Source organism: Clostridiales bacterium (assembly GCA_014799665.1).
In the GTDB taxonomy this organism is placed as follows: Bacteria; Bacillota; Clostridia; order Christensenellales; family Pumilibacteraceae; genus Anaerocaecibacter.
Map to the genome: position 1 here is coordinate 1 of JAAVHP010000007.1, position 57671 is coordinate 57671.

The 57671-nt window shown below is 47.3% G+C and carries 45 protein-coding genes and 2 pseudogenes (1 of these 47 running past the window's edge); 32 read left to right on the forward strand and 15 right to left on the reverse strand.

Annotated features, from left to right (window positions below; genetic code table 11):
- Window positions 1-25: 25 nt before the first annotated feature.
- The 10 genes from HDT28_02705 to HDT28_02750 all read left to right on the forward strand — a co-directional run bounded on the left by HDT28_02705 (window position 26) and on the right by HDT28_02750 (window position 13448).
- On the forward strand, window positions 26-1123 hold the full coding sequence (locus HDT28_02705; GenBank protein ID MBD5131492.1) for an alpha/beta hydrolase: 1098 nt from the start codon (window positions 26-28) through the stop codon (window positions 1121-1123).
- Window positions 1124-1933: 810 nt separating this feature from the next.
- Window positions 1934-2383, forward strand: coding sequence for a hypothetical protein (locus HDT28_02710; protein ID MBD5131493.1), 450 nt, complete (start codon window positions 1934-1936; stop codon window positions 2381-2383).
- Between the two features lie 112 nt (window positions 2384-2495).
- Complete coding sequence (locus HDT28_02715; GenBank protein MBD5131494.1) at window positions 2496-2708, forward strand: hypothetical protein; 213 nt, start codon at window positions 2496-2498, stop codon at window positions 2706-2708.
- Between the two features lie 300 nt (window positions 2709-3008).
- Window positions 3009-4685 (forward strand): recombinase family protein, encoded by a 1677-nt coding sequence (locus HDT28_02720; GenBank protein MBD5131495.1) that lies wholly within the window; start codon window positions 3009-3011, stop codon window positions 4683-4685.
- A gap of 354 nt (window positions 4686-5039) precedes the next feature.
- Window positions 5040-7091 carry an N-6 DNA methylase gene (locus HDT28_02725; protein MBD5131496.1) on the forward strand — a complete coding sequence of 684 codons (2052 nt, stop codon included), beginning with the start codon at window positions 5040-5042 and terminating at the stop codon, window positions 7089-7091.
- Window positions 7088-8239, forward strand: a complete 1152-nt coding sequence (locus tag HDT28_02730; protein ID MBD5131497.1) for a type I restriction endonuclease subunit R — start codon at window positions 7088-7090, stop codon at window positions 8237-8239. Before HDT28_02725 ends, HDT28_02730 begins: the two co-directional genes overlap by 4 nt.
- 46 nt (window positions 8240-8285) lie before the next feature.
- Window positions 8286-8981 carry a TIGR02391 family protein gene (locus HDT28_02735; protein ID MBD5131498.1) on the forward strand — a complete coding sequence of 232 codons (696 nt, stop codon included), beginning with the start codon at window positions 8286-8288 and terminating at the stop codon, window positions 8979-8981.
- 135 nt (window positions 8982-9116) lie between these two features.
- Window positions 9117-9821 (forward strand): hypothetical protein, encoded by a 705-nt coding sequence (locus tag HDT28_02740; GenBank protein ID MBD5131499.1) that lies wholly within the window; start codon window positions 9117-9119, stop codon window positions 9819-9821.
- A 45-nt stretch (window positions 9822-9866) separates the two neighbouring features.
- A complete protein-coding gene (locus tag HDT28_02745; protein MBD5131500.1) occupies window positions 9867-10634 on the forward strand; it encodes a hypothetical protein in 768 nt (255 codons plus the stop codon).
- Window positions 10635-11054: 420 nt separating this feature from the next.
- A complete protein-coding gene (locus HDT28_02750) occupies window positions 11055-13448 on the forward strand; it encodes a glycoside hydrolase family 95 protein (GenBank protein ID MBD5131501.1) in 2394 nt (797 codons plus the stop codon).
- A gap of 200 nt (window positions 13449-13648) precedes the next feature.
- On the opposite strand, the gene dapB is transcribed toward HDT28_02750, so the two are convergent.
- From dapB to HDT28_02765, 3 genes are all read right to left on the reverse strand, one after another.
- Complete coding sequence (dapB, locus tag HDT28_02755) at window positions 13649-14383, reverse strand: 4-hydroxy-tetrahydrodipicolinate reductase (GenBank protein MBD5131502.1); 735 nt, start codon at window positions 14381-14383, stop codon at window positions 13649-13651.
- A 154-nt stretch (window positions 14384-14537) separates the two neighbouring features.
- Window positions 14538-15419: a 4-hydroxy-tetrahydrodipicolinate synthase gene (locus tag HDT28_02760; protein ID MBD5131503.1), complete on the reverse strand. Its 882-nt coding sequence runs from the start codon at window positions 15417-15419 to the stop codon at window positions 14538-14540.
- Window positions 15420-15432: 13 nt separating this feature from the next.
- Window positions 15433-16428, reverse strand: coding sequence for an aspartate-semialdehyde dehydrogenase (locus HDT28_02765; GenBank protein ID MBD5131504.1), 996 nt, complete (start codon window positions 16426-16428; stop codon window positions 15433-15435).
- A gap of 176 nt (window positions 16429-16604) precedes the next feature.
- Between HDT28_02765 and HDT28_02770 the strand changes: the two genes are divergently transcribed.
- The 5 genes and pseudogenes from HDT28_02770 to HDT28_02790 all read left to right on the forward strand — a co-directional run bounded on the left by HDT28_02770 (window position 16605) and on the right by HDT28_02790 (window position 22670).
- A complete protein-coding gene (locus HDT28_02770; protein ID MBD5131505.1) occupies window positions 16605-17702 on the forward strand; it encodes an amidohydrolase in 1098 nt (365 codons plus the stop codon).
- A gap of 19 nt (window positions 17703-17721) precedes the next feature.
- Window positions 17722-18951 (forward strand): hypothetical protein, encoded by a 1230-nt coding sequence (locus HDT28_02775; GenBank protein ID MBD5131506.1) that lies wholly within the window; start codon window positions 17722-17724, stop codon window positions 18949-18951.
- Between the two features lie 2 nt (window positions 18952-18953).
- Window positions 18954-20969, forward strand: a complete 2016-nt coding sequence (locus tag HDT28_02780; GenBank protein ID MBD5131507.1) for a hypothetical protein — start codon at window positions 18954-18956, stop codon at window positions 20967-20969.
- 20 nt (window positions 20970-20989) lie between these two features.
- Complete coding sequence (locus HDT28_02785) at window positions 20990-21829, forward strand: hypothetical protein (protein ID MBD5131508.1); 840 nt, start codon at window positions 20990-20992, stop codon at window positions 21827-21829.
- Between the two features lie 190 nt (window positions 21830-22019).
- Window positions 22020-22670 (forward strand): annotated as a pseudogene (locus tag HDT28_02790) (phosphohydrolase).
- A gap of 260 nt (window positions 22671-22930) precedes the next feature.
- Here HDT28_02790 and HDT28_02795 read toward each other — a convergent pair.
- The 4 genes from HDT28_02795 to HDT28_02810 all read right to left on the reverse strand — a co-directional run bounded on the left by HDT28_02795 (window position 22931) and on the right by HDT28_02810 (window position 26677).
- Window positions 22931-23821, reverse strand: a complete 891-nt coding sequence (locus HDT28_02795; GenBank protein MBD5131509.1) for a hypothetical protein — start codon at window positions 23819-23821, stop codon at window positions 22931-22933.
- On the reverse strand, window positions 23808-25340 hold the full coding sequence (locus HDT28_02800) for a DUF3520 domain-containing protein (protein ID MBD5131510.1): 1533 nt from the start codon (window positions 25338-25340) through the stop codon (window positions 23808-23810). Before HDT28_02800 ends, HDT28_02795 begins: the two co-directional genes overlap by 14 nt.
- 63 nt (window positions 25341-25403) lie before the next feature.
- Window positions 25404-26111, reverse strand: a complete 708-nt coding sequence (locus HDT28_02805; GenBank protein ID MBD5131511.1) for a hypothetical protein — start codon at window positions 26109-26111, stop codon at window positions 25404-25406.
- 20 nt (window positions 26112-26131) lie between these two features.
- The gene (locus HDT28_02810; protein MBD5131512.1) at window positions 26132-26677 is read right to left on the reverse strand and encodes a sigma-70 family RNA polymerase sigma factor; all 546 of its coding nucleotides are present in this window, start codon (window positions 26675-26677) and stop codon (window positions 26132-26134) included.
- A gap of 80 nt (window positions 26678-26757) precedes the next feature.
- Between HDT28_02810 and HDT28_02815 the strand changes: the two genes are divergently transcribed.
- The 4 genes from HDT28_02815 (at window position 26758) to HDT28_02830 (ending at window position 30299) form a co-directional block, all read left to right on the forward strand.
- Window positions 26758-27822, forward strand: coding sequence for a hypothetical protein (locus HDT28_02815; protein ID MBD5131513.1), 1065 nt, complete (start codon window positions 26758-26760; stop codon window positions 27820-27822).
- A gap of 31 nt (window positions 27823-27853) precedes the next feature.
- A complete protein-coding gene (locus tag HDT28_02820; protein ID MBD5131514.1) occupies window positions 27854-28576 on the forward strand; it encodes a tRNA threonylcarbamoyladenosine dehydratase in 723 nt (240 codons plus the stop codon).
- Between the two features lie 17 nt (window positions 28577-28593).
- Window positions 28594-29523, forward strand: coding sequence for a cysteine synthase A (gene cysK, locus HDT28_02825; GenBank protein ID MBD5131515.1), 930 nt, complete (start codon window positions 28594-28596; stop codon window positions 29521-29523).
- A 92-nt stretch (window positions 29524-29615) separates the two neighbouring features.
- Window positions 29616-30299, forward strand: a complete 684-nt coding sequence (locus HDT28_02830) for a CPBP family intramembrane metalloprotease (protein MBD5131516.1) — start codon at window positions 29616-29618, stop codon at window positions 30297-30299.
- Between the two features lie 135 nt (window positions 30300-30434).
- On the opposite strand, the gene HDT28_02835 is transcribed toward HDT28_02830, so the two are convergent.
- Entirely contained in the window at window positions 30435-30641 is a 207-nt protein-coding gene (locus tag HDT28_02835) for a helix-turn-helix transcriptional regulator (protein ID MBD5131517.1), read from the reverse strand.
- Between the two features lie 122 nt (window positions 30642-30763).
- Between HDT28_02835 and HDT28_02840 the strand changes: the two genes are divergently transcribed.
- Entirely contained in the window at window positions 30764-31363 is a 600-nt protein-coding gene (locus tag HDT28_02840; GenBank protein MBD5131518.1) for a hypothetical protein, read from the forward strand.
- 75 nt (window positions 31364-31438) lie between these two features.
- On the opposite strand, the gene HDT28_02845 is transcribed toward HDT28_02840, so the two are convergent.
- From HDT28_02845 to HDT28_02860, 4 genes are all read right to left on the reverse strand, one after another.
- Entirely contained in the window at window positions 31439-32242 is an 804-nt protein-coding gene (locus HDT28_02845; protein ID MBD5131519.1) for an ABC transporter permease, read from the reverse strand.
- A gap of 61 nt (window positions 32243-32303) precedes the next feature.
- Window positions 32304-32495 (reverse strand): hypothetical protein, encoded by a 192-nt coding sequence (locus tag HDT28_02850; protein ID MBD5131520.1) that lies wholly within the window; start codon window positions 32493-32495, stop codon window positions 32304-32306.
- 26 nt (window positions 32496-32521) lie between these two features.
- Window positions 32522-33274, reverse strand: coding sequence for an ABC transporter ATP-binding protein (locus HDT28_02855; protein MBD5131521.1), 753 nt, complete (start codon window positions 33272-33274; stop codon window positions 32522-32524).
- Window positions 33275-33276: 2 nt separating this feature from the next.
- Window positions 33277-34284, reverse strand: a complete 1008-nt coding sequence (locus HDT28_02860) for an ABC transporter substrate-binding protein (GenBank protein ID MBD5131522.1) — start codon at window positions 34282-34284, stop codon at window positions 33277-33279.
- A gap of 240 nt (window positions 34285-34524) precedes the next feature.
- Between HDT28_02860 and HDT28_02865 the strand changes: the two genes are divergently transcribed.
- From HDT28_02865 to HDT28_02890, 6 genes and pseudogenes are all read left to right on the forward strand, one after another.
- On the forward strand, window positions 34525-35835 hold the full coding sequence (locus tag HDT28_02865; GenBank protein ID MBD5131523.1) for a hypothetical protein: 1311 nt from the start codon (window positions 34525-34527) through the stop codon (window positions 35833-35835).
- A 211-nt stretch (window positions 35836-36046) separates the two neighbouring features.
- Entirely contained in the window at window positions 36047-38605 is a 2559-nt protein-coding gene (locus tag HDT28_02870) for a valine--tRNA ligase (GenBank protein ID MBD5131524.1), read from the forward strand.
- Between the two features lie 185 nt (window positions 38606-38790).
- A complete protein-coding gene (locus HDT28_02875) occupies window positions 38791-39315 on the forward strand; it encodes a DUF4364 family protein (GenBank protein ID MBD5131525.1) in 525 nt (174 codons plus the stop codon).
- Window positions 39316-39467: 152 nt separating this feature from the next.
- Window positions 39468-39719: a TIGR03905 family TSCPD domain-containing protein gene (locus HDT28_02880; GenBank protein ID MBD5131526.1), complete on the forward strand. Its 252-nt coding sequence runs from the start codon at window positions 39468-39470 to the stop codon at window positions 39717-39719.
- Window positions 39720-39727: 8 nt separating this feature from the next.
- Window positions 39728-40285: a biotin transporter BioY gene (locus HDT28_02885; GenBank protein ID MBD5131527.1), complete on the forward strand. Its 558-nt coding sequence runs from the start codon at window positions 39728-39730 to the stop codon at window positions 40283-40285.
- Between the two features lie 184 nt (window positions 40286-40469).
- Window positions 40470-41585: pseudogene (locus HDT28_02890) on the forward strand (ABC transporter ATP-binding protein).
- A 1330-nt stretch (window positions 41586-42915) separates the two neighbouring features.
- Here HDT28_02890 and HDT28_02895 read toward each other — a convergent pair.
- The 3 genes from HDT28_02895 to HDT28_02905 all read right to left on the reverse strand — a co-directional run bounded on the left by HDT28_02895 (window position 42916) and on the right by HDT28_02905 (window position 45482).
- Window positions 42916-44313 carry a cysteine--tRNA ligase gene (locus HDT28_02895; GenBank protein ID MBD5131528.1) on the reverse strand — a complete coding sequence of 466 codons (1398 nt, stop codon included), beginning with the start codon at window positions 44311-44313 and terminating at the stop codon, window positions 42916-42918.
- Window positions 44314-44336: 23 nt separating this feature from the next.
- Window positions 44337-45011, reverse strand: coding sequence for a serine O-acetyltransferase (gene cysE / locus HDT28_02900; protein ID MBD5131529.1), 675 nt, complete (start codon window positions 45009-45011; stop codon window positions 44337-44339).
- Window positions 45012-45077: 66 nt separating this feature from the next.
- A complete protein-coding gene (locus HDT28_02905) occupies window positions 45078-45482 on the reverse strand; it encodes a hypothetical protein (protein MBD5131530.1) in 405 nt (134 codons plus the stop codon).
- A gap of 307 nt (window positions 45483-45789) precedes the next feature.
- Between HDT28_02905 and HDT28_02910 the strand changes: the two genes are divergently transcribed.
- The 6 genes from HDT28_02910 to HDT28_02935 form a co-directional block, all read left to right on the forward strand.
- Window positions 45790-54321: an InlB B-repeat-containing protein gene (locus tag HDT28_02910; protein ID MBD5131531.1), complete on the forward strand. Its 8532-nt coding sequence runs from the start codon at window positions 45790-45792 to the stop codon at window positions 54319-54321.
- A 24-nt stretch (window positions 54322-54345) separates the two neighbouring features.
- Window positions 54346-54888: an adenine phosphoribosyltransferase gene (locus HDT28_02915; GenBank protein MBD5131532.1), complete on the forward strand. Its 543-nt coding sequence runs from the start codon at window positions 54346-54348 to the stop codon at window positions 54886-54888.
- Between the two features lie 303 nt (window positions 54889-55191).
- Entirely contained in the window at window positions 55192-55536 is a 345-nt protein-coding gene (locus HDT28_02920; GenBank protein ID MBD5131533.1) for a nitrous oxide-stimulated promoter family protein, read from the forward strand.
- Between the two features lie 4 nt (window positions 55537-55540).
- Window positions 55541-55867 (forward strand): hypothetical protein, encoded by a 327-nt coding sequence (locus HDT28_02925; protein ID MBD5131534.1) that lies wholly within the window; start codon window positions 55541-55543, stop codon window positions 55865-55867.
- A gap of 72 nt (window positions 55868-55939) precedes the next feature.
- Window positions 55940-57658 (forward strand): ABC transporter ATP-binding protein/permease, encoded by a 1719-nt coding sequence (locus HDT28_02930; protein ID MBD5131535.1) that lies wholly within the window; start codon window positions 55940-55942, stop codon window positions 57656-57658.
- Window positions 57655-57671: the start of an ABC transporter ATP-binding protein gene (locus HDT28_02935; GenBank protein ID MBD5131536.1), read on the forward strand. Its footprint extends 1678 nt past the window's final position; the window shows 17 of its 1695 coding nt (coding positions 1-17); its start codon is at window positions 57655-57657; its stop codon lies beyond the right edge, outside the window. The genes HDT28_02930 and HDT28_02935 overlap by 4 nt, the downstream gene beginning before the upstream one ends.

A 57671-nucleotide genomic window follows, 5' to 3' on the forward strand; every position in this document is an offset into this window, starting at 1 on the left:
TTTAATAACGCAAAAGGATAAGATTATGAAAAAGATTATTGCTTTAATTCTTGCGCTTATTTGCGTTTTATCACTTGCCGCTTGTAATAGTGGAAATAACGGAGATAATTCAGGAAACGGAGGCGCGGAAATCGTATTGCCCGATTTGCCGGGTGGAAGTGATGAAACCGAAAAACCCGATGAATCAGGTAATGAGGAACTTCCCGAATTGCCAAACGATGGAAAACAGGAGGGCGACGATATATCTCACACTCGCTATACGGCAAACACAAGCATATCCGATGTAATAAACGATCCTGTTTTCGGAAATTGGGGTAGAATGATATTTCCCGTAAATAGAGGGTATTACAGTGGCAGTACGCTTGGTAATTTATCGCTTACTTGGTACAGCCATATCAACGTGGCGCATACGGTGGAAATTTGCAATTATTTCAAAGATCAAACGCTTGCGGGCAATCAGGTATTTTACGATATTTACACGGAAGCGGAAAAGGCGGCAGATCCACGCAAAGCGGATACGGGGTTGTTCTTTTTCAGGGGCGAGAAAAACGCTAAATTTGCCGTAACCTGCGCAGGCGGAGGTTGGGCGTATGTAGGTGCAATGCACGACAGTTTCCCACACGCATTTGAACTCTCGAAAAAAGGTTATAACGCATTTGCAATTATTTACCGTCCGGGCGCACAAACGGCTTATGAGGACTTGGCAAGGGCAATCACGTTTATTTTTCACTATGCAGAAGAACTTGGCGTTGACACAAGCGGTTATTCCGTTTGGGGCGGTAGTGCAGGCGGAAGAATGACGGCAACGATTTCTTCCTGCGGCGTACAGAGTTACGGTGGTGGTGCTGATATTCCCAAACCGAGTACAGCGGTTATTCAGTACACGGGACACACCGACTATAACAGAAACAGTGAGCCTGCGACTTTCGTTACTGTTGGCGAGAACGACGGTATTGCAAATTACCGCACTATGAAAACGCGCATAGATAATTTAGCAGCTATGGGCGTACCCACCGAATATCATTCGTATGCAGGACTTCCGCACGGTTTCGGTTTAGGTATCGGAACGATAGCCGAAGGTTGGTTCGACCAAGCCGTAGCCTTTTGGGAAAGGAATAGCTGAAATAAATTGTGCCGGTTGGAATAATTCGGGCGTTTTATTCGCTTGATATATGGAGGGCTAATTACAACTTAATAAACGAGGAGAGGAAGTCGGAACTAACTGACTTCCTTTTTCGTGCGCCGAATATTAAAATTTGGTGAAATTTTCGACTAAGCGGTTGATTTTTTGAGATAAGTGTGCTTGGTTAAGTAGAGGGATTTTTTGAGAAATTTTCGTCCACGCGTAAATATTTTTCAAAAAAGTGTCCTAGGTATAGTGGAGGGAAAAATTTTTTAGAGTAACTTTTTCCTCGCGCGTCTATATTTTTGCTTATAAGTGTGCTTGATTATATGTAGGGACTTTGAAACTTTTTAAGAAAATTTTACATTAGACCCCGAACTTTTTGAAAAAAGTGTCCTTGGATATATAGAGGGACTAAAAAAAATTTTGCCTTAGAACGTGTAATTTTCGGGATAAATGTGCTTGGTTATATGGATGGGTATAAAATTTTTCAAGAAATTTCTACTTAGACCGTCACGTTTTGGAAATAAGTGTGCTTGGTTAAGTAGAGAGATATTTTAAGGAGGTGGTGCTTATGCGCTATTAACAAGACTTGCAAGTGGTCTATAAATGCTTGCGCTAACTAAATAAACGGAGGTATAAATTGCAACTAAAATCAATGATGGAACCGGTAATTGCAAGAGAGGCAAACTGCACCATTATCCGTACGGATTGGAAGCAGGTAAAGCAAAGTACACCATTCTGTACTTTGGAACTTTTCGCAGAGCGAAAACGAACAAGTGGGAAACCCACTTTTCTGGGGAGGATTAAATGAATAGAAACGATATATTAAGCGGTAATACAAGACAGTACATTTCTATTACGGATTGCGATATGCTTGAAATAATCGAGAAATTGTTGCCGTACTACAAGAGCTTTAATCGGCTTGTAAACGATGCGCTACAATATGGATTGCCGATGTTGTTGGAGATTAAACAGGATAACACCGTGCGGTTGGAAGAAGAACAACGACCACAGGCAATAGAAGTAAAAACCGTACCCGATGAACGCATAGCCGAGATGGTGAAACTGCTGCAAGAGATAGTGATGAATACAACGATAAGCAAGTCAATAGTGTGTTCGCTGTTTAACGCCAAGAGCGCAGAATTAAAAGGTAGATCGTTGCCGGTAGAAAAGTTTGATAGCGGTGCGATGCGAGATACACCTACTTGCCTTACAAAGTATGAGGTGGATATGTTGAACGCAATGGATGACGATTAGTATAAGCCGCAGTCGTATTAACATTCTCAAAACGCTTGACTCTATAACTACAAAGTGGTAAGATATATACAATCGTATATATACGACGGATATATTTCACGGAGGTTTGGTTATGGAGAACAATAGGAAAGTAAAGGACAAGCGTTACGAGGACAAGCACAAAGCCGAGAGGAAGGCTAAGTGTATGGTATGGGGAACGAGTGTACCGAGAGAAAAAGCCGAAGAGATAAATGAGTTTTTGAAGAGATACGGCTTCACCAAGGTACAGCTAATAGAAGAAGGGTATAAAGCATTGCAAGAACAGTGTTTACAAAAGCGTGAATAGCTTTTGAAGTACGTGGCGTCTACTAAAGACGCGGTGACGGAGTAAAATATTGACGAGCAAACGTTCCCTGCGTTTTTGTAGTCAATGACGGGAGTAATTTACGGAGGAGACAGGGAGTAAGCAAAGAATAGAGCAATATGAAATCGATGGTACGGTATACACCGTAATAGCCGAAGAAAGTAATAATGCTCAATCAACGCCGTTAGATATTATGCGTATGCTCGTAGAGCGTAATGCGTATAAGAGTTACGGCGAAATTGGACGGACTTGCTGTTTGCAAACTAACGGAGGTAAAAAAGTATGTTAGGAATGCAAACGGTATCAACAATAAAAAATAAAGCAAACGGAGGTGACGCGGTTACCGCACTATATTGTAGGCTTAGCCGCGACGATGATTTAAGCGGCGATAGCAACAGTATCGTCAATCAAAAGCAAATACTTGGGGAATACGCCAAGCGGCAAGGTTTTCATAATTGTCGGTTCTACGTGGACGACGGTTATTCGGGAACAAACTTCGAGCGTCCGGATTTTCAAAGAATGATTGCGGATATCGAGAGCGGAGAGGTTAAAACCGTAATTGTAAAGGATATGTCGAGATTCGGCAGGAATTACATAATGGTTGGTTACTACACTGAAATCTTATTCCCAAATGCCAAGATACGTTTTATAGCAGTCAACGACAGTGTGGACAGCGAGTGCGAGGCGGATAATGAGTTTACACCGTTTCGGAATATCATCAATGAGTGGTATGCGCGAGATACAAGCAAGAAAGTAAAAGCTGTATTGCGTGCAAAAGGTACTTCGGGCAAGCATTTAAGCGCAGTACCGCCGTATGGTTATATGAAAGATCCGAACGATAAGACGAAATGGATAATCGACGAAGAAGCGGCAAAAGTAGTGAAAGAAATTTACAGACTGTTTTTAGAGGGAAAAGGCGTAAAAGAGATTGCGAAAATCTTAACGGCAAATCATATCGATACGCCGCAAACGCATAACGAGAAGTGCGGACTCCCTATTCGGAGCAGAAGCGAATATCCCACAATGTGGAATTCAACTACGGTGTATCAGATTTTGGATAAAGAAGATTATACGGGCTGTACGGTTAATTTCAAAACCAAGAAACTTTCGTATAAATCAAAAGAGCAAATCAATATGCCGCGCGACCAATGGGTGATTTTTGAGAATACGCAAGAAGCGATTATCGACAAGGAAACATTTGAGCTTGTACGGCGTATGCGCGATAAGTGCAGGCGAGTAAGTCCAAATACGATAACGGTTAAGACAGCAGGGCAACCGAGAAAGCCGAAGAATATGTTTGTCGGAAAAGTGTTTTGCACCGACTGCGGTAGTCAAATGAATATCCACCATAATTCGTACAATAAAGAGCGCAACTACTTGGTTTGTACGACGTATCGGAAAAAGAAAAAGGGTGAGTGTACTTCGCATAGAATACGGCTTGACGCATTGGAACAGATTGTATTAAACGATTTGCGAAAGATAAGCGCGTATGTTGCGTGGCACGAAAACGAGTTTGTGGAACGGTACTTGAATTGCTCGCAAAAAGAGAAATTAAGGTTGACCGCGGCGGCAAAGGCGGAAGTTTCAAAAGCCTACGTTCGCCAAGCGGAATTGAACGCAATACTCAGGAAACTTTACGAAGATAATGCGCTCGGACGAATAACCGACGATAGTTACGACGAGCTTGCGGCTTCGTATGAAAATGAGCGAAGACAGTTAAAAGAGCGAGTAGCGACGCTTGAAGCGAGTATTAATTCCGTAGCTGAGGACAATGCGAATCTCGAAAGGTTTATAAGTACGTTGAAGTATTATATAAACTTGGAAGAACTCACGCCCGAAATCTTACACTCCTTTGTCGATAGGATAGAGGTGGGTGAGAAAGTGCGCAACGGTAAATCCAAAACACAAGTAGTCAAAATTATTTACAACTTTATCGGCGCGGTCGATATACCTAAGTAAAAACAAGGACACGGCAGGCGGTGTGCAACCGTCTGCCAATAGTGTCCCCACGACCATTTTACGAGGTAAAGAGTTTTCCCAAAATCCAAAGATTTTGAAAACTGACGGTAGGAACAATCGGGATACCCGATTTTCCTTTGTGGACGAAAATAAAAAACAGAATCGGGTTTCCCGATTGCTGTTCGTTCAAAATATGCTAAAACTTGTTTTTGGCTATTTTCTTTACCTGCTTGTAAAAAATAAACGATAGCCAATATATAAAGCCTTATGCCATAACAGTTTCTCTTGCGATTTTCGACATTTTATGTTATAATGTACTATAAAGATATATGCTTCGATATAGGAGAGCTTACTATGGCAAAAACAACTATTCAATCAGTTGAACCTAATATTGCTGATTTGGCAAATGGCTGGCTCAAGTCTTATAAGTTAGATTATAAATTAGAACAGGAATCATTGAATGCTGAAATAGATCAGGCACTCAACGACTACGCATCTAAAAACGGCGGCGTTGGTGGCAATCGCCCCGATGCAAAGCTGTTGTTATGCGATAAAAATTTAGTGGCCTATCCTATTTTAATAGAGTACAAAGGATACAAAGATAAATTAGTCAAGTTAGACGGTGATGGAAAGATTGCCAATAAAACCGCAAAGAATGTTCCCGATTTCAAGAACATAAATTCTTATGCCGTAAACGGCGCGGTACACTATGCCAATGCGCTACTACACTACACAAGCTATACTGATATTATAGCAATCGGTGTTACGGGTTATAAAGATGAACGTGGCGAATTACAACATTCCATAGGTGTTTATTACGTTTCTAAAAGCAACTTCGGTATTGGACAAAAGGTGGACGAGTATACCGATTTGTCCTTTCTTAAAAAAGAGAACTTTGACGAGTTTATTGAAAAAGTCAAACGCTTGCAATTATCACAAGAAGAAATTGATAAGCTTAAAGAACAGCGCGAACGCGAGATCGATGCGAGCCTAATTAAACTTAATAACGACATTTATAAGGATGAAACGGAAAAGATCTCGGAACAAGATCGCGTTTATCTCGTTGCCGCATCTATAATTGCAACGATCGGGATTCCGAATAAGGTTGCTGCTCTTGAAAAATCGGAATTGAAATCTTCCACCGAAGAGGGTAACCGCGATGGTGATATAATCTTGCGCAAAATAAAAGCCTTTTTGAATGAGAAAAAATTACCGCAGAAAAAGAAAGATTTAATAATCCGCACGCTTGCGAACACGCTTACTACTGACAATATTAACAAAGTGGAAAATGGCGAAAGTCAATTAAAGCGTGTATTTACAAAAATCGTTGACGATTTGGGTATTTACTACAAAATAGGCTTAACAACCGACTTCACAGGCAAGTTGTTTAATGAAATGTATCATTGGCTCGGTTTTTCGCAAGACAAACTGAATGACGTGGTATTAACCCCATTTTATATTGCTACGCTCTTGGCAAAGCTCGCACGAGTGGACAAAGATTCTTATGTTTGGGACTTTGCAACAGGTTCGGCGGGACTCCTTGTTGCTGCAATGAACGAAATGCTTATCGACGCAAAAAATAAAATAAAGTCGCCCGAAGAATTGGCAACGAAGTCGACGGCAATCAAAGCAAATCAATTGCTCGGGTTGGAGATACTTCCAAGTGTTTATATGCTTGCCATACTCAATATGATTTTAATGGGCGACGGTAGTTCCAACATTTTAAACAAGGACTCGCTCAAAGATTTCGACGGTAATTATGGGTTCGGAAATACTGACAAGAAATTCCCCGCAACGGCATTCGTACTCAACCCGCCCTATTCGGCGGCGGGTAACGGTATGATATTTGTAGAGCGTGCGCTTTCAATGATGAGCAAAGGCTACGCAGCTATTATTATTCAATACTCGGCGGGTTCGGGCAAAGCCGTAGAATATAATAAAAAAATATTGTTACACAGTACTCTGCTTGCAAGTATCAAAATGCCAATTGATTTATTCATTGGCAAATCGAGTGTTCAAACGCAGGTATATGTGTTTCGTGTAGGTGAAGCGCATCAAAAAGACGATATAGTAAAATTTATTGATTTTTCAAACGACGGATATACTCGTTCCGATCGCAAAAAAGCAAGCTGTAATTTAAAAGACACCGATAGAGCTAAAGAGCGGTATCAAGAACTTGTCAATTTAGTGCGTTTCGGAAAATCAAAGCTCAATATATTTACTGAAAACGAATATTACGAAGGACATGTCGACCCGTCCAACGGCGCAGATTGGAATCAGACTGCGCCGAAAGATACAAAACCAACGCTTAGCGATTTTAAGAAAACAGTTAGCGACTATCTTTCTTGGGAAGTTTCCTGCTTGTTAAAACGGCAAGATAAGGAGAACGATCGCCTGGGAAAATAGATGCCTCACTTAACGAAAAATTACAGGGCGTTAAGTGGGGCGAATACAAATTAGGTGATTTGTTTGAGATAGAAAATACATTAAGTTTTAATGCAGACAGCCTTGTTGACGGGGATGAATATGATTATGTTACAAGAACTTCATTAAATCAAGGTGTTCTGAGAACAACAGGTTTTGTAAATGCTGAAAATGTAAATGATTCAGGATGTTGGAGTTTAGGACTACTTCAAATGGACTTTTTCTATCGAAGCAAACCTTGGTATGCTGGTCAATTCGTAAGAAAAATCATTTCAAAAATAAAAGTTAGTGAAGGCGCTATACCATTTTTAACTACAATACTAAATCAGCACAAGACAGATCTATTAGCAGTTCTTGTGCGTAATGTAGATAAAACGTTTCGAGAAACAATGGTGCAACTCCCCACAAAAGACGGACAAATAGACTTTGATTTTATGGAAAGCTTTATAGCCGAGCTGGAAGCTCGGTACATAGCCGAACTGGAAGTATACTTAACTGTTACGGGATTAAAAGATTATACATTAACCAAAGAAGAAGAAAAAGCGCTTGAAGATTTCAATACGCTTAGTTGGGGCAAGTATAAAATGGGCGATCTATATGAGAGAATTGACACCCAAAAGTTACCCTATAAGGCAAAAGATTTACCCAAAGAGCCCATCGATAATTTTATACTGCCTTGTTTAACTTCAAGCTTCCAAAATCAAGGTTTGAATTATTATGCGCCCACAAAAGATGCGACTGTTTTAAGCAATGTAATATCAATCCCTTCCAATAGCGATGTTTATAGAGCATACTATCAATCAAGAGCTTTTACCGTTCTTTCTGATGCATATGCTATTCGTTGGAAATCCGATAAAAATGAAATTTTGCCTAATCACTATTTATTTATGGTAATGTGTATCAACAAAGTAACGGATCTACCGATTTATTCGTATAAGAATAAATTAGGTGGCTGGAATGTTGTGAAAGAAAAGTTTATTCAATTGCCAGAGAAGGATGGCAAAATTGATTTTGAGTTTATGTCTACTTTTATATCGGCAATTCAAAAGCTAGTAATAAAAGATGTTGCGTTGTATGCTGATAGAAAAATCGGTGAGACAAAAGCAATAGTTGCAAACAAAGATTGTTAAAACCAAAGTCTAACTACAACTAAATCGAAAATCAAAAGGATTTTTTATGGATGCACAACTGATAAAGAACACTCTTTTTAGGTTCACTAATTTGAATATTGGTATGCCTGTTTGTGGTATGCATATTACTGCGATTAAAAACGACCTCATTAAAATATCGCAAGACATCAAGAACACGGAAATGTTGTTTTCAAATGAATTATTTAGATTGAAAGATATTTTGTTTAACAATCAAAATGGTTTCATAAATCACGTGACTTATGGTGAAATCGTAGCAATATTAAGATACCTGGACAATAAGTGTAACAACCCACAAAAAGATATATGGGCAAGTATGCACCCCCAAATTATGCGTGTATCAAAGCAACTATTTTTAGACGGTCATTTTTCAAATGCCGCCGAAGATGCTTTTATCGAAATAAACGATCGCGTAAAGAAAATTTTTCATAAACTTGAACCAAGCAAGCCAATTCCTGATGGTCGTGACGTGATGAACAAAGTCTTTGCGGATGGAGAAAAAGCAATGATTGAGGTGTGTGACCGTTCTACTGATACCGGAACAAATATTCACGAAGGAACAAGGTTTATGCTTGCTGGTGCTATGGCGGCTCTTCGTAACCCCAAAGCTCATTCCAACAGTGTAGTAATAACGCAAGAAGAATGTTTGAGAAGGCTTATGTTTGCTAGTATGCTGATGTACAAAATCGATGAAGCCGTTGCTTATTCTTGTGTTGTAGAATAGAGCAATCAAAGCCGTAGAAATGGCAATTGAAATGGATGAAGAAACTGCATTAAAGCAATTATGTTTTACAACTGAGGATGATTTTAGGTAATAAGTAAAAGTATGGATAGTCTAATTACATTGCTTCCGACTAAAATGATAAGCAAGGATGATATAAATGGAGTGAAAATAGATTATGAAATCTATTTAGCTGAATTGTTAAATATTTCTGAATATTTTATGACTTTGTCAAACAAAGAAAAATTTGAACGCGTATTAGAGCAATCGCATGGGGAATCTGATGTGATTGCAAATGGCTACGAATTAGACTTTAAGTTGCTTGTCCCTCAAGAGTTTATGAATAATAAATTAAAAGCATTACCTAATGTTAATTACTCCCATTTAGATCGTGGCGCAATTTTTGTAAACGATAAACCAACAAGCACGAATAACTTAACACAGGAACAAGCAAATCGTATTTTCTTTTTGTTTGTGCAATTATTAGCAAAGGCAAAAGATGAGCAAATTGAAAGTTATGCCAGCGATAAGGATAGCACTTTTTATAGTACAACTAAAATGATAAAAAAAGAAAAGAATCTATTATTGTTCTTTCCTTGCGTAATAAATATTTCCAACGGCATTTCAATACCGTTCATTATTAGCAAATTTTTTTCAATCTTGTTTAGTTTAAGAAACAGCATAAAAAAGGATACGTATGTTGTTCTTCTTGCTTCAGACGATCACTTTTATATTCTTAAATATGAAAATCGCGGTTTTTTTATTGTAGATAAAGTACACAAAATTTTTGTTCCTTCATTTAATCAGACATATATGCTAACATACTTTTTAGAAAATAATTGACTGATAAATAATTTGTAAAAAGATTAATATAGGAGAAAGAAATTTATGTCACACGAAAACATAAATCAAATCAATAATGAGTTAGCTATTGAATTTTATGATTTGTTAGAAAAGCTATACAAAATAACAACTGATTATAGATTCGCATTAAACATTGGTGATGAATATAACTTTAAGGTTTATAGCCAAAATTTACAATCTGAAATGCAAAACTTTTATTGGTTTTATGAGAAAAATCGTCTTACCTCCGACTTATCCAATAAGGCTTTGCTTTTAGTTAATCAGTTTAATAAGTTTGTTCCGTATCTTAATAATTTTTCCGATTCACCTGATAGAAAGAGCAAAACTGCACAGGAGTTTGCCAAACAAGCAGAAATTGAGTTTGGGGTACTTGTGGAAATGATACTATCTTATATCTCGGAAATTAAACCTACAGTTTTAAGAGTGCAAGAAAAATTAGAAGAAGAAAAACTAACCCAACAAAGACAAAATTCTAGTGATAACAATTCGGAAATAAATATCAATCCCCATATTGAAGTAAATCCACAAATAAACGTAACCCCGCAAATTAATATTACAGTTGATATTTCGGCGGCCATAGAATTAGCAAAGGCGCAAGCACAAAATAGTAATTTTGATGATGAGTTATTAAAACAAGTAATTGATAGACTTGAAGAGTTAAATAAAATTGCCAAAGAAGCAATGCCTAAAGAGACTCGATGGAATAAAGCGAAGAATATATTAAAATGGGTAGCTGAACAGAGTATTCAAGTCGCTAGTATAGTTATACCAACAATTATAGGAATAATTTAATTAAAAAGAAAGAGCTTAAATCAAATGCTAGCGTTTCATCGTTGCGCTATAGTAAAATAACAGGAACTTGAATTGCAAGTTCCTGTTATTATTTGACTCGCCCTTATAAGGTGTATTCCGATTAAAATTTGTTTTTTTGTAAATTCCCTATGGAACACACCCTAAAGGGTGCGGTTTTTGGTTTTATTCGGGAAATGCGAACCCCGCAAATACGGCGGCCCGTCAGATATGGTAAAACGGTATTTCGCATCTATCGTGGCGTACAAGCCTGTTTTAGGGCAAAAAACCGCCTATTCTTTGATAAAAAGGGAATATTTCGGTGTAAAAGTTGCGTCGAATAGTAGACAAATACGAAAAAATTGTGCTATAATTTTTATGTTAATTAAGGATGATACCCGTGCGGTAAAAGGAGTTTAGGATATGGCAGTAGCACGAAAACCGAAAAATACGTTAAGATTTTCTCAGCCCTCGTCGTGGTGGGGAAGTCAGTGGCGCGAAGGCTTGCCGCTCGGTAACGGCGTGCTCGGCGCTACCGTTTACGGCGGTGCGGCGAGCGACGTGCTCATGCTTACACACGGCGATCTTTGGTGGCAGGGCAAGGACTCGGCGTTGCAGGACGTCGCCGAGAAGGTCCCCACCGTTCGCAAAAAGATAGACGAAGGCGATTTTATCGGTGCGGAGAAAATACTTTCTACCGAGCTTATTCGCAAGGGCTACCGTTCGCAGCTGTCGTACCCGTTGCCCATGTGCGATTTCAAGATCGATATGAAGCTCGACCGCGGCGCTAAGGAATATTCGCGCGAGCTCGATTTGGAGAGCGCGGAAGCGTCGGTGTCGTTCAAGGACGGCGCGACGCGGTTTTCGCGTAACGTTTTCGTGTCGCGCGCCCGCGACGTTATCGTGTATGAGATCACCAAAACGGGGCAGAAGAATATCGACGCTACCTTCAAGTTCGAAATGCACGACAAGTTCAACGCTCGCACTCAGGTCGCGGTGTCGGCTACGCCCGATAACGTTACGGTAAAGAGCGAGAACTACTGGCTGTACTATTCGGCACGTTCGAGCTCGGGCGCGGACTTCGGCGCGGTCGCTAAAATCAATTTCTTTGCTGGCAAACAAGAGGTAGTAGGCGACAGCCTTGTGGTTACGGGCGCCGAAAAAATACTCGTTATTATCAAACCCTTCGTCGAGGCGCAGCGCGAAAAAGCGTGGAAGGACTGCAAGGCCTCGATCATGGAAATCAAGCTTACTTACGACAAGCTTCTCAAAGAGCATCAAGCATTGCATCAAAAACTGTTCCTGTCGGCTGAGCTCGATTTCGGCGCAGATCCGCAAACGCGCGACGGCTTTGTAGATATGGATATTGCCGCGGCGATACAGTCGGGCGAGACGAGCCCCGCGCTTCTCGAAAAACTTTGGGCTTACGGCAGATATTTAATGGTTACGGGTTCGCGCCCCGAAGCGCGGCCGTTCGCACCGTACGGCTTGTGGTGCGGCGACTTCAAAGCGGAGCAGGCGCAAATAAACGCCGCAGGCGATCTTCAATCGGTATATGACATGACCCAGAGCGGCAACCTCAACGACTTTGCCGAGAGCGTATTCCATTTGTACGAAGCGGTAATGCCGTCGCTCAAAACCAATGCGTCCAGACTTTACGGCTGCCGCGGTATTTTCGTTCCGTACACGACCTCGCCGTCGACGGGCTATCTCGGCGACATTACAGACGGCATGATCCACTTTACCGGTGTTGCGGGCTGGCTCGGCAATCTTTTCTACGACTATGCGCTGTATACGGGCGATCAGAAGTTCTTAAAGACGCGCGCGCTTCCGTTCATGAAAGAAGCGGCTACCTTCTACGAGGAGTTCTTCAAGCTCGCCGATCTTAAATACTACGAAAGCTCTCCGTCGTATTCTCCGTTTACTACGCCCGGCAACCTCAGCGGCACGGGTGAGGAGCACGCTATCGCAAAGAACGCAACCGTCGATTTCGCGATCGCGCGTAACCTTTTGAGAAACCTTATCGAAGGCTCGAAAGCGGCGGCTATGAACAAAGCGGAAATCATTAAGTGGGAAGATATGCTCAAAAAGATCCCGCCGTTCAAGTACAACGCCGACGGCACGGTCAGCGAGTTCATCGACGACCGCTGCGCAGATAACGCCGAAGCCCCGTCGCTCGCGCTGTATTATCCCGTATATCCCGATTACCGCAACCGCGATAACTTCGAGCTGTACAAGGCAATGTCGGTCACGGCAAAGAAGAAATGCCAGACCGCGCGCAGCAATATGACCGCTGCCGACGTTGCGCGGTATGCGCAGGTATATGCCAGGCTTTGCGACGGCGATCAGGTCTACGAACAAATCAACGCGCTCGTTCGCGGTATGGCTATGAACAACCTTATGTTCGCCGCCGACGACTGGCGCGGCATGGGCAGCGGCAAAAAGGATATCTGGGCTCAGCCCGTTCCGTACGTAAACGTAATGGTCGCGGGCGCAATGCAGGAAGCGCTCGTTCAGTCCACGCCCGATCTTATCCATCTTTTGCCCGCCGTTCCGTCCGAAATGGGCAAGGGCAGTCTTACCGGTATCCAGACCCGTGCGGGCGTTGAGATTTCCGGCATGGATTGGGACGTTTCGCGCGGCACGCTCGTGGTCAAGCTCAAAGCCAAGCGCGCGACAACGATCGACGTTCAGCTTCCGCGCACGGCTAAACCGCCCAAAAAGGTGGAAGCGCAAAAGTTCGACGATACGCGCGGACTGCTTATAGGTCTAAAACTTGCGGCTAATAAGGTCGTTCAGCTTGATATTAAATTCTAGTTACTTTTTTAGGCAAAAAAGTAACCAAAAAACCTTCATAGTCGTGTATTTACTCGGGTGTTTGATTTTGGATTACACCCGAGTATTTTGTTAGCATAAATTTATAGCTTGATACTACTTGGTTATTTTAAAAGAAATAAATTAAAAAGACTGACATGATAAATATGACAGTCTTTTTTGTTAGCATTAATATTTATTATTTATTTCAGCAAGCTTTCTACAAGGTTGTCCATAGTGTAGAGGGCGGGGGAAGCGGAGAGCAGGAAGTCCGCCGCTTTATACGCGCCGCCCGCAAACAGCTTGCGACTGCGCGCAGAGTGCGAGATAGTCACTATCTCATCCTCGCCGTAAAAGCCTATCTCGTGTTCGCCGACGACACCGCCGCCGCGAACCGAGGTTATGCCGATTTCGCCTTTGTTGCGTTTGCCGTCGCGGTTAATAACGTGATTGTCGCTCGAACCAAGCGCGTCGGCGAGCAGTAGAGCCGTTCCCGACGGGCTGTCTACCTTTTGGTTATGGTGCTTTTCGACTATCTCTATATCGAACGCGTCACCGAGTACCGCTTGCGCCGCCCTAGCCGCCGCTTTGGTCGCGGCAATGCCCAAACTCATATTGCCCGACTTGAATAAGGGCACGCGCTTGGCGAGCAATCTTATGCTCATTTCCTCGCTCGCGTTGTAGCCGGTAGTGGCGAGCACGACGGGGCATTTCTTTATTTCAACGAGCGTTATAAGCGGGGTAAGCGTTTGCGGGCGAGAGAAGTCGATTATAACGTCGTAAGGCACGTTCACTTTTGTAACGTCGTCGAACGTGGGGATAACGGGGTGCGGAGCAATATCGAACCCGCCCGTAACCTCGTAGCCGTAATCTTTTGCCGTTTCTATGAGCATTTTGCCCATTTTACCGTTAAGCCCGAATATAAATGCTTTTTTCATGTATTAATGTAATCTCCGTAATTTTTGTATGTTTAACGGCGCAATCGCGCGGTAGACGGATAACAGTTGGTGAGGCGGCGACGGGAGTGTAGAGCCACCTACATGACCAAGCCGCCGAGCCAAGCGTAGTCCGTATAACGTGATGAGTGCGCCGTTAAACCAACCCGATTTCTTTCATGGCTTTTCCAAGCCGCTCCACGTGCTGTTGTTCCATATCGGTCAAGGGCAGGCGGGGTGCGCCTACGTCGATACCGATAAGCTGCATGGCCTTTTTAACGGGAATGGGGTTGACCTCGCAAAACAGCGCGTGAACAAATTCGTTAAGCTTAAACTGCAAGGCGCGCGCTTTTGCGTAGTCGTTCTTTTCGCACAGCTCGTAAAGCTCGACCATTTGTCTGGGCGCGGGGTTGGCGGCGACCGAAATAACGCCTTTGCAACCGAGCGCCGCATATACGGTGGTAAGCCCGTCGTCGCCGCAGTACATGGGGAAGTACTCCTCGGCGCAAACCTTGGCTGTTTCCTGTATATGCTCTATATCTCCGCTCGCTTCTTTAATGCCTATAACGCGGTCGATTTTGGTTAGCTCGCGCAACGTTTCGGGCAGGATATTCACTCCCGTGCGTGACGGTACGTTATACGCGATTACCGGTATGCCAACCTTAGCAATCGCCTTATAATGCTCTACGATACCGCGCTGAGTGCATTTGTTATAGTATGGCGTGACTACAAGGACCGCATCCGCGCCGAGCTCCTTGGCAAGCCTTGCGTGTTCGCAAGCAAGCGCTGTGCTGTTGCTACCCGCACCCGCGATTACGGGTACTTTTCCTCCGATTTTTTCGATTATGAATTTCAGACCTTGCTTGTATTCTTCAGGCGTTACCGTAGCGGGCTCGCCTGTAGTGCCGAAGGGCAGGAGAGCGGTGACTCCACCGTCCAACAGATGGTTTATATACTTTTCGAGAACGGTGTAATCGATATTTCCGTCCGCGCCGAACGGCGTGACCATTGCCGCGCCTATGCCTGTGAATATTGCCATATTTACCTCTTATTTATTTTTTGCGTGAAAGTAACAGCTCTGCTATCTGTACGGCGTTTGTCGCCGCGCCCTTACGAATATTGTCGGCGACTACCCAAATGTTCAAGCCGTTATCTACCGACTTATCCTCGCGCACGCGACCCACTAACACTTCGTCGCGCCCCTCGGCGTCGAGCGGCATGGGGTAGACGGCGGACTCGGGCTCGTCGCTAACGATAACGCCCTTTGCTTTTTTGAGCGCGTCGAGCGCTGCGGAGCGCGTTACGGGGTTATAGAACTCCACGTTAATGCTCTCGCTGTGCCCGTAGCGCACGGGAACACGCGCCGTGGTAGCCGTTATGCGCAAAGACTCGTCGCCGAGTATCTTGCGCGTTTCGTTGATCATTTTAAGTTCTTCCTTGGTGTAGCCGTCTTCGGTGAAAACGTCTATGTGCGGAATGATATTGAAAGCAATGGGGTGGGGGAACTTTTTGGGCGGCTGTCCGTTAACGCCGTCGCCTAAATCGTCCAAGCCCTGTCTGCCCGCGCCCGACACCGCTTGATATGTCGAATACACTACGCGCTTAATCTTGAACGCGTCGTGCAAAGGTTTGAGCGCAACTACCGCCTGTATTGTAGAGCAGTTGGGGTTGGCGATTATGCCGTTATGTAAAAACGCCGCTTCGGGGTTGACTTCCGGCACGACGAGCGGAACGGTCTTATCCATGCGCCAGCGGCTGGAATTATCTATAACGACCGCGCCGCATTGCGCGAAAATCGGGGCATACTCGCCCGAAACGTCGCCGCCCGCCGAGAATATCGCGTAATCGACGTCAGCCGCTTTTACGTTTTCTTTCGTCAGTTCTTCGACGACGTACTGCTTGCCCTTAAAGGTAACGAGCGAGCCCGCACTGCGCTTGGATGCGAACGCGTGAAATTCGCTCACGGGGAAATCGCGTTCTTCGAGAACCTTCATCATCATGCGCCCGACTACGCCGGTCGCGCCTACTACCGCTACTTTCGCTTTCATGATTTTATATTATCAAAATAGGGTGGTGGTTGTCAAGTATACGGTTATGCTTATATTTTTTGTGATTTAGCCAACAAAAGGTTTTCTTGCCTACTTCTTTCCAAAAAGAAGTAGGTATTTTCTGAAATGCGGCATATTTGCTTGAAATAATGCGGGCTAAGTGATATAATGTAATCATGGACGATGCGTCTTTACAATACTTGACGGACACCCGTCGAGCGCTCCACGCCCTGGCGGAAAAGTCGGGAGCGGAATATAAAACGAGCGAGTTCATAATAGCCGAGCTCAAACGTTTTGGGTTCAAGCCCAAAACTATCGGCACGGGCGTGTATTGCGATTCGGGCAAGGGTAAAAAACGGCTTGCTCTGCGTGCCGATATCGACGCTCTGCCCATAACCGAGAATACGGCGGTAACGGGCATGACTGCTTGTGCTTCCAAAAGCGGCTATATGCACGCGTGTGGTCACGACGGACATACGGCGAATCTACTTAATGTGGCGCGCATAGTCGGACCTAAAAGCGACGTCCCCGTGCGGTTCATATTTCAGTTTGGCGAGGAAGACGAGGGCGGCAGCGAAAAAATGATAGAGGGCGGCGTTCTCGACGACGTCGACGAAATCTACGCGCTGCATCTGTGTCCAGAGCTCGACGAGGGCAAAATCGGGTACTGCTACGGCGGAATGTTTGCTGGCTGTCACGAATTCGATATCGAGATAGCGGGAAAGAGCTGTCACTGTGCGGAGCCGAAAAAGGGTGCGGACGCGGTGCGTGCCACGGTAAGCATAGCGGACGAAGCGTACCGTATAGCCGAGAGCAATGGGCTATTACTCAATCTTGGAAAGCTGGTCGGCGGCGCGGTCAGGAATATCGTAGCCGATAAATGCGTAGCCGAATACACAATGCGGTTTTACGATATGAGTAAGTGCGAGGCGGCTATGCTCGAAATAGAGCGCGCGGCAGAGCGTGCTGACGACGAATACGGCACGAGCCATACCATAAAGACGGTAGCGTTGTATAAGCCGCTTATTAACTCGGCACTTGCAGTAGATAACGTTCGCTCTCTGATGGGCGACCGATGCGTAGCCGTCGAGCCGCGTTACACTGCGGAAGATTTTTCGTATTATCTTACCGAGGTTTGCGGTTGCATGGTGTGGCTGGGCGTAAAGAGCGAGGGTCACGATCATCCGCTGCACAGCGACTGTTTTTCTTTCGATGAAAGAGCGTTATTGACGGGAACCGAGCTGTTCTTAAAGCTGATACGCTCGCGAGCATAATTATATTTTAGGTGAACAAATGGCAAAAAACAAAACCGGTGAAAAAAAGAAAAAGCAAGGCATAGTTTCGCGCATGATGTTCGGCAACGACAATAAGCCCGATCTCACGCCCGAACGCATGCAAACCTCTAAATGGGGCATGTTCAGATACCTGTTTTTCAGCAGGTTCGGTACTATGGTATTGCTCAATATTTTGACTGCGCTGTTTGCGCTTCCCGCAGTCGCGGTTTTCGTAATATTCTATTTGAATAAAGCGGTTGCGGCGGGATACGTGCCATATTCGTCCAATATAGGTATAGGCTATCCCGTAGTGATCGATGCGGCGCAAATAGGCGCGGAGATCGCGTTCAGCTTTCAAATGATGGAGTATCTTATACTCGTGCCGTGCATAGCGATTTTCTTCCTCGGGCTTGCGGGAAACTTCTACGTAATACGAAAGCTTATTTGGGAAGAAGCTACGCGTACCTTTAAAGACTTTTTCCGCGGCATAAAGAAATGCTGGCTCGGCGCTATCACTATGGGCTTTGCCGTCGGGCTTACGATACTTCTCGTAGTTTTCTCGTTCGGGTATTTCGACACGTACAATCTGTCGAACGCCGTTAAGGTATTGTCGATAGTGTTGTCCATAATATTGCTCGTATTTATGATATTGTTCGCGTCCTTCTTTATGACGCAGAACGCGGCGTTCAAAATGCGCCCGTTGGTGCTTATACGCAATTCTGTTTTGTTCATAGTAGGAACGAATATACTCGGCATATTCTTTATCGGCTTGGCGCTCGCGCCTGCGTACCTCGCGTTTATTCCGGGCATAACGATGTTACTCGTAATGATATATTTCTTCCTAGGGTTCTCGTTCTCTACGCTTGTAATATCGCTATTTACGCACTATTGCTACGAGCAGTATTTGTACGACAAGATAGAAGACAAGCCGTCTACCATCTATGTTAAGCGCCAGAGCGACGTAGACGACGCCGCGGCAGAGAAGGCGGCGAAGCAGCGCAAATCTCCCGCGCCGTATAAAAACCCCAAAAAGCGCAAGCGTTCTATCGACGAGGGCTCGTCCATAACGCCGCTTACGCCTACGTTCAGGCGCGAGGATTTGGAGCGGCTCGAAAAAGAACACGAAAAGGTCATGAGCGAAAGCGTTGCGGGCGACGACGAGGCGGCGGAAGAAGTTTCCGCGGCTAACGTAAATACTCAAGCCGCAGGCAATGCTGTGCAAACGGAAACGAACACGGAAAAAGAATAGAATTGATAAAGCAGTTTGACAAACACGGCGCGGCGGCGTTGTATAAACGTAAGTTCGGCGAAGCGATCGACGGCGACGACTATGAAAAAGCGTTCGACTATCTTTTGAGGTTTACGGAAGAGGTCGATAATCCCGATTTTCACATGGCGTGCGGTATGCTCTATCTCTTGATGATACAGGAGAGTGACGACCGTGAGTTTTTGACGCTTGCTTTCAGAGAGTTTATGTTCTATCTCGTCGATCATCCCGATAGCCGCATGGCTTACCGTAATATTCTCGCGACGGTGTTACTGCGCCGCGAAGCGCGCCCGCTTATCGAGTGGAGCGAGTTTATAAAAAACAAGGGCTTCGACCTCGAAGAAATGCTCGGCGAGCTTTCTTCGGCGGGCATAGACGTGTTCACGGGCGAGAGTGAGTATCTCGATATAGGGAGTATGTTCCTTGCGGGCGAGTTCGGGCTTATCGATTCCCAACAAAAAAAGCCGACGGACGAAGTAACGGACGAAACGCTCGCGACCGAAGCCGTACCTGAACAACCGCAAAAACAAGAGAACAAGATCATTAAATTCCGCGGCGAATTCACGCCGCCCCAAAAAGTAAAAAAGAGCGACTCGGGCGAGCCGAAAGCGCTTAAATTCGGTGATGGCTCCGCGGGCGACGACGGGCTCGACGCATTCGACTTTATTATGCAAATGCTGAAAGGCGACAACGAGCCGACGATCATAGAAGGCGATGACGACGGGTTTTCGATCGATATCGACGTGAACGATAGTTCGCCGCAAAAAAAAGAAGAACTGCGTGCGAGACTTGCGCTCGTTGAAGCGGAGAACGCTTGCGCAGTCGGAAAGTACGACGACGCGATTGCTTCGCTTAATAAGATAACAGAGCGCGACGGGCATTTGTACTATTGTGGCGAGTGCGTGCGCGCGTATATACTTCTCGAACAGAACGATATTTCGGGAGCGCAAGCCGCGCTCGATAAGGCGTTCTCCGTAAATCCACGCGGTGCGCTTGCAGGCACGTTGCAGTGTAAGGTTTACGAGTTAACAGGCAATACCGACCGCATACCGGGCGTTCTCAATAACATAGATATTCAGGACTATATCGATTGCGACCACGTGTACAAGGCGATGCGGCTTGCCATAAAATACTGCACAGAGGAGAACGCGCTCGACCTCGCCGAAGGCTTTATCGACGAATATAACGTCATGGATATTCGGTTGCTGTACGCGCAAATGCTGTACAACTACGGCGACAAGCAGGGCGCAATCGACGAGCTATACGCGTTATCGCGCATATTCTACGACGATTTTAACGTGATGTTCTACCACCTCATGGCTAAGTCGGACGTGCCTCGTATGCCACTCACCGAGGAAGCGCCGCAGGACTTTTTGGGGCTTGTGGTGGACAGCGTTATAGAGTACCTCGAAAAGGGCAAGGATAAGCTGGACGAAGACCTTCTTGCCGTCGGGCTCGAAATGTTTCTAACGCTCGAATTCGATAACGAGCGCAAAACGACGGTCACTATGTTCGACGCGCTTAAAAAGCTCGCGCACATGAGTTTGCACCGCGAAAAGGTGCGGGAAGCACTTGTGTCGCCGTACGTAGAGCCGCTCGTCAAGGCGGTAATTCTGGGCGAGCTGTTCGAGCAAGGCGAACACGATTTCCTTATGGAGGTTGGGTATTGCCCGATAGACGGCGAACAGTTGGAAAAGCCCGAACGCGAGTATTATAACGGCTTTAATGCGGCGTATGCGATAATTGTTACGCTATACGGCAAGGGCGTGCCCGCGCTGTTATCGCTTGCGGATGAGGTGAGCGATAAGGCGAAAAAACTCGGTATCTCGGCTAAATCGTTTGCCAACTACCTGGTGCGCAAGGTGCGCGGAAACAAAACGCTGTTAGACAAGTCGACGGACAGACGGATAGATTACGCGCTAGGCTTTTCGAGTAAGACCGCCGCCGCGCAGGACTATAAAGCTACCATTGCTTCCCTTGACGGACACGACGAAAGATAAATTAATCATTGGAGATATTCATGGAAAACAACGAACAGTATTATATCGATTTTGACAAGCTTTTTGAGAACTACGCCGATAAGTATTATACAGAGCACGAGGACGAGTATGACTCGCCGGACGATTTCGCGCGCGACCTCGACAAGATCTATCACGCTTGGGCGACCTCGCCGCAAGAAGTATTAGGCGGCATTTCTCCGTCGGAGTTTTTCAATCGTATTCCCACGTACGAGCTTATAGATATTCTTAAAGGCGCGTGTGCAGGCGATAACAATCCCAACTCGCTACTGTTCGACCGAATAGCCGACGAGCCGATATTAAAGGACGAACTTATCGAGCTTGCGCTGTCGGCGACTGACGAAAAGCTGCTTTTAGTCACGCTTAGTCTTATAGGCGAGCTCGGCGGGGCTTACGACGAGTTTTATATGGATATGCTCGAACGCGATATCGACGCCGACGTCAAGGACGAGTGCGTGGAGTATTTGAGTGATCGCGCGGACGAGGTCAAAGAAAAGCTCTTATCGCGCGCGGAAAAGGCGGACGACGTTGGGCTGATGGAAATGTACGCCGAGCCGCTTACGTTCTGTGAAGAGGGCGATGACCGAATTTTGGCGTTGCTTAGAAATATCTTGGCCGCAGATCCGGACATGATAGAATATACTGCGGCGCTAATGGGGCGGTACGGCGACGACCGCGCTTGTGCCGATCTTTATCCACTTCTCGATACCTGCAATTACGCGCAGTTCATCGAGATACGTAATGCAATAGAACAGCTCGGCGGCACTGTCGACGCGCGCTATCGCGATTTTACCGACGATCCTACGTATATCGCGCTTAAAAATAAGAGAGGTTCTGATTAAGTTAGTGCGGCAATCTTGCTGCCGATTTGTGCGATACGTGCCACAATATAACATGCTCGTAGCGCCGCTACGAGCGTAACATATTGTGTTCGCCTCGCGCAAATCGTCTGCGCAATCCTGCTCGCACCACATAATCATCACCTCTCAATCGTGGAGAATAATATTTCGGGTTAAGAAAATAAATATTATTATGTCAAAAAAAATCACGCTGAACGACGTTAAGAATAACGAGGAATTCAAGTGCCTTATAGAAGCGAGCAACGAGAGCTTGAAGGTGCTTGGGTACACTGAGCACGGTATAAGGCACGTGGGGTACGTGTCCAAAACCACGGCTAATATTTTGAGTACGCTCGATTACGACGAGCGGATAGTGGAGCTCGGTGCGATCGCGGGCTGGATACACGATATAGGCAACGCCATTAACCGCAAGCATCACGGGCTTACGGGCTCGGTGCTCGCGTACGATATTCTTTTGCGCATGGGAATGTCGGCATGCGAGGCGGCGCAGATAATAGCCGCTATCGGCAATCACGAGGAGGAGAACGGCACGCCCGTCAACCCTATATCCGCCGCGCTTATTCTTGCCGACAAGTCCGATGCGCACCGCTCGCGCGTGCGGCGCGAAACCGCCGACAGAAAGGATATTCACGACCGCGTGAACCTGTCTATTAAGAAGAACTACCTTGCTATCGATAAGCAGAAAAAGACGATACGGCTCGTTATCCAAATGGACAACACGTCGGCGACGATGGAGTATTTGCAAATCTATCTTTCGCGCATGGTGCTGTCTGAGAAGGCGGCGGCGTTCCTCGGGTATTGGTTCGAGCTCGTTATCAACGGTAACGTTATTAACCGCCGCAAGCCCATAGCCGCGCTGCACCCGCAAGCGGGCGAGACCGAGGTGTCTGAGGATTAGTTACTTCTTTTGTAAAAGAAGTAACCAAGAAAACTTTATTGGTGTGTGTGTACTTAGTGGGAATAGTTTTGATACACCCAATTAATTACTTAGCGTTATAAATTTCTTTACGCCATTTGTTTTAAAATAAGCAAAAAAAAAGCCGTATCGATAATCTCTTTCGATACGGCTTTTTATATTTTTAATCAAAACAACCCCGATATAAAGATAGCCATGATCGCGCCGACCGCAAACGATATGACGTTGGCGCAAAATGTGTAAAGTACGCAGTAGCCGTTAGAGTATTCGGGTTGGCGCATTTTACGTAAGGTCAGACAATAAACGACGGACTCTACGATAAATACCCCTAGCTCCAAAGGAATATACCATATAAGCGCCCATAACCCGTTGTAGAAGTTCAAAACGTTTAATGCAATATTCAACGCGATTTGCGTTACGGTATTTACGCCGAGTATAGTCAGTATTTCCTTTTTGGAACGTAGCTTGAACATCCAAGCTATGCCCAATTCAATCAGTATGGTAAGTATTATCCGTACGATAAGCCAGGCTATTTCTTTGCCGTATTGATAATTGACTTCTACGGGTAGCGTTTGCTCTACTTCATCGAGTCCGTTCGACATATCGACCGAATAATAACTGTGAAAAGCGTATTTTTCTATCACGCCGCTCACTTGGAACGAGTCGGTATCGGGGTAGTACAAAAGTATTTTAAACGGAGAGGGCGGATAGTACGTCCACGCTAACTCTTTGCTTTCGTCAACCCGCCAATGCCACTGTAAATAAAAGTAGCCGTCCTCGTCCTCGTAACCGACGAACGCACGCCAAACGGATAGGTTATCGTCGTTGCACCAAATATGATTTTCGTCGCCGTCCCACGCGGAAGCGGGACCTGTGCTTTCGTATTTGGATAACAGTGTGCCGTAACACAGTCTGTCGTCCATGTTTTTGAACTCTATTACAACGCTCGGCTTAGGACCCGTATCGGCGTGTACCGACGGCACGAGCAGCGCGCACGAAAAGGCGAGCAGTGCGATCAGTATTAATAATATTATTCGTTTCGAGTTAATCTTCGTCATAATAGGAAGCGGGCACGAGTTTTTGGGCTTTCTTAACCAACTCAGCAAACTCCGCTTTGAATTGATCGGTCTTTACGCATATAAGATCGTTAAGGCGGGTGAGAACGCTTTCCAGGCTTGCGTTAGCTTTATACTCGGACTTTCTTAATATCAACCCGAACTCGGTCACGCAGCCTATAAATACGCAGTCCTCGTTTGACGTTGCAGTTATATCCTCGGCGTTTAGAACGTATTTTACGGACATATTCTCGTCCGTGTCGGGCTTTTTGTATTTGATTTCGGTGGAAGCTACTTCGCCCTCGGCGTCGCCAATGAGCTTTACTTCGTATAGGGCGGTAACGTTATGACCCGAACCGATTTCGCCCGTGTCCTTGGTTTCGTCCTCGAACTCCTCTTGCGAAAGGATCTTGCTTTCGTAGCCGATAAGCCTGTATTTTTCCACTGCGTCGGCATTGAAGGTAACGCCTATCTTAGCGTCCTTGGCTACAACTTTGAGCGTGCCGCCAAGCTCTTTTACGAGCACCTTTTGCGCTTCCGCCACTGTGTCGAGATAGGCGTAATTGCCGTTGCCGTTTTCGGAGAGCGTTTTCATAGTGACGTCGTTGGTATTGTACATACCCACGCCGAGCACCGAGAGATAAATACCGCTGTCGCGCTTGGTCGTAATAAGCTTTTCCAAATCCTTCTTGTTGGACGGACCTACGTTAAAGTCGCCGTCGGTCGCGATGATAACGCGGTTGTTCGAGCCTTCCGTCATGTAGTCCTGCGCCACCTCGTAGGCGAGTTGAAGTCCGCCCGCGCCGTTCGTAGAGCCGCTCGCTTTAAGATCGAAAAGCGCGTTTACTATCTTGGCTTTTTCGTTGCCCGACGCGCCGCGCAACGCAACCGACGTTCCGCTCGCATACGTAACGATCGAAACGGTGTCCTTTTCGTCGAGTTCTTCTACGAGCAGCTTGAACGATTGCTGTATAAGCCCCAAACGGTCGTCGCCGTACATTGAGCCGGACGTGTCTACAAGCAGCACGATATTATGGCTGACGTCGCTCACGTCCACTTCTTCCGCCGCGACGGTAACCGTCATCAGCTTGTTTTCTTCGTTCCACGGACAATCGAAAATATTCCCGCCCACGGATATATCTTCGCCCTCGTTAGGACGGGCATAGTCGTAGTCGAAGTAGTTTATATATTCCTCTAAACGCACGCTCGTGGGCGAGGGAAGATTCCCGCCGTTTATTTGCTTGCGCATGAGCGAGTACGCCGCGGTATTTCTATCAAGCGAGAAATAGGAGTTTGGTGCGGTCGCCGCGTTGAAAAATCCATTCTCGGTTATTTCTTCGTATTTGTAATCGAGGAGCGGTTCGCCGAGCTCGAAATCACCGTCCATCAATATGCCGCCCGGCGCGGGGGCGCCGGAATTATCCCATTCTCCGTAACCGCCGTTTGCGCCGCAAGCGACAAGTGGTAGGGTGAACGACAGAGCGAGCGCGGCAGATAATAATTTATTAATATGTTTTTTCATAATTTTTTCTCCTTTTTGTCTCATTACAATTACAACACAGCGTTTTCGCTCTTTGTCCCACGTTTATAAAAAATAATTAAATAAATTTTGCGCGCCGTCGGTGTTCCCCATAGTCGAAACGTAGTAGTGAATATCGTAGTCGGTTATATACGCCATCGTCATATATTCGCCGTCTTGATAGCTTTCCGCATAGCTTATGCGGCGGTCGCTTTTCATGAGATAACCGTATTGCTCGGCAAGGTCGGTTCGTTTATACCCGTCGCGCTCGGCGATAACGCTTATTTCGATATTGCCTTTATCGGTAGATACGCCGAATACCGCCTTTACGTAGGCTAGGGTATTGCTTTCCTTAATATAACAGTTATAATAGTTTTCGGAATAAACCTCGTAGCCCGCGTTTTCTATCCGCGAAATATCGATAAAGTCGCTAATATCGCTCCGTGTCGTTTTTGTCGCGCGCACTTCGCCGATCGTGTACGACACTGCGGACGGAGTTGCGGGCGAAGCGTCGCTTGGACCGTTCTCTTCGTTAGTCGCTCCGTCGTTATTCCCCGTAAACAGTCCCGGCAAAACGCTGAACGCAAATACAGCCACTGCCGCCGCTGCGGCGAGTGAGCCGAATATAACGCCGTACCGCAAAGCAGGCTTTTGCTTTTTCTCGTTTTTGCGCACGAGCTCGTCTCGCGCTTTTTGCGCAAGATCGGTGCGAGGTTGAAGGTCGTTTGCGTATTCATCAAACAGCCCGTTAAGTTGTTCGTCTTTTTCGTTCATTCTTTATTACAACCGTTTACTCAGTGATTTTGTCCCGCAAGATATTCGCGCATTTTCGCTTCTGCGGCGGTGACCGTGCGGGCGATGGTCGATTTGGACTTATTTAGGCTTTTCGCGCTGTCGCGGACGGTAAAGTCCATAAAGTATTTTTGGTATATGACCCGACGTTCAAACGGGGAGAGCACGCTCATGGCGTTCTTTACCGTAAAGGTCGAAGTAGCATAGTCGGATAGGTCTCCGTCGTCCGCTAGGTCGAAGAACTCGTCTATATCGAGCGTCTGCTTGGTTCTATCGCTCCGTAGAATATTAAGCGCGGTGTTTTGCACTATCTTGCATATCCAGGCGTAGCCGTTGGTGTCGGGGCGAAATTTCTTCGCGTTCTCGATGATCTTTATAAAGCTGTCCTGAACCGCGTCCTCGGCTTTGTGCTTGTCGTTTAGCACCGACCGCGCGACCGACAGCATTCTGGCAGACAAAAGACGGGCGAGCTCGTCCAATGCTTGAACCTCGCCGCCTGCGATCCGCGCTATAAGCCCGTTGACTTTTTGTCTTTCATGGTCGGTCATGCGTATAATTATATATTCTTAATAGTTTCTTGTCAATAGGTTAAGTCATACGCACGGCGAGGTTTTGCATACAATAGACCATGTTTAAGTCGTTTTTGCGTGCAATGTCGGTCGCTATGCTGATCGTCGGCACCGTGATCGGCGCGGGGTTTGCGTCGGGTAAAGAGGTGGTGGCGTTCTTCGGCGCGGTGCCGAACGTGTTCACCGCGCTCATTACAGGCGTGCTCGTGTTTATGTGCTCGACGTTGTTTTTGTTCGTGGGCAGGCGCGTGAAAAAGACGGACACGGGCGAGGTCAACGGCGAGGTGTTCGGTAAGCTCAGACCGCTTGCCGATATTTTTATGCTGTTCAATTCGGTGACGGTACTCGGCGCAATGCTCGCGGGCGTAGACAGCCTTGCCGCCGAGTTCATAGATATTCGGCCCGTAGCCTCGATAGTCGTGGGGCTGCTGTGTGCCGTCGTCGCCGTGCGCGGGATAAACGGCGTAATAAAAGCCAATGCGGTGCTCGTTCCTATAATGGTAGTGTTTTTGTGCGTGTGCTCGGTGCTTGCGATCGACTTTCCGCTCAAAGCCCAGTCGGGCGGAATAAACGTATATAATGTATTGCTGTACGTTTCCATGAACATGATTTTGGGCGGCGGGGTGCTCACCACCGTGCATAAGCTTTCACCGCGTGAGATAATACTTTCGTCGGCGGTAGCGTCGGTAGTTATAGCGGGGCTGCTCTTGTGCATTATGGGCGCGCTGCAATCGACCTCGGCGGCAAAGGCGGATATGCCCATGCTCTTGATCGCGCTCAAAAGCGGGCGAGCGACTTATTTTATAGGTCTGCCCGTGATAGCCGCTTCCATATTCACAACCATGCTCGCGGCGTTCAAATCGGTGTACGACTACGTGCTCGGGATATTCAAGTATAAAATCGTCGCGGCGGGGGTAGTGCTTATCGCGGGGCTTGTCGTCGGCGCGTTCGGATTTTCGGCGGTCGTCGAAACGTTGTACCCCGTGACGGGCATACTCGGTATGCTGTACCTCGCTTGCAATCTTTGGTATTTGATACGCACCCGTGTTAAACGCAAGGTGAAAACCAAGGCGAAACGCGTTCGAAGCAAACTTACTAAAAAACGAGCCGACGTATCGGTTTGACAACATAACCGTAACTTGATATAATAAATTTATGGATAAGTTTTCGAGAACGGAATTAATGTTCGGTAAAGCCGCTATGGATAAGCTGAAAAGCTCGCGCGTCGCCGTGTTCGGCGTGGGCGGGGTCGGCGGCTATACCGTGGAAGCGCTTGCGCGTTCGGGCGTGGGCGCGCTCGATCTTATCGACAACGACAAGGTAAGTATCACCAATATCAACCGCCAGATCATAGCTACGACCTCTACGGTGGGTAGGTATAAAGTGGACGTCGCCGCAGAGCGTGTTCTTGACATAAACCCCGACTGTAAGGTCAAGACCTATAAAACATTTTATATGCCGGACACCGCTTGTCAATTCGACTTTGCCGAGTACGATTATATCGTCGACGCTATCGATACGGTCACGGGCAAACTCACTATTATTGAGAATGCTGCGCGTTGCGGCACGCCCGTGATCAGTTCCATGGGGGCGGGGAACAAGGTCGACCCCACGGCTTTCGAGGTTGCCGATATATATAAAACCTCGGTATGTCCGCTCGCAAAAGTCATACGCCGCGAGCTCAAAAAGCGGGGTATCGAACGCCTTAAAGTTGTTTACAGCAAGGAAGAACCGTTAAAGCCTTTATCTGTTTGTGATGAGGAAGTCGGCGCGCGCCGCGAAATCCCTGCGAGCAATGCGTTCGTGCCGTCGGCGGTCGGGCTGATAATTGCGGGCGAAGTGATTAAGGACCTGATCGGGTACAATAAAAGCGAATAAAAGGACGGATATATTCTATGCCGAATTACAAAACCATACTCGACCTTGTGGGCAACACTCCGCTGGTGGAAGCGGTAGGTTACGAGAAGAAATACGGGCTGGGTGCGACCCTGCTCGTTAAGCTCGAATATTTCAATCCCGCGGGCTCGGTCAAGGATCGAGTAGCCAAAGCAATGATAGAGGACGCCGAGAAAAGCGGTAGGCTCAAAAAGGGTGCGACCATAATCGAGCCGACGAGCGGAAACACGGGTATAGGGCTTGCGGCGGTTGCGTCGGCAAAAGGGTATAAGCTTATCATCACCATGCCCGAAACCATGAGCATTGAGCGCAGAAAGCTGATAAAAGCGTACGGCGCGGAAATAGTTTTGACGGAAGGCGCAAAAGGTATGAAGGGCGCGATAGAAAAAGCGAACGAACTTGCCGAAACCATTCCCGATTCGTTTATTTGCGGACAGTTTGTAAACCCCGCTAACCCCGCCGCGCATATAGCCACTACGGGTCCCGAAATTTGGCGCGACACCGACGGTAAGGTGGATATACTCGTCGCGGGCGTGGGAACGGGCGGAACGATCACGGGCACAGGAGCATATCTTAAAAGCAAAAATAAGGATATAAAGGTAGTTGCGGTCGAGCCGAAAGGATCGCCGGTGCTGTCGACGGGAGTCGCGGGCGCGCACAAGATACAGGGTATCGGCGCGGGGTTCATTCCCGAAGTTCTCGATACGAAAATTTACGACGAGATCATAACGGTGGAAAACGAAGCGGCGTTCGAAACGACGAAAACGTTTGCTAAGGAAGACGGCATACTCGTCGGCATTTCGTCGGGTTCGGCGCTGTGGGCGGCGGCAGAGCTCGCTAAACGCCCCGAGAACAAGGGTAAAACGATAGTCGCAATTCTTCCCGACACGGGCGAGCGGTATCTTTCCACTCCGCTGTTCGATGATTGATGATAATATGCACTATAACAGTTTACTTGTTTTTCTGTGAGTGATATGATATAATTACTGTACGATAAACGCCGATCTAGCGGAGAAAGACTATGGAAGATAATAAAAAATCAATATTTCCCGTTAATGCCGACAGTAAATATGCAGTCATAATATTTTTCATTGCGCTAATGTTGATCGTCGGGTTGACGTTTTCGCTTTGGGGAATATGGCTGATCGATATATATGCGGTAAGAATATGCCTTACATTGCTCGTGACTGCTGCATTTGCGGTAGTCGCTGCTGTTGCTATGAAGCTGACGGGACAGGGAAGCAAGCTACTGCCCACTAAACATAGATTGTGGCTGCAAATCCTGATCGGGCTTGCGATTGCCGTTGTGTTGTGTTTTGTGATGGGAATAGTTCCTATTCTATGCGGCACAAGCATAATCGGTTCTCATACCGAACCGTCCGCAGGTTTTTTGGCAATTTCCGCCGTACAAGATATTCTTTTTGTGGGCGTGTGCGAGGAAATTGTATTCCGCGGATACGTACAAAATCAGTTTGAAATTTGGTTAAAAAAATGTAAATGGCTTGCTCCGTTGATTGCCGCCGTTTTATTCGGGCTGTGGCATATAATTAACGGTAGTCTGATTCAAGTGCTTTTCACAACTCTTGTCGGTTGCGTATTCGGGTACTTAAAATATTTTATAAAAGACTGCTCGCTGTTGTCTGTCATCATCGGACACGGACTATATGATTTTTCCATAGTGCTTTTGACTTGCTTTATGTTATAACGTCAAATCTAAATTAAACTTTTATTACTTAATTACGCGTATCAAAACGGCTCTCGAACAAAAGTGTTCGAGAGCCGTTTATCATTGTTTGTTTTTAATTCGATATGGGAAGTGCGCTTAAAGTCACGCCTTTTATCAATATTCGCGCCGACCGACGAGAACGTTCAAATCTTCATTAAAGTAGTCTGCTATTTTGCAAAGGTTTTCAAGCCCGATTTCGCGTTGTCCCAAAATATATCGACTTAACGTTTGTTGGGGTATACCTATATTTTTAGCGACCGAGGTTATACTGTTTTCGCCAATCAAATATTTGAGATTGGCGGCGAATTTTTCCATGTACATTTTTATGTTCTCCTTATTGGAGTTTGCCTTTTTTAAGTATTTTACACCGATTGGTGTAAAATACTTGACTTACACCAAACGGTGTGATATGATTATTGCAAATCAACTAATCGGAGGTGATTATGGAAGAACAGGAAAGAAAAAGGGCTGTGAAAATTTGTTTTGTAATAATGATTATTTCGCCTATATTAGCTGCATCTTGTTTTATATTGTTACTGAAATTACCAAAAGATAGTGAAATGATTCCTCCTTTGATATGTGGTATACTTAGCTTTATAGTATCTACTTTTGCAACTGGCGCGGCTGCGCATAAGTATGCGGACAATGTGAATGGTGCTAAGTGGGAAAAGGTTATACATTTTTTTACGTATTTGCCGTATGGTATTATTGTCGTAATCTTCTTTATTCCTTTTATTCTTTTTATTGTAGCCAAACACAGTGTGAAATCACAAGGTACGGTTACAACAAATAATGACGATGAGGATAAAAAAATAACTATTTTTTATGAGGGTAGAGAAAAAAATTTGATTTTCTTCGAACGTGGTTTATATTATAATGCTTATAAAGGTAATGATTGTAGCCATCCTTATTATGGTCAACCTTATTTGCGTTATGTCGAACGAAGCGATGGGGGATGGACGATTGGCTATTGGCTGTCTTTTAACGGTGGTAAGACGTTTGTCAAAGAGGATGAATTTAATCCGTATACATATAAAAATTGAATACAGCACAATGCAATCGTTCGTGCGGAAATTGTATGATAAAACCCCATTGACTTAGCCAACGGGGTTTTACGTTTACTCCACGTGGTACTTCTTTTTGGCTATTCGTTCTATTCCCGCTACGGCGAGGTACATGACGGTTGCAAGCATACAGAGAATTACGGTGCTTGCCATAACGAGGTCCATTTTGAAAACCTGACTGCCGTAGATTATGAGGTAGCCGAGTCCCGCCGTCGATACAAGGTATTCGCCCATGATAGTGCCGACCCACGCAAGCCCGACGTTTATTTTGAGCATATTGACTATTGCGGGAACGTTGGCGGGAAGTATTAGCTTGGTTAAGATCTGCCACTTGTTCGCGCCCATTGATTGAAGCAAAAGTATCTTGCCTTCGTCCACCGACATGAACGCGTTGAGCATACTTATCACCGTCACGATTATGCAGATGAGCACGGTCATGACGATTATCGCTTGCGCGCCCGCGCCCACCCAAATAATGATGATAGGACCGAGCGCGATCTTGGGTAGGGCGTTTAGCACTACGATATACGGTTCGAGCACCTTGCGCAGTTTTGTAAACCGCCATAACGCTACGGCTATCAGTACGCCCAGCCCGCTAGCCGCGATAAAGCCGACTATACATTCCAAGAGCGTATACGCTATGTGCTTGAATAGCTCGCTCGGTTGCAGGGTCGAGAGTATTTTGATTATGCGCGACGGGCTGGACATTATAAAGCTGTCTATCCAGCCTAGCGCCGTCGCAAGCTCCCAAATCCCCAAAAATGCCGCGAGCACGCCTATTTGAAGGCACAGCACGGTAACTTTGTCTACGCGCCGCGCATGTAAATATTTCTGTCGCGGCGTTTTGACGCTACTCATTCGACAGGGAAGTCGTTTGTTTATCTTCATGTTTTGCTCCTTGTATTAGTAGGGCGGTTGATTATTGAACAGGTACCGACGCTTGAATTTCGTCCTTGTTCTCTTTGCCGTCTTTACGGCTCATCGAAGCTTTTATCTTGTCGATTGCAAGCCTCGTAACGTCGTAAATGAATATGCCGGTATCTTTAAACAACGTTACCGCGTCGGTAAGTATTTGCTTGCCCGTTACGCGCGGCGTTTTTTCTTCGTTCATGATTACCTCCTTTTAAAAATTAGTGATTACGCATTTATCTCGTGCCACACCTTATCGAACCAGTACGAAAAGCGCGGGTTTTCTCTGCGTTTAAGCGGGGTAGGCGCGTCTATATCGATATCGAAAATCGCTTTTACGGTCGCGGGGCGGTTTGTAAGAACGACTATTCGATCCGCCATTGACACGGCTTCCGCTATGTCGTGGGTGACGAGCACCGCCGTTTTCTTCTCGTTCTTGATGATCGAATGAACGTCGTCGCATACCGTCATGCGCGTTTGGAAATCGACCGCAGAGAACGGTTCGTCGAGTAGCAGCAGCCGCGGGCTGAACGCGAGCGTGCGTATGAGCGCGGCGCGCTGCCGCATACCGCCCGAAAGCTGGGTAGGGAACGCCGACTTAAAATCTTTCAGCCCGTACTTGTCGAGCATACCGAGCGCGTATTCTCGGGTTTGTTCGTTCAGCTTTTTTTGTATGGTCAGCCCGAGCAGTACGTTGGCTTCTATCGTACGCCACTCGAAAAGGTTGTCGCGTTGGAGCATATACCCGACGTTGCCGTGCGCTACGTTTATAGGCTCGCCGTCTATCGTAACGCTGCCGTTTGTCGGTTTGAGCAGTCCCGCGATCATGGAAAGCAGAGTAGTCTTGCCGCAGCCCGACGGACCGACGAGGGCAATAAACTCACCCTCGTCGACCGTGAGCGTCAGGTCGCTGACTGCCTGCGTTTCGCCCTGCTCGGTCTGGTATATAACGTCAACGTGGTTGATGTCGAGCAGTGCCATGGTTATAGCCCGAGCTCTTTTACAAGCTCATTGGCGATAGTGTTATCGACGGCGGCCGAGTAGTCGGCGCGAGAAGAAAGAGTGCCGGCGTTTTCCATGATGTCTTGGAGTCTGTTAAAGTCTTCCTCGGCGAGAACGGGCGTAGTCGACCATGCGTTTATGCTGAGATAGCTCTTTACCGCCGCGGCGATAGAGGTTTCGCTCGTGCCCGCGAACGACGCGGTAAGCGATTTTGCGACGACCTCGGGCGTGTTGTCTTTCATGAATTTGTAGCCGTTAAGGACGGCGCGAAGGAAGGCTTTTGCGGTATCGTTGTTCTTGCTGAGCCACGACTTTTGCGCCGAGAACGCGGTATACGGCACTGCGCCCGAAGCTTCGCCGACGGAAGCTACGATATAGCCCTTGCCGAGCGCAACGTATTCGGATGCGGTCGGTTCGAACATGGTTGTGTACGCGATAGACGGGTCTGACTCGAACGTGCCGACCATGGCGTCGAACGCAACCGACGTGTCGAACAGCTCGCCGTTGCTCGTATCTACGCCGTTCTGGTTAAGCACCCATTGCAGGGTCATTGCGGGTACACCGCCCGCGCGACCTGCGAGGATATGCTTGCCTTCGAGATTTTTCCAATCGAAATCGGGTTCTGGATTGCGCCCGACGAGGAACGAGCCGTCGCGCATGGTGAGCTGCCCGAAAATAACGGGGTAGTCGCGCTGTCCCTCTACGTGGCAGTAAATGGTAGCTTCGGGACCCATAAGCCCGATTTCGGCGGAACCGGAAATGACGGACGTCATGACCTTGTCTGCGCCGCCGCCGTTAGAGAGCTTGATATCGATATTCTCGTCCTCGAAATAGCCGTTATTTATGGCTATGTACAGCGGAGCGTAGAATATGGAGTGGGTGACTTCGCTTAAACGGATAGTCGTTTTGCCGTCGTTTCCGCACGCCGCGAGCGCGGTCGGCAAGAGCATGAGCGCAAAAGCGGTGAGTAGAGCTGTTATTTTCTTCATATAGTCCTCCTTGGGTGACTTTTTCTATATTCCAGTCTATGCGACCTTGTATGGGGGAGTGATAGCGAATTATGGGAATAATGGCGTAAAGAAATAACGAAACGAACTTATTCGGGTGCAACGACGTAATAACGGCTTAGTAAATACACAACATTAAAAGTTTTTTTGCTTACTTATTTTCAAAGAAGTAAGTTGACAAGCAGTTTAATATGTGCTATCATGATTGCAGAAGGAGTAGTTATGGCAACAAAGAAGAATGCTTGCGAGCTTTGCGGACTTCCCGACGACAGCTATACGATAGAGGAAAACGGTAAGGTATTCCATGTATGTAAGCTGTGCCACGACGGTTTTGTTGAAACCAGTGGCGAGCAGCCTGCCGACGTTATGGTGCCTGACGATTTCGGACTCGACGCCTTGAAAGAGGTTCCGCAGAGCGGCGGTGACGGCAAGGTCGCTACATTATCGCCCGAGGAAATGGAAAAGCTGTTGAGGCCGAGCAGTGCAGAACGCAGAAGGCTGTACGCATCGCTTAAAAAAGCGGCTAAGAGCGAGAAAGAATTGCTTGCGTCAGATACGGAAAGCTTGAAGAGCGAGCTTGTCGTGGAAAAAGAGGCAATAGAGGAGGAGCGCCGTTTGCAAGCGCAAATCCGCGAAAAAGCAATGCAAGCCGCGCAGAGCGCCGCAGTAGAACCGAACGGCGACGCGCTCGGCGGCAAGATCGACAACGCGACAGAGGAGGCAATGAGTAAACTCATGGGAATAAAGAGCCCGTCCGAAAAAGATCAGGACGAAATAGAAAACAACATCAAGGCACAGCGCGCAGAAGAAAAGCGCATCGCTCAGCGTGAAAAAGCGCAGCGCGAAGCCAACCCCACCATAGACGACGACCGCATAACGATCACCAGCCCGGAAGTCGAGCTTGAAAAAGACAGTCGCCCCAAGACCAACTTTGATGCGGCTACTGCCGAATATGTCGGCTCCGTAAGGTTTTACGAGGCGTTTAAGTTTGTTATGCACCCGGTTGTGTACGCGATTTTCGCAGGGCTTGTCGTGCTTGCGGTCGCAACGGTGTTCATGATAACTCTTACTTGGAAGGAGTCGTTGATAGACTTATTTGCCGGTGCCGGCGCGGTGGCGGTAGGGTTCTTGCTCGTTTGGTACATGAAGCGCAGGTTCGTCACTGACAAGCGTACGGTGCTTCTCAGAATACGCCAAGAGCAGATTGCGTTTCAGAGCATCGTTACTCCGTGCTATCGTGAGCTCAAAACCAAGTACCCGATTATAAAAGCACTCGGCTGGCTCTTGACAAGACTTTCCGTAATTGTTCCCGTTTTAGTCATAGTGGGCGGAACGATTGCCGCAGTCGTATTCTCATTCTTGCAGTTCTGGTGGTTGCTCGGACCTGTCATGGTCGCCGCAACTGTGGGCGCAACACTCATGTATTACATCTTGAAGTTCTGGGCGGACTTTGTCAGCTACAAGCTCGACGCAGAGCGCAATCAGCAGATTATCGAGCAAACGCTCCTCGACCTGCTCTCCAAAAAGAAATAACACCGATAAAGCCGTGTCGAGCATGACACGGTTTTTTATTGCAGATCCTTCGGAGGGTAAAAAATCGCTCAGAATGACAAGTGTTAACTGTCATTAAGTTCATACTAAACACTAAAGGTTTCTTGGTTACTTCCTTGAAAAGAAGTAATAAGTATTTGCTATTTAATTAAATGTGTGTTAAAATGTTACTATAAGGAGTGTGCTTTGAGTTATGGACAAGACCTACGAACCGAAAAGCTTCGAGAGCCGAATATACAAACGCTGGGTAGACAATAAGTGCTTCGAGCCCAGACCCGGCAAAACCAAAAAGAAATTTTCTATCGTCCAGCCGCCGCCTAATATTACGGGGCAGCTGCACGTAGGGCATTCCATGAACGTGACTATCCCCGACGCTATCGTGCGGTTCAAGCGCATGAAAGGGTACGAAACGCTGTGGCTGCCCGGTATAGACCACGCCTCGATCGCAACCGAGGTCAAGGTCGTTGAAAAAATGCGCGAGGAGGGCTTGTCGAAACCGGACGTAGGACGCGACGGCTTTTTGGAGCGTGCCTGGGACTGGAAAAACAAGTACGGCAACCGTATCGTAGAACAGCTTAAAAAAATGGGCGTCAGTCTCGACTGGTCGCGCATGGCGTTCACCATGGACGAAAAGTGCAGTCGTGCGGTGCGCGAGGTGTTCGTTTCGCTTTACGAGCAGGGCTTTATCTATCGCGGCGACCGCATCTCCAACTGGTGCGCGGGCTGCAAAACGGCTATATCGGACGCCGAGGTTGAGTTCGAAACCGAGCACAGCCATTTGTGGCATATCAAATACCCGTTTAAGGACGGCAGCGGCTTTATAACGGTCGCGACGACCCGCCCCGAAACAATGTTCGGTGATACCGCGGTCGCAGTCAGCCCCAAGGACAAGCGTTATGCGGGCATGGAAGGGAAATTATTGGTGCTTCCGCTCGTAGGGCGCGAGATCCCCATCGTTTACGACGAATACGTAGAAGCCGATTTCGGTACGGGCGCGGTCAAGATCACGCCTGCGCACGATCCCAACGACTTTGAGGTAGGCGCGCGCCATAACCTGGAAATAATCAAGGTCATGAACGACGACGGCACTATGAATGCGTATGCCGGAAAATACGAGGGCATGACACGCGAACAGTGCCGCGCCGCCGCCGTTAAAGACTTGCAGGCGCAGGGCTATATCGAAAAAATCGAGGACTACACGCACAACGTAGGGCATTGCTCGCGCTGCGACGAAACTATCGAGCCGATGGTGTCCAAGCAGTGGTTCGTCCGCATGAAAGAGCTTGCCGCGCCCGCGATCAAGGCGGTCAAGGACGGCGAAACGGTCTTTATTCCCAAACGCTTCGAAAAGACCTACTTCAATTGGATGAACAATATCCGCGACTGGTGCATATCCCGTCAGTTGTGGTGGGGACACCGCATACCTGTGTTCTATTGCGACGGCTGCGGCAAGGAGCTTGCAAGCCGCGAGGATATAGAGGTTTGTCCGCACTGCGGCGGAAAGCTTCGCCAGGACGAGGACGTGCTTGATACCTGGTTCTCGTCGGCGCTGTGGCCGTTCTCAACCATGGGCTGGCCGGACGAAACCGAGGATATGAAAAAGTACTATCCCACCGACTTGCTCGTGACCGCATACGATATAATACCGCTGTGGGTGTCGCGCATGATATTCACCGCGCTCAAATTCACGGGCAAAGCGCCGTTTAGCGAGGTGTATATACACGGCATAGTTCGCGACGGCATGGGGCGCAAAATGAGTAAGTCGCTCGGCAACGGCGTCGACCCGTTGGAGGTTATAGACACCGCGGGCGCGGACGCGCTTAGGTTCTCGCTCGTCAACGGCGTAGCGCGCGGCGGCGACGTCAATTTCTCCGAAACAACGCTCACGACCTACCGTAATTTCATGAACAAGCTGTTCAATGCGGCAAAGTTCGTTATCGGCGCGTGCGCAAACGGCTACGAGCAAAAGCCCAAGGCGATAACCGTTCCCGACGGCTGGCTTATCGGTAAGCTCAACGCGCTTATCGGCACGGTCAATAACTCGATGAATAAGTACGACGTAGGTCACGCCGCCGAAGCATTATATAACTTTATTTGGGACGAGTTCTGCGATTGGTATATCGAGTTCGCCAAAGTCCAGCTGAAAGGCGAGTACGCCAAAAACACGGCGGGGCTTTTGCGGTACGCGCTCGAAGTGCTGTTAAAGCTCGTTCACCCGATAATTCCGTTTATCACGACCGAGATCTACGACAGTCTGCCGGGTGCGGAAGGCGAACTCATGCTGACTTCGTTCCCCACCAAAAAACGCGGCGATTACGACGGAGATATCAAGCTTGCCGAGCGGCTCAAAGATTGCGTGCGCGCGGTACGTAACCTCAAACAAACGAACACGGCAGTCGCCAAAACGCCCGAGGTATTCTGCGAAGGCGACGACAAGCTGTGCGCGCTCTTGGTCGATTATCTTCCCACGCTCGCCAAAACGGCGGACGTCAATACGGGTACGGCGGACAACGCGGCGCTCATCGCGCTTGACGGCGTTAAGATTTTCGTTCCGCTCGCCGATACGCAAAAGGAAAAGGACAGGCTCAACAAAGAACTCGAAAAATGCAAGTCTGAGCTTGCTCTTGCGCAGTCCAAGCTCAATAACCAGGGCTTCTGCCAAAAAGCGCCGCAAAAGCTAATCGACGCCGAGCGCGAAAAGGTCAAGAACTACACCGAACGCATTAAAGCGCTCGAAGAAAAGTTGAGGTAAGTAGGGGATTTTGCGCATACGCTCAGAATGACGAAAAGAGTAGTGCGGCAAAACAAACTCTAACTATAAATGCAAGGTTTTCTTGCCTACTTCTTTCCAAAAAGAAGTAGGGAAAAGTATTTACTTTTAATTAGTTATATTGTATAATAATATTTACCCCCGAAAAAACAGAACGGAGAAAGGTATTGGAACAGTCCGAAGAGGAATTGCTGAATAAACTTATTGTGTTGTTCGTTTTCGATAAAATGGACATAGCGCTCGATTATAACACCATCATCAACATTTGCTATATGCAAAACGGATGGATGCAGCCGCTGTACTGCATGGACGCTATCGACAAGCTCGCAAAAGCGAATTTCATACACAAGGTCGAGCGCGGGCGTGAAAAGCTTTACACAATGACGCCCGACGGTCGGGCTTGCCTTGCAAACTTCTATTCGCGCATTCCCGAACACCTCAGACAGGAAATAAGCGACTACGTAAAAGAAAACCGTATGTCGTATAAGCGCAGCCAGGAATATATGCATACTTATTATAAGAATAAGGACGGCACCTATACCGTGTGGCTGCGCGTAGTCGAGCCGTCTGCAACGCTTTTGGACATTAAGTTCGTAGTCGCAAACAACAAAACGGCTAAATATATCCATAACAATTGGGAAAAGAAAGCGGCGAATATATACTTATTGCTACACGACCAACTTACGGAATGAGCGCGTATACATCGGCGTATACTTCGTCAGCCGTCGTACCGCCCTCGGTCATTTACGTGGGTGTAAACTCCCGTCGGTCGGCACTCGGACTTCCTTGTCTACGTCGCGTCTCCGCACTCATTCGTATTCATAGGTAATTCTAAGAGGTGATTATGTACTCATATAAAACGAAAGGAACGTGCTCGGTCGAAATTCAGTTCGACGTGCAGGACGATATTGTAACGGCGTGCAAGTTCGTGCGCGGCTGTGCGGGCAATACTCAGGGCGTAGCCAAACTCGCCGTGGGCATGAAGGTCGACGACGTTATTTCTCGGCTGGACGGTATACAGTGCCGCAACGGTACTTCGTGTCCCGATCAGCTCGCGCGTGCGCTCAAACAGTATAAGGCGGAAGCGGGCAAGTAACTAAGCTTATGAGCACCAAGCGTATTGCATCGATCGCGGTGTTTACCGCGCTAATAACGATAGGCGGGCTGATATCTATTCCCGTGCCGTTTACGCAGGTCGAACTGTCCTTTCAGGTCGTGTTCGTCGTTATGGCGGGCATCATGCTCGGCGGCAGGGACGGCGCGCTCGCTGTCTTGGTGTATATCGCTATGGGACTTTTCGGTCTGCCCGTGTTTACGCGCGGCGGGGGGCTTAGCTACGTAGTCATGCCGTCGTTCGGGTATCTTCTGGGCTTCCCGATAGGCGCGTTCGTGGCAGGCGTGCTTTGCAAAAAACTCAAAACGGTAACGCGCGGTAAGGTGTTTTTGAGCGCGCTCGTTGCCATGATACCAATTTACGCGCTCGGCATAACGTATCAGGTGCTTATAGTTTACTATTATATAGGAAGCGGCTGGGCGGCGGCGATAGGCGGTATACCGTCGGTGCTTGTCCTCGGCTTAAAGGACGCGGTGCTTTGCGGGTTTACGGCGTGTCTGTATCCGTCGCTGAATAGGGCGTTGCGCCATAGAACTACATATAAATGATCACGAACCGACGAGGCATAAACGCTTTCGTCGGTTTTTGTCGATTTTGCACAAATTACCTTGTGTAGTATGGCTAAAATAGACAAAAACGCCTTTAAAATTTATGCAGTTTTATATTGAAATCGTAACGGACGAGTTGTATAATAATAATGTAATAAAAAAACAATAGAATAAGGAGAAAATTATGGCAAGCCTTTCACTCAAACACATCTACAAGGTGTATAGCGGCGGCGTTCGCGCTGTCAGCGACTTCAACCTCGAAATAGACGATAAGGAATTTATCGTTTTCGTAGGTCCGTCCGGTTGCGGTAAGTCGACCACCTTGCGTATGATAGCCGGTCTCGAGGACATTTCGTCCGGTGAACTACGTATCGAGGACCGTCTTGTAAACGACGTCGAGCCCAAGGACCGCGATATAGCGATGGTTTTCCAGAACTATGCGCTTTATCCGCACATGACCGTTTACGACAATATGGCATTCGGTCTTCGCCTTCGTCACAAACCCGCTAAGGAGATAGACGAAAGGGTGCAGGAAGCGGCGAGCATACTCGGCATTCAGCATCTTTTGAACCGCAGACCCAAGGCGTTGTCCGGCGGTCAGCGTCAGCGCGTTGCGCTCGGTCGTGCTATCGTTCGCGAGCCCAAGGTTTTCCTTTTGGACGAGCCGCTCTCGAACCTTGACGCCAAGCTCCGCGTACAGATGCGTACCGAGATCACCAAGCTCCACCACAGGCTTGCGACCACGTTTATTTACGTTACGCACGACCAGACCGAGGCTATGACCATGGGTACGCGTATCGTCGTTATGAAAGACGGTATCGTTCAGCAGGTTGATACGCCTACCACGCTTTACGATAACCCCGCAAATCTTTTCGTCGCGTGCTTCCTCGGTTCGCCGCAGATGAACATATTCAAGGCGAAGCTTGTTGAGGAGAACGGTGAACTCTATGCGCTTATCGGCGAAACAAATAAGGTCATGATCCCGAAGTCGCGCGCCAAGCGTATTATCGATCAGAGCGTAATCGGCAGCGAAGTGCTTTTGGGTATCCGTCCCGAGGACGTTCACTACGAGCAGGCGCTTGTCGATGCGCATCCCGAATCGGTCATCAGCGCGACTATCGACGTTATCGAGAACCTCGGTAACGAGACCATTCTGTACCTCAACGTAGAGGGCAAGGAAGACTACACGATCGCGCGTGTAAACGCACGCTACTCGTTCAACCAAGGCGAGAAGGTCACTATGTATCTTGCTACAGAGCACGTACACCTTTTCGATCCCACGACCGAGTTCACGCTTATGGGCGTGCCCGATTATAACCTTATACCCGCGCAAGCGGTTGTCAACGACGGCGCGCTTACCGTCATGTTCGGCGACGTCGAGATCAAGCTTCCCGAGGAAATGCTCGCGCGCATTACCGATAAGTCGGTCATCAACAACCGCATTACGCTCGGTATTCCTCCCACCGCTATCAAGGCGGAGAACGAGGAAGGCTATGCCGCTATCGAGGGTGTTGCCGAGTTCTTCGATAACTATCCTCGCTTTAAAGCAGTGTATCTGTCTGTACCCGGCGTTAAAAATTATGTTATCATGTCGCGTGGGCTCGACGATCCCTTCACGGGCGGCGAGAAAGTCACTGCGTATATCGATCCGAAAGAGATCCAGCTCTTCAATATCGACGGCGAGCGCTTGATTGCGGACGGTCCCGTCGGCACGAATAGCACTGTCGGTACGATTACCAATGTCAACGGCACATATAACTACAGGCTTACCGCCGAGAACGGCACGAAGAACAAGCTTGCGTTCGAGAATTCCAAGGCTACCACCGACGCTAGCGGCGCTAAGCAGGTCACGGCTAAGTATGACAATCTCAAAACGGTCGAAACGGACAGCCCTATGCATATTCTCGCTCGCGGTATGTCTATCGATAAGGAAGTTATTGCACAAACGCCCAAGATGGTTCTTACCGGTATCATCAAGCATCTTGACGAGTACCGCAGAGACGCTATCGTTACCGTAGAGGTACCCGGCATCGACGGCGATTTGACGGCTATTATTCGCAACTTCTCTGGCTACAACACCGGCGATAAGATCAAGCTCGCGGTCGATCCTCACGCGGTCATCATCGGCAAGAGCGATACCGTTGCCGAGGCTATCAAGACGGAAGGCGTTATCAACGAGGGCGCTATGCGCTATAAAGAACTCGTTGCGGCGCGCCAGAAAGAGAAAGAGCTCGAAGAAGCGGCGAAAAAGCCCGTTAAGCCCGCTAAGGCTGAGCAGGCGGCTACTGCCGACGCGGAAGAAGCACCCGCTAAAAAGCCCGCGGCGAAGAAACCCGCTGTCAAGCGTCCTACCGCTAAGAAGAAATAATTCTTTCTTCCTCCTTTGAAAAGAAGAAAGCGAAGAAACCTACTTCTTTTGAAAAAGAAGTAGGTAAGAAAACTTTAAGTTAATATACTGTAAGGCAAACAATTGCGCCCATTCCTAATTGAGTGGGCGTTTGTTGTTGTGTATAAATAAAAAAGTACGGCAAATATACCGTACATTTATAAGCTAAAAGTTTTCTTTGCTACTTTCTTGTTCACAAGAAAGTAGAGAAATAACTTCTTTTTCAAAAGAAGTAAGGGAAAAACTACTTCTTTTTCAATTCATAGCCGGTTTTGCTGTCGAGCACAGCGTATCCGCGCGCGTCAAGCTCATTGCGCAGTTTGTCGGACGTAGCCCAGTCCTTGTTCTGCCGCGCTTTGAATCGTTCTTCGGCTATCGCCTTGATCTCGTCGGGAATATCGTCGACGGGGGATTGTTCGAGCGGAGTATGCAAATCAAGCCCGAGTATGGCGTTAAGCTCGGCCGCCGCGTCGTAGATCTCGTGGCACGCGGGCAGCTTAGCCATTGTCCACAGCTCGCCGAGCGCGAGCGGGAAGTTAAGATCGTCATAGACCGCCGCAATGATCGCGGCGCGTTGCGCCTTGACCTTGCTTGCCGTTTCCGCATCGGCTTTGGGTGCGTTCTCGCACGCCGAAATCGCGCCGCGTAAACGATTGTACGCCGTCGCTGCGCCCGACAACCCGTCGAACGTGAAGTTCAACTTATTGCGGTAATGCGTGTTTAGGCAGAAATAGCGGAAGGCGAGCGGGGAATAGCCTCGTGCGATGAGATCGTCGATAGTATACACATTGCCGAGCGACTTACTCATTTTGCCACCGTCGACGAGCATAAACTCGCCGTGCATCCAATAGTTAACTACCTTATGTCCTTCAAGTGCTTCCGACTGTGCGATTTCGTTTTCGTGGTGAATGGGAATATGATCGACGCCGCCCGTGTGAATATCGAACCGTTCACCGAGGAACTTCTTGCTCATGGTCGAGCATTCAATGTGCCAGCCGGGATAGCCCATGCCCCACGGCGATTTCCATTGCATAATATGGTTGGGCTCTGCTTTCTTCCACAGCGCAAAGTCGGCGGGGTGGCGTTTTTGCGTATTGACGGCTACTCGCGCGCCGGCGAGCGCGTCTTCGAGATTGCACCGCGACAGCTTGCCGTAGTCCGCGAACTTGGAAATATCGAAATATATCCCGTCGTCCGTTTCGTAGCCGTATCCCATGTCGCAGAGCGTTTTGACAAAATCTATCATCTCGTCGATATTATCGGTCGCCTTGGATATGATTTCGGGCGTGAGAATATTCAGCCGCGCCAAGTCTTTAAAGAAAATCTCCGAATAGTACGCTGCGATCTGCTCGGGCGACTTATTCTGCTTGCGCGCCGCGGACTGCATTTTGTCCTCGCCGTCGTCGCCGTCGGAAGTGAGATGCCCGACGTCTGTAACGTTCATAACCGACTTGGTATTGTATCCCGCAAACTTCAAAACGCGCCGCAGCTCGTCCATGAACACATACGTGCGGAGATTGCCAATATGCGCGTAGTTGTACACCGTAGGCCCGCACGAATAGGTCTTGACCTCGGGCGGGGCAATGGGCGCAAACTTTTCCTTCTTGCGCGTCAGCGTGTTATAAAAATAAAGAGTATCCATTATCTTCTCCGTAAATTAACCGTTTAATTGTTTGTATTCGGTTTTTTAAGTTCCAGAACTTGACTTTCGAGTGCGGTTATACGCGCGTTAAGCTTATCGATATCGTCCTCTACGGGATCGGGCAGGGCCTGACACAAATCGTTAACACATAGCTCTTCCACGCGCTTGCCCGCAATGCGCACTATACGCGCGGGAACGCCGACTACAGTCGCGTTGGGCGGAACCTCGTGGAGTACTACCGAGCCCGCGCCGATTTTTGCGCCGTTGCCTACAGTGAACGGTCCGAGCACCTTTGCGCCTGAGCTTATCATAACGTTATTGCCGACGGTGGGGTGGCGCTTGCCCTTGTCCTTGCCCGTGCCGCCAAGAGTAACGCCTTGGTAAATAACTACGTTGTTCCCGACGACTGCCGTTTCTCCGATTACCACGCCCGCACCGTGATCTATGAATACGCCTCGACCGATCGTAGCACCGGGATGAATTTCTATGCCCGTAAAGAAACGGGCAAGCCCCGAAAGAATACGCGCCAATAAGAAATATCTGTGAATGTGCAGAAAATGAAAAAATCGATACAATACGAGCGCATGAAATCCGTAACAGCACAACGCGGCCTCAAATTTATTACGTGTGGCGGGATCGTGTTTTACGGCGGCGTCGAGATCGCGCCGTATCGCTGTAAAGGCCTCGATTTTTTTCATTGACAACCTCTAAAACAAAACGCCGCAAGCCAATAGGCAAGGGCGTTAAAACCGAATAGGAAGGGGTTATTCAGCTCCGTTAAGGAAATTTAACGCTTCTTTGAGCTTTTTATCGCCTTTGAGCGCTTCTTTTTCGTTTAAGGAAAGCTGGTTCAATAACGACTTGTCGAGCTCGGCGATCATTTTGTTAAGCTCTTCCGCGCCCTTATCGGTGATCTTGTAATGCACGGACCGCATATCGCGTTCCACGCGCATTTTTTCGATTAAGCCTTCGGCTATCATGTTACGAGCTAGAATAGTAAGATTGGGTTTTGCAATGCAAAGCTCGTTAACAAGCTCTTTGGGCGATAAAACCTCGTTACGTACAAGGTAGAGAAGTCGCATTTTTTGGGAAATAATAGCGCCGTTATCGCAATTCTTGCACAGCTTGCGAGTGGTGGCATTGATTGCGAGTATTTGTTCAGCCAGCATTTTTCATCTCCTATAAAACGGTTTATGACAGCTCGGTTGCTTTGCCGTTATTCTATCATATTATATGTATCATTGTCAAATATTTTTCCAAGCAAATTAATTATATTTTTCAAACGATTATTTGCCGATAAACGCTTGAAATTTATTGTTTATCCGCGTTGTAGAGTGCTGGCAGTGTCGAGGGTAGACTGCTAAATTTAACTATATTTTTGCCTTTATGTTATTGACAAACGCGATGCTTTGGTGTATTATATATGTGTACTATTATAACGTGGATGGAAGTACCGTCCGCGTAGCGAGGTGTTTTATGCCTATATCCGATGAAGTAATCGAGCTTGCACCGGTTAAAAAAACCAAAACAACGCTTATCATACTGTTGGTTGCGGTAGGCGTAGCGGTAGCTCTTGCCGTTACGTTTTTGGTTATGTACTTGTTAAAGCCCGCTCCCGAAGGCGATAACACCGTCGTAAACGACGTGAGCATAACTACCAATTCATTGTTCTCATCATTGGGAGAAGACGGTAACGAAACGCTTACCGCCTCGATAGGCAATAAGTATACCGTCAGCGCGAAGGCGTCCGTCGAGAACGGTACGAGCGAGAATATCGCGTGGGAGGTTTCGCCGCGCGAAGCTGTTATCGATACGCAGATAAGCGAAGATACGCTGTCTTTCTCGTTCACGCCCAACGCAGGGCACGACGGCGAGGAAGTTACTATAATCGCGAGGTCCGCCGCCAAAGGCGAAAAGGTAAAAGAAATCAAGTTCAAGGTCGTAGATCAAAAGACCGAATACTTGTTCGCGACTAAGTATTACGCCGAAGGTACGGACAGTAGCAGAGCGCCTACCGTTACCGACAATAAATTATCGGTACCGCATTATACGGTAAACGATAACAATAAGTCGTACACCATGCTATTTGAGCAAAAAGGCGAATATAACGACTTAATTAACGAATACGCATTGCTTACCGACGATGAAGCGGACGTCACGGCGACCTCGGGTGATACTAATGTTTTGTCTATTATCAGATCGTCCTATGCGTCGGTAACGTTCAGGACGGTAAAACAAGGCTCGACCACGATCAATCTTACAGTTAACTCCGGCAAGACCTTTACCTTTAACGTAACGGTACAGTCGAGCGAAGACCTCAAATACATAGAGAATATTTATTTCTTCGATAAAGCGATAGTCGATAAAGAGTTTATCGAGAAGCATTTGACGCCGGATAACAAGCTTGATATCGCTAAGCTCACCACCGAGTTCGGCGGTTCCAAGCCTACTAACACTACCGTTAAAATGAATAGCGGTACATTCACGCTGCCGTATTCCAACGAACCGTACACCAATATATTCGATCATATTCTTATATATCCTATCAACATACAGTACGACGTCAAGACGAAGGATTTCCAAACGAATTGGCAAAGTCATATCAACGTTACTTCAAGCAGTAACGATATTATACGCCCCGACAGGCAAACCGCGCAAAACACCACTACCGTAAACCTCGTTACAAGAGGTTTGGGCAGCGGAACGCTCACGTTCGAGGACAGTGCGTCGGGCAGCGTTAAAACCAATCAAAAAATCATGTACAACGTTGTGGCGGGCAATCAAACCGGCACGCTTTCGGTTCAGCCGTACAACAGCGATGGTACGCTCAGTTCTACCAAGGTAGGCGACAACGGCAAAATAGCAGTCGTTCCCGATCAGAAAATGCTGTATTCCGTTGCGTATACGCTTACCATGCCCGGCGATACTGACGTCTCGTCGGTAATCGACAAAAAACTTATGAACCTCGATTACATGGTCGAATTTGACGATGATATTTTCGAGGTAAGCACCGACAAAGAATTCGCAGAGAAGCTCAAAAAAGGCGTCAGGACTCAGCTCAAAAAGAGTCACGTCGATATCGTGCGCGTTGCGGGTGGTTCTACCTCGTCTACTGCGACCGCCTTTACTGCGACAGTTAGCTTATATGTGGCTGTAAATGCGAATGCCGACACTACCGAAGATACGGCGTTACCCGACATAAAATTCACTAAGTTCGGAACTACGCTTTCTACAGCCGAAGATGCGGCAACCAATAATCGAGACGCGCAGTGGAGCAAAAAGGTCAACGTTTCCATTACCGCGCAGGCTAAGGACGCCGCCTTAATAGGTAAGGATGCGGCGCATAATTTAGTTACCGATTCGGATAATCTACCGGGCGATATTACATACCTCGATAACGGTAAAGGCGCAGTAATTCACGTTCAGCAAAACGCGGACGGCGAACCCCTGCCTTTCAATGTTTACGAGCTTATTACAGCTAAGGGCGAATGCAAAAAGACGGTTTCGCTCGATGCCAAAGGCTCTTTGCGTAGCTCGACGATGGAACCCGTAAAGAACTCCAACGGAGTAGTTGTAGTCAGCGGCGATAATATAGTTTTCACGAGCACGATCAGCACCTCAAAAGCCACGGTAAGCGTAAAGGTCACTACTATGGACGGTGGCGATTTAGGTACGTTTACTTTCGATATTTACGTTATAAACGGCGTGGATAGATTTGCGCCTATGTCCGACCAGGGCGTTAACTACGGTTACAAGTTAAACAGAATTACTTGCGACAGTAATTTAACGGCCGGCGTTTCCGGCACAAGATACGTATATAGGTCCTACAATCCTCAGGGCACGGCTACGACGTACACTTTCGAAAAAATGGAATTATATTACGGCGCGGTCGGTGATAGTGGGAAATTCAAGCGCGTAGAGAAAACGGGCGGCACCGGTGCGGCGGACTATTATTACGTTTACACAGAAAATGAACAAAAACATGAAGAATTGTTCTTTACGTACAACGGCTCCATTCTTGCTCCTGCAGTAGACCTTTACGAAAAGAGTATGAAATTCAGCGAGAATTTCACCACGGTTTATGCGGAATTTACTGCGAATGTCTCCGATTATTACGCGGGCAAGAGCGCGAAAACTCCTTCTCATGCTCCGTCCGTAGTGCAAACCTGTAATTTCACCCGTAATGCGGACTCGGTTGCCGTTTACACCAACTCGGGTTATGCTAACGACTCCCTCCTTATTGTAAATAACACAAAGGAATACGATTATAACCAAGCCGCAAAGGTTTATTTCTACGCGACATCCGTTGTAAAATATAGCGACGGAACTGAAATTCCCGTAGAACGCTATAAGAACGATTACTTGGTAGAGCGCGCTACGATAGCGCTTGCGAGCGGGATAAACGAGACATATATTTCCGATATAAAGAAGCCTTCTACCGGTAATCAATATTACAGCTTCCAGCTCTCCGTTCCTATGGTAAAAAATAATACGACAGGCGATTTATATTCGTTTGCCGTTACGGCGGGCGCAACGAACAGCAACCTTCTCATTCGTGCGCAAAACAAATCGCGCGGAGTAGCTTACGTTGGCTTGTTCTCGGATGAAAACTGCACGACTCCGATAGCCGCCGATACTGTATTGTCGTTCGGCAAATTCAATAAGGACACTTTGGAAAGCAAAACAATTTACGTCAAGGTTACGTATGTGGAGCTTCCTGCGGGTAATAATCCTTACGTCAATTTCGAGCCCGTCGTTGTTACGCTTCCCGATTTCCTGAAATCGAATGCAGAAAATTTAATTCCGAGTTCGTCCGTCGATAAAGTGTATGCGACAGGCGAGTTTGAAAAATTCCCGTTGATTTTAACTCTTGTATCCGACTATGATGAAGCCGATAACGGCGTTATTTCGGTAGATCAACAGCAGCAGCCTGCCGGTACGAATTGGAAAAAAGCAACCTGCAACGCTTCCGTCGATACGGGGCTTGCTTCCGTAAGCGTTAAGGACGGCGCAATCACGCATACCGCAACCTCTACTAACAGCGCAACCGTCGAGTGGAAGGTTGACGTTGCTTCGGCGGCAGATTTCACGGACGGCTCCGCCAAAGAAAAGGTGTTCAATTTATCGTTCGCTTCGTTGTTGTCGGCAATGAATTATAACAGAACCGAGAGCAAGCTCGACTGCACGATCAGTCCTGCCACATATGCCGGCATTTCGGTCAGCAAAGGCATATTCGACGCGGACGGCGCTTCTATCGGCTTTACGCTGAACAACGGCATAACCGAACCGATTAATAAGGCGACGATAACCGTTACGTTTACAGATAAAACCAACGGCGCAACTACAACGTTCACGGTCAATTTCGAAATTACCGTAACGATCGTCGTTTACGAGGTAACATTCGATAATGCCGACGAAGTAGTCGTATTCACGAGCGGAGAAGCGGGCGAAACCGAGACTTCGACGACACTGCATGTAACTATAAACGGCGGCGTAACCCCTAACGATAACGAGCTGACCGTTTCCGTGCAGAACGCCGACGGTACAACGGCGGAAGGTCTCAGAGCCGTTTACGAAAAGAATAATGAGAATAAGTATACGCAAAACGTAATCGTTTACGCAAAGAATTCCATCATTACGGAAAAAACGTATAAAGTCGTAGTGAGCAGCAAGGGCGGCGTGAAGCTGGCGGAAAAAGCAATAACCGTTAAGACGAACGCCACGTATATCACGCTTGATGCAAATCATCCCGACGTAGAAGTGACTACTGAGGAAGCAAACAAAAAATATAATGCTTCGGTTACCGTTACGCCCGACAAAAACACGTTCAATCTTGCCGCGGCGATCGTAAACGGTAAGGACGGTCAAACGTATACCGTAACGTATTCCGTTTACGACGATGCCGCAGGCGCCGCGAGCGTAGCCAATCAAAATAACGGCATGTTTACCGTTGCGCCGAAGGCTCGTACTGGTCAGTTCGGCTACCGTATGACCTATACCGGCAGCTCCGATAAAAAGTCCTATACCATAGACGTAGTTGTAACCTATACGGTTCCTTCTTCCGAAAATACCGTAACCCTTAATAATCTTCCCGCCGCCATAACCGATAACGGCGCAATCGTGTTGTATTATAACAGCGCCGACGTGCGTACCACGATCGATTTGGCTTCGTATATCAAGGTTACCAATAGCTTCGATACCGATGGTGTAGATATCGGAAGTATGTTTACCGAGCGCGCGCTTTCTACCGCGTCTAACGGTATTCTCAGATTAGAAGGCACCAAGATTATTCCGACCGCTACGACGGAAAACGGCGTTAAGATTAAAATTAAGGTCGGCGACGCCGAAAGCCAAGAATATACCGTAATAGTCCGTTCTATCGGCAATCTTGTCGTAACGCCGTCGGCAACGGAGATTGACAAAACAGACGCTCAACCGATAACGCTTACCAATAGCCTTAGTAACAAGTATTACGGTCTTGAATATGCATATGCAATCACCGCGCCTGCGGGCTTTACGGTGTCGGGAGATAAAACGACCCTTACGCTTAACGATCCCGCGCCCGCGAACGGCACGTATAGATTTTCTGCCAAGGCAACGTTCACAATGACGAGCGGTATAACGGGCTTGGCGTTTGAGTGCACCACGTTTGAGAAATTGAATGCATTCAATATAACCGTCAACAGCGACAGCATAACCGCCGATTTCGACTTGATTTGCGGCGCAAATACTACGCTTGACAGTCAAAACCATTTCTTAACCGGCGGCGATAACGAGCATACAGTTAGACTTACAAAAGTCGTATCGGGCGTTGAGTACGAGCTTTCCGTTATTAACAACGTAGTAAAGATTACTCAGCAATTCAATGCTTCGGGCGTTGCCAAGATCGAAGTGAACGGTAGCAATATAGGCGAGTTCACTTTGACGGTAACCGCCAAGTATAACGAAACAGAGGTTGTTGATACTGTATCTAAAACTTATAACTTCATTCATATCGGTTCGGTTACGGCAGAGCTAAAATACGATAACGGCAGCGCGATAAACGCAGATACTACTCAAAATATCGACGATATATCCAAGAAGTTCACATATACCGTTAATAACGTGCCTACCGGTGCAACGCTTGATCTTCACGCTTACGGCGAGGGCGTTACTACGGTGCTTAACGACAATGTTTTGACGATAACCGTAACTAAGCCCACGACGCTCGTTGTATACGGCACGGTCACCGTCGGCACGGGAGATAATCAATACTTCGTGTATCTGCCTACGCGCACGGTTACTCTTACTGCAACCGCGCCTGCGTTCAATGTAACTTCGGATAAGAACACTCTTACTCTTTCGGCGGGCTCTGTGCTGCCTACCGCTACTCTGTCGGTCGATAAAGCCGCGGGCTTCAACGGCGCTTACACTGTAGAGTATACGCTCGTATCGGGCGGCGATTACGCCGCGCTTGCGGTAAACGACTCGACTAAAACCGCAACGCTTACCGCTAAGAGTGTGGAAAATAACGGTTCGGTCAAGGTAGTCGTTAGAGTGACCGTCAACGACGGCGCGTATGCGGGCTTGATTTACACCCAAGAGATAAACGTGAACGTTACGGGCGTCGCATTGCCTACACTTGACTTGTCGACGGTAATTACCAACACTTCGATAACGGAAGGCGGGATGATCAACTTCACCCTTCCCGCAACTTTGAATAATTATAGTGTAACTTATGCCGCAAACGTTCAACCCGACCAAGGCATCAATTGCAATTTAACCAATTCCGGCAATACTTACACTTTGCAGCTTAATAATGGCGCACCAGCGGGCGGTAAGATAAAGATTAGCGTTACGGCAACGATCGGTGGCGCGGTACATAGCGGCAAAACGGTTACTGCCACTCGCGAGATTATCATAGCCGATCCCAGACTCGGCAATATTACCAATGCCTTGCTCGACGGCAGTTATTCCTGCGACTTATCTAATTTGATCAGACCGCTTTACAACGACGGCGAAGGATATTTTGTTAAGAGCTGGGATACGTTCACGATCAACAGTATTACCTATAATGGCTCGACGCTTTCCAATAAGGTTATAACCGTTAATGGTAGTACGGTAAGTGCAGATATTATCGTAGACTATACCATGACAAGCGGCAACTACAAAGATACGAACCGTACGCAACAAATAACCGTATCGTTCGTGCAACCCGTAACCGTAACGTTTGACTATGACCAAAACGGCGAAAATACGGCGACAACGGTTAAATATAAGAGCGGAAGCACCTATAATTCCAATTGGTTCACGCCCAACCGCAAGTGGTTCACATTCGAGGGTTGGTATCTCAACGGCAAAATGCTTACGGGTAGCGAAACAGTCGAGGACGGCGCTTCGCTTACCGCGAAATGGACGGAGTCTGAAACTGTTACCGTAACGCTCAAAAACGGCTATGGCAACGACAACGGCGGAAGCCAAGTAACGTCCTTCAATGCAACGTACGGTAGTGCGTATGGCAGTCAATTGGTCGATATCGAGCGCACCGGCTATACGTTTGACGGCTGGTATACCGAAGACGGTAGACATGTGACCGCTTCGTCGATCGTTACCGATAATTCGGCGCATAACTTGATTGCCCGTTGGGTTGCAAATTCCTACAAGGTAACACTTTATAACGGCAATTCGGTGTTTGCTACGGTTACGGTCGTGTACGGTCAACAATACGGCACGCTGCCCTCCGCACCCGATAAAAGCTGGGTTAATAAGTTCCAGTATTGGCAGACATCCGATAATAAGCAAGTAAAGGGCAACGATATCGTAACGAATGCAAATAATCATAGCTTATTCGCCAAATTCAGCAGAGACGACGGCTCGGATACGGTAACTATCAGTCTTTACCAAAATAACAGCAGCAGCGATAATACTGTATATACTTCGCTTACGGGTATTGTTGTAGGGAGTACCTACACAGGTCTGGATAGCAAATCCCCAGAGCGCACAGGATACCGCTTCGACGGTTGGTATACGGCAAGAACGGGCGGCGATAGGATTATTGAGAGCTCGCTCGTTAAGGATAACGTCGATAAACTTTACGCGCATTGGGTCAAGACCTACACCGTAACACTCTACTCGAACTACGGAGGAGAAAACGACGGAAAAGGCAGTAAAGTCTATACTGATACGTTTGATACCGGCAGCGAGTTTACTCGCCACATGGCGACAACACCTGAACGCAGTGGATATACGTTTATGGGCTGGTATACTTCGTCCGCAACTACGACCGCCGCTTTGTCAATAATAACGGTTGATAAAAATATAGAGCTTTTCGCAAAGTGGGAATTGATTCCTACGAGCTATACCGTCACGCTCAGCCTTAACGGCGGCAAAGTCAATAATTCGACTGCGGATATCCCGAATACCGTCAATGCCAACGCCTCGTTTGATCCCAACTCGACGACCGCGCCTACAAAAGACGGCTTTACCTTCATAGGCTGGTTCACGAAAGCAAGCGGCGGCAACCAAATTAACGAAGCCGTGACAGTAACGGAAAACGTTACGTTCTACGCGCATTGGCAAGCTATTCCGCAAACGTTTACCGTAACTCTCAACGCTAACGGCGGAACTATCAACGGCGGCGAAACGTATGCGCAAACGCTTAACGCAGGCGAAAAGTTTAATCTTCATAATTACTTGGTGCCTGTCCGTAATGGCTATCGTTTCGACGGCTGGTATGATAGTAACGGCAAGGTAACTGGCGAAATTGAGACTACTACTACGCTTACCGCCAATTGGGTAGAGCAGGTCACCGTTACGTTCGTCATAATCGACGAGAGTGGAAACAGTACGCTTCATTCCGTTAAGATCATGGATAAGGACACGTCGCTTGGCGAGTTGCCCGTTATTAACGACGACGAAGACTATACGTACGGCGATTGGAGCATATCGGCTACGACCTTAATCAGTGTGAATACGGTTGTTTCTATCCGCAAAACTGCTAAGACTACGTCTGAGGGCGACGAAATCTAGTTCCGGACCGAGAGGAAAAACGATATGGGAAAAGTTCACACAGTAGATATTTGCGGAAGAAAGGAAGATTTGCCCGTATTGCCGTTGCCGTCGGGAATCAGTATCGCTTTTTTCAATCTTCACGGCAACGTGGAGCTTACCGAGCATTGCGGCAAATGCCTTACCGAGCGAATTAAAAAATATTCGCCCGACGTGATCATCACCGCGGAGAGCAAGGGCTTACAGCTCGCACATTGTATTGCTCGTGAAATGGGCCAAAAGCTGTACGCCGTTGCGCGTAAGAGCAAAAAGCTGTATATGCAAGACGGTATCGAAGTCGAGGTCAAGACAATAACGACCGGTGAGGTCCAGCACTTGTATCTTTCGGCGCACGACGTCGATTTGATAAAGAACAAGCGCGTGGCTATCGTCGACGACGTTATAAGCACAGGCGCAGCCAACGCCGCGCTCGAACAGCTGGTCGCTAATGCGGGCGGGGAAGTTGTTTGCCGCGCGTTCGTTCTCGCCGAGGGCGATGCTAAGGACCGTAAAAACGTTGAGTATCTCGCGTCTATTCCATTGCTGTAAATGCCCGATCAAAGAACCGAATAATGACGAGTCAAAAAGGAACGGAAACTTTTAATATAGGTTTCCGTTCTTTAATTATCCTTTTATTGAACAAACTTTTTGTTTGCACCTTTAAATCGATTGACAAAAAAATATTTATATAGTATTATTGTAGTTAGCAGCGGCTAACCAAAGCCGTTTATATTTTGTTCGTTGGTTAGCAATGGCTTACCAATGAACAATGCTAAGTTTAAATTTTTTTAGGTTGCGGTTAGTTATTGCTAACTGTCCCAAAAGCTGTATTAACGAAACGGTAAATCGACTATGAGAAACGAATTGAAAGCATGGAAAAAGGAAAAGAAGCTCATTCCCGTAATGATACGAAAATATTGCCACGGTAAGCATAAAACGAAAGGCAAAGAAATTTGTGCCGAGTGTCGGGAACTTACCGAGTATGCGTTATTCAGACTTGAAAAGTGTCCGTTTAAGGTAAACAAAAAATTTTGCTCGTTTTGTAAGATACATTGCTATAAGCCTGAAATGCGCGAGAAGATAAAAGCGGTAATGAAGTATTCGGGTCCGCGTATGTTAACGTCGCATCCGATATTTGCAATATCGCACGTCGTTCAGATGATTAAGTATAAAAAGCAACTCAAAAAGGAGAAATAAAATTATGGGTAATAAGAACTATTGCAATCAGTGTGAAAATCGTTGTCCGATAGACGATTTAAAATGCGGTAGAGGTAGACGTGCTTTGGGTTTGGAGCAAGACGAACACATCGATGAGCGTTTAAGCGACCGTGAACACCGACATGGACATGAACATAGCGCACGCTCGCATCGCAAAACTTTAAGTGGGGTTTTAGGACTTTTACAAAGTTGTGGTCATGCTATTCGCCACGGAGAAATAGGCGAGGATGTATTGGCGTGTTTTTCAAACGAAGAAAAAATCCAATTAGAGAAATTGTTATATAAATTGTTGAATAATTGTAATAAGTAGTTTACGCTGTTTATGACACATGAAAATAGAAATCAAGCACAATATGAAACTTAAAGAAGGAGAGCGACAACCTTGATAGATAAAGAGTTATTCAAACTTATAGGCAAGAATAAAAAGTACGTATTTGTTGCAGTTGCCTTGCAGGTGTTGGGACTTATAGCCAACGTTGGCATCACGGCAAGCATTTGTTGGGCGATTTATCTTGCAATTACGAAAGCCAAACTACTTATGTACTTGTATCCGGCTATCGGTGCAGTTGTAGGTATTATCGTTCGCTATACGATGACAAGACTGACGGGCGATATAAAGGACGTGCTTGGGCGTAAGGTCAAAAAGGATCTGCGCGAGAGAACATATAACAAAATCGTTAAGCTCGGCGTAAAGTCTACGGACGGTATGAGTATGGCAGGCTTAACGCAGGTATCAATGGAAGGCGTTGAGCAACTCGACTTGTATTATTCAAGTTACTTGCCGCAGTTTTTCTTTGCTATGCTTGCACCTATAATCCTATTTATTATTTGCGTATGGATAGATTGGCGCACGGCTCTTGTGCTATTGGCTTGTGTTCCGCTTATTCCCGTTTCGATTATAGCGGTATCGAAGTACGCTAAAAAGATATTTGCAAAGTATTGGGGCAAGTACACTTCGATGGGCGATAAGTTCCTTGACAGCGTACAAGGTTTGAAAGAGCTTAAAATATTTAAGGCGGACGGAGCGCAACACGAAAAGATGAACGAGAGCGCGGAGGAGTTCCGCAAAATAACGATGAAAGTTCTCGTCATGCAGCTTGCAAGCACGACCATAATGGACTTGGTAGCATACGGCGGCGCAGGTGCGGGAATCGCCCTTGCAATTTGCGGTGCGGCGTTTTGGGGATTGAGTCCTATATACGCGCTGTTCCTTGCGCTTGTCGCGGTTGAGTTCTTCTTACCGCTTCGTGCGTTCGGCTCGGCGTTTCACGTTGCTATGAACGGAGCAAGCGCAGGTAAGAAGATTATATCGCTACTTAACACACCCGATCCTGTTTGGGGTACGGAAGAAGTAAGCGGTAAAGCAATAACACTCGATAACGTAACATTTTCTTATGATGGCAAACGCGACGTGCTGAAAGGTATCAATATGACTTTCCCCGAAAAGGGTATGACGGCAATAGTAGGCGAAAGCGGTTGCGGTAAGAGTACAGTAGTCAATATGCTTGTTGGTGCGTTGCGCCCGAAAGAGGGTAGCGTTACCGTGGGCGGAAAAACTCTCGAAAGTTTATCCCGCGACAGTTACTATTCGCACTTGGCTGTGGTAAGTTATAACACCTATATCTTCAATCAGACCGTGCGTGAGAACTTTGTGCTTGCAAACGGATCGGCGACGGACGAGCAAATCTACGCCGCGCTCGAATCCGTTAATCTTGCAGAGTTTATACGCGAGAACGGCGGACTTGATAAAGTAATAACCGAAGATGCTAACAATATTTCGGGAGGACAAAAACAAAGACTTGCGCTTGCCGTAAATCTTGTTGCGGATAAAGACATCTATGTTTTTGACGAAGCGACGAGCAATATCGACGTGGAGAGCGAAGCAATCATAATGCGGAACATAAAAGCATTGTCGGCGGATAAGAGCGTCATCGTTATATCTCACCGCCTTGCCAACGTAGTGCCTGCCGATAACATTTACTTTATGGAAAACGGCGAAGTCAAAGAGAGTGGAGCGCATACCGAGCTTATGAGCGATAAGCACGGCTATGAGAAATTGTTTACCACGCAAAAACAGTTAGAGGAGGGCTACGCATTATGAAAGGGCAGAAGCA

Excerpts from the sequence above, each read along its gene's own strand:
- HDT28_02705 (MBD5131492.1), top strand. The coding sequence starts at position 26 with ATGAAAAAGATTATTGCTTTAATTCTTGCGCTTATTTGCGTTTTATCA.
- HDT28_02710 (MBD5131493.1), top strand. The coding sequence starts at position 1,934 with ATGAATAGAAACGATATATTAAGCGGTAATACAAGACAGTACATTTCT.
- HDT28_02715 (MBD5131494.1), top strand. The coding sequence starts at position 2,496 with ATGGAGAACAATAGGAAAGTAAAGGACAAGCGTTACGAGGACAAGCAC.
- HDT28_02720 (MBD5131495.1), top strand. The coding sequence starts at position 3,009 with ATGTTAGGAATGCAAACGGTATCAACAATAAAAAATAAAGCAAACGGA.
- HDT28_02725 (MBD5131496.1), top strand. The coding sequence starts at position 5,040 with ATGGCAAAAACAACTATTCAATCAGTTGAACCTAATATTGCTGATTTG.
- HDT28_02735 (MBD5131498.1), top strand. The coding sequence starts at position 8,286 with ATGGATGCACAACTGATAAAGAACACTCTTTTTAGGTTCACTAATTTG.
- HDT28_02740 (MBD5131499.1), top strand. The coding sequence starts at position 9,117 with ATGATAAGCAAGGATGATATAAATGGAGTGAAAATAGATTATGAAATC.
- HDT28_02745 (MBD5131500.1), top strand. The coding sequence starts at position 9,867 with ATGTCACACGAAAACATAAATCAAATCAATAATGAGTTAGCTATTGAA.
- HDT28_02750 (MBD5131501.1), top strand. The coding sequence starts at position 11,055 with ATGGCAGTAGCACGAAAACCGAAAAATACGTTAAGATTTTCTCAGCCC.
- dapB (MBD5131502.1), bottom strand. The coding sequence starts at position 14,383 with ATGAAAAAAGCATTTATATTCGGGCTTAACGGTAAAATGGGCAAAATG.
- HDT28_02760 (MBD5131503.1), bottom strand. The coding sequence starts at position 15,419 with ATGGCAATATTCACAGGCATAGGCGCGGCAATGGTCACGCCGTTCGGC.
- HDT28_02765 (MBD5131504.1), bottom strand. The coding sequence starts at position 16,428 with ATGAAAGCGAAAGTAGCGGTAGTAGGCGCGACCGGCGTAGTCGGGCGC.
- HDT28_02770 (MBD5131505.1), top strand. The coding sequence starts at position 16,605 with ATGGACGATGCGTCTTTACAATACTTGACGGACACCCGTCGAGCGCTC.
- HDT28_02775 (MBD5131506.1), top strand. The coding sequence starts at position 17,722 with ATGGCAAAAAACAAAACCGGTGAAAAAAAGAAAAAGCAAGGCATAGTT.
- HDT28_02785 (MBD5131508.1), top strand. The coding sequence starts at position 20,990 with ATGGAAAACAACGAACAGTATTATATCGATTTTGACAAGCTTTTTGAG.
- HDT28_02795 (MBD5131509.1), bottom strand. The coding sequence starts at position 23,821 with ATGACGAAGATTAACTCGAAACGAATAATATTATTAATACTGATCGCA.
- HDT28_02800 (MBD5131510.1), bottom strand. The coding sequence starts at position 25,340 with ATGAAAAAACATATTAATAAATTATTATCTGCCGCGCTCGCTCTGTCG.
- HDT28_02805 (MBD5131511.1), bottom strand. The coding sequence starts at position 26,111 with ATGAACGAAAAAGACGAACAACTTAACGGGCTGTTTGATGAATACGCA.
- HDT28_02810 (MBD5131512.1), bottom strand. The coding sequence starts at position 26,677 with ATGACCGACCATGAAAGACAAAAAGTCAACGGGCTTATAGCGCGGATC.
- HDT28_02815 (MBD5131513.1), top strand. The coding sequence starts at position 26,758 with ATGTTTAAGTCGTTTTTGCGTGCAATGTCGGTCGCTATGCTGATCGTC.
- HDT28_02820 (MBD5131514.1), top strand. The coding sequence starts at position 27,854 with ATGGATAAGTTTTCGAGAACGGAATTAATGTTCGGTAAAGCCGCTATG.
- cysK (MBD5131515.1), top strand. The coding sequence starts at position 28,594 with ATGCCGAATTACAAAACCATACTCGACCTTGTGGGCAACACTCCGCTG.
- HDT28_02830 (MBD5131516.1), top strand. The coding sequence starts at position 29,616 with ATGGAAGATAATAAAAAATCAATATTTCCCGTTAATGCCGACAGTAAA.
- HDT28_02835 (MBD5131517.1), bottom strand. The coding sequence starts at position 30,641 with ATGTACATGGAAAAATTCGCCGCCAATCTCAAATATTTGATTGGCGAA.
- HDT28_02840 (MBD5131518.1), top strand. The coding sequence starts at position 30,764 with ATGGAAGAACAGGAAAGAAAAAGGGCTGTGAAAATTTGTTTTGTAATA.
- HDT28_02845 (MBD5131519.1), bottom strand. The coding sequence starts at position 32,242 with ATGAGTAGCGTCAAAACGCCGCGACAGAAATATTTACATGCGCGGCGC.
- HDT28_02850 (MBD5131520.1), bottom strand. The coding sequence starts at position 32,495 with ATGAACGAAGAAAAAACGCCGCGCGTAACGGGCAAGCAAATACTTACC.
- HDT28_02855 (MBD5131521.1), bottom strand. The coding sequence starts at position 33,274 with ATGGCACTGCTCGACATCAACCACGTTGACGTTATATACCAGACCGAG.
- HDT28_02860 (MBD5131522.1), bottom strand. The coding sequence starts at position 34,284 with ATGAAGAAAATAACAGCTCTACTCACCGCTTTTGCGCTCATGCTCTTG.
- HDT28_02865 (MBD5131523.1), top strand. The coding sequence starts at position 34,525 with ATGGCAACAAAGAAGAATGCTTGCGAGCTTTGCGGACTTCCCGACGAC.
- HDT28_02870 (MBD5131524.1), top strand. The coding sequence starts at position 36,047 with ATGGACAAGACCTACGAACCGAAAAGCTTCGAGAGCCGAATATACAAA.
- HDT28_02880 (MBD5131526.1), top strand. The coding sequence starts at position 39,468 with ATGTACTCATATAAAACGAAAGGAACGTGCTCGGTCGAAATTCAGTTC.
- HDT28_02885 (MBD5131527.1), top strand. The coding sequence starts at position 39,728 with ATGAGCACCAAGCGTATTGCATCGATCGCGGTGTTTACCGCGCTAATA.
- HDT28_02895 (MBD5131528.1), bottom strand. The coding sequence starts at position 44,313 with ATGGATACTCTTTATTTTTATAACACGCTGACGCGCAAGAAGGAAAAG.
- cysE (MBD5131529.1), bottom strand. The coding sequence starts at position 45,011 with ATGAAAAAAATCGAGGCCTTTACAGCGATACGGCGCGATCTCGACGCC.
- HDT28_02905 (MBD5131530.1), bottom strand. The coding sequence starts at position 45,482 with ATGCTGGCTGAACAAATACTCGCAATCAATGCCACCACTCGCAAGCTG.
- HDT28_02910 (MBD5131531.1), top strand. The coding sequence starts at position 45,790 with ATGCCTATATCCGATGAAGTAATCGAGCTTGCACCGGTTAAAAAAACC.
- HDT28_02915 (MBD5131532.1), top strand. The coding sequence starts at position 54,346 with ATGGGAAAAGTTCACACAGTAGATATTTGCGGAAGAAAGGAAGATTTG.
- HDT28_02920 (MBD5131533.1), top strand. The coding sequence starts at position 55,192 with ATGAGAAACGAATTGAAAGCATGGAAAAAGGAAAAGAAGCTCATTCCC.
- HDT28_02925 (MBD5131534.1), top strand. The coding sequence starts at position 55,541 with ATGGGTAATAAGAACTATTGCAATCAGTGTGAAAATCGTTGTCCGATA.